Here is a 41,725-nt window from a genome sequence, read left to right as displayed (position 1 = left end):
TTGCGCCCCTGGCAACCCGAGCCCCCTGCCGTAAAGCGCCTGAAGGCCCTGGTACGGCGCCTGGATGACCTGCGCGAAATCGAACAGATGGAGCACAACCGCCTGGAAGTGGCTGATGCCAACGTGAAGACCTCGATCGAGTCGGTGCTGGAACACATCGGGCAAGAGATCAAAGAGACTCTCAAGGCGATCAACAAGCACATCGACAACGACCCGGACCTACGCGGCAAGCGCGACCTGCTGACCAGTATCGATGGAGTCGCCGACAAGACCGCCGCCCTGCTCCTGGCGGAACTGGGCGACCCGCAGCGCTTTGCCAACAGCCGCGCCATCACCGCCTTTGCCGGGCTCAATCCACGGCTGCAGGAGTCCGGGAGCTACCGAGGGCAGACGCGCATCTCCAAGATGGGCTCATCGCGCCTGAGGGCCGGCCTGTACATGCCCGCGATCAGCGCCCTGACATACAACGAAGCGATCAGAGCCATGGGCGAACGGCTAAGAGAAAGGGGCAAGACCGGCAAGCAGATCGTCTGTGCTGCGATGCGCAAGCTGCTGAACATCGCCTATGGCGTCTTGAAATCGGGCCAGCCGTTTGATGCAAAACTGGCCCTTGCTCACTAGAAATCAAGACGGTATCTACGGTGCTTCGCCGGCAATTACGTGCCAGGACGCGATGGGCCACCGGTTCGTAGGATGCGCTGAGGCACGAAGCGCATCACGCCGGAGTCAGGCGCTTGCACGGCGTCATCCACAACGTATCGAGGGTAGCCACCGCGCAGGGTGTATGGCGCTCTTTCCATCCACCCATGGCGCCCAGCACGGCCACGAATGGTGGATCGGTGAAGCGCGATCCACCCTACGGTGCTCGCCGGTAATCGCGTGCCAATACGCGATGGGCTTCGTACAGCTCAGCCCATCCTACGGGTGCCACCGGTTCTATCGGTTCGGTTCGTAGGATGCGCTGAGGCCACGAAGCGCATCACGCCGGGGCTTCAGGCACGGCGGCGGCGCCGGGGCATCGGTAGCCCGGGCTGCGGGGCGAATGGCGCTCCATCCCCCATGCGTTCCGCTTGAGGTCATCCACCTGACTGCCCATGTTGAAACCGATCCTGTTGGGCTGCCCCCATCTTCACGCGGGACTGCCGGCGGTCGTGACGCTCGCCTTTGGGCGGCGGACAACCGAAGGCCCGCCCAGGGGCAGGGCGCGGCTCGCTGCGCACGGAGTAGGACGCGGGGAGGGGCTTAGCGCCAGGGCAGGCCGGGCGACGGGGCGTTGGCCAGCAGGTGCCAGCCGCCCTCCCCGGCCACCAGCCGCGCCAGAGCGCGGTGCAGGTCGGCGGGAGCGAGGGTGGCGAGGGCCAGGGCGAGTTGCAGGTGCCAGTCCGCCGGCCGGGCGGCGAGGTGCAGGGTGCTGACGTTGCCGGGCAGGTCCGCGGCCGCTTGTCGCCATGCCTGCTGAAGGCCCTCGCGCAGGGGTTCGGCCTGCGCCAGCAGGGGCGGCGCCTGGTTTAGGAAGGCCTGCACCTGCGCCAGCACTTCGGGCACCGGCGTGTCGGCGGCCTGTACGGCGAAGACCAGCCCGGCCTGGCCGCCCATGTGGCGCAGGCCGGCGAACACCGCGTAGCCCAGGTTCAGCTCGGTGCGCAGACGCTGGTAGAAGGGCGATTCCAGGGTGCGCCCCAGCCAGTGCCAGAGCGCTTCGCTGCGGGCGCTTCGATCCGGCACTGGGCAGAACAGCACCAGCGCCGGCTCGCCCTCGCTCGGCAGGTGATGCCAGTGGTGGCCAGGGGCCAGAGCCGGCGGCGCGAGGCTGCGGGGCATCGCTTCGCCGGGCAGGGCGTCGAGCAGGGCCTGGACGCTGGGCAGGTCGTCGTCAGCCAGGCCGAGGGCGATCACGTCCCAGCGGCTGGCGTCGAGGCTGCGGCGGATGCTGGCAGGGCTGACGCCGGCCTGGCCCGGGGCAGCCCCTCGCGCGGTGCCGAGTACGTCGGGCAGGCAGTGCAGCAGTTGCCGAATCGGCAGTTCGGCGGCCTGTCGGTTGCGCCCGGCCTGCAGCAGCCGGGGGCCCTGTTCGCAGGCGGCCAGCGGTGGCGCCAGCACGGTGCGCAAGGCGGCGGCGAGCATGGCCGGTAGGTCGCGGGAGCGGCCAATGACACGCAACTGCCAATCCAGCCCCTGCTCCAGCAGCAGCAGGTCGCCGCCCTGCTGCTGGGCCTGGCTGCGCAACCCGCGCAGGGCACGCTGCAGGGCCGGGTGGTGGGCAGGGTCGCGGGTGCTGGGGGTGAGCCGCCAGCGCAGCAGCAACTGGGCGTGCTCGGGGTCACCTGGCCAGCGCATCAGCGGGGGCGCCGTGCGGGAGGTCTGTTGCGTCGCGACGAAAGCCTGGAAGGCCAGTGCGGGGCCGAAGTGCCAGCGCACCTCCGGGCGCAGGGGCGCGGGCTCCAGCGCCAGTTCGAAACCGGCCGCCAGGCAGCGGGCCGAAACCGGGCGCGCCTCGCTCAGCAGACGCACGAGGCGGGCCGGCTGCAATTGGGCCAGCAGGGCGGCCAAGGCGCTGGCGGGCAAGGTGCCGTGGCGCTGCGCCTGGTCGCGGATGAATTCCAGGGGTGCCTGCCGGGGCGCGGCGGGCCGCTCGTGCAGGAGGCGCGCCCAGGGCTCCCGCTCGCGCAGGGAGGCGAGCCAGCCGAACAGGCCGCCTTCGATGCGGGCGCGGGTGTCGGCACTGGCATCCGCCAGGGCCAGCTCCAGCACCAGCAGGGCCTGGCCCTGGTGGTGATAGGTCAGGTGCAGGTCGAGGCCGTCGCACAGGCCCTGCTCGCACAGCCAGCCCTGGAAGCTGCCGGGGCTTTCGTCCCGCAGCAGCTCACCGAGCAGAGCCACGGCGTCGGGCAGGGCTTCGGGCTGGCGCTCCAGGGCGAAGGCCAGCCACTGGCGCGGGGCGCCGGGCAGTTGCAGGCGCAGGCTGCGGCAGGTCAACGGCAGCAGGGGCGGCGGTGCCCGGTGTGGCTGCGCCTGGCCGGGCGGGCAGCCGGCGAAGGCCTGCTGGACGAGCGCCTGCACCTGCTCCGCCGGCTGTGGCGCCGCCACCCAGAGTTGCCGTTCGCCGGCTCCGGCGAAGTGCGCGAGGGCGGCCTGGAAGGCGGGGTCGTCGATGGCCAGGCTGTCGCGGTGCCCGGCGTGGAAGTCGGCCAGTGGGTGACCCGGCGCCAGTGTGGCGGCCAGGGCGGATTGGGCTTGGGTCCAGGGGTCACGCCCCCGGTTGAGGTATTCGATCTGCAGGATTTCCCGCTCGCGGCGTTGCAGGTCGAGGCCGGGCAGTGGCGCCTGGATCAGGTCGGCGAGCCGCTCCAGGCCGGCCTGGAGCCGGTCGGCGGGCAGTTCGAAGAAGTAGTCGGTGTGATGGGCCTGGGTGCTGGCGTTGAGGCGGCCACCGCTGGCCTGGACGAAAGGCATCAGCCGTTGGCTCTGGGTGAAGCGCTGGCCGCCGAGAAAGCGCAGGTGTTCGAGGAAGTGCGCCAGGCCCGGCCACTCGCGGGGTGCGTCATGGCTGCCGGCATGGACCCGCAACAACACGGCGGCCAGGGTCCCCGGCTGCTGCCAGGTGCGCAGGGGGAGCGGGCTGGAGGGGGCGGGCGTCTCGGACATGGGCTGCACCGTCGACAAATGCGCACAGCATCCTCAACCCGCGCCCACAGGGCAATGCTTCTTTGGACGTCAGCGGTGCCTTGACGCTCCGGCCTGGCCTGAAGAGAATCCGCGAGCCTTCCGGTGCGGCCGTTCCATCCAGCCGAGCCGCCGTGCTTCCCCGCCCGGCGCCGGCCTCAGGTCTTCCAGTCCCGATGTCCGCACCCGCGCGCCCTGCGCCCCCACTCGACCCGACCCAGAGCCCGGCTGCCTTGCCTCGGGCGCGCGGTCCTCCCCTACCCAAAAGGAATAACGGCATGATCCTGATCCGCCTGTCCAAGGCCGCCATGGTGCTGGCCATGGCTTTCTTCGCGACCTTGGTCGCCTTCGGCAACATCACCGACTACGGCACCAACTTCGCTTTCGTGCGCCACGTGTTCCTGATGGACACGCTGTTCCCTGACAACCAGATCATGTACCGCTCCATCACTACGCCCTGGATGCACCATGCGGGCTACATCTTCATCATCGCGCTGGAAAGCCTGACCGCCCTGCTCTGCTGGATCGGCGGCGTGCGCCTGCTGCGGGCGGTGAAGGCGCCGGCCGAGACGTTCCGCGCGGCCAAGGGCTGGGCAGTGGCCGGCCTGACCCTGGGCTTCCTGACCTGGCAGGTGGGCTTCATGTCGGTGGGCGGGGAATGGTTCGGGATGTGGATGTCGAAGCAGTGGAACGGCGTGCCGGATGCCTTCCGCTTCTTCATCACGCTGCTGGTGGTGCTGATCTACCTGACTATGCCCAACGACGGCGGCGAAACCGGCAACGCCTGAGTGAGCGGTCGGTCGTAACTAAAAAGCCCCGCCAGCGCTAGCTGTGCGGGGCTTTGCATTCATGGTGTCCCAGAGTGGGTTCGAACCACCAACCTTCCCCTTAGGAGGGGGATGCTCTATCCAATTGAGCTACTGGGACATCGGAACGGGCGGCATGTTAGCGGCGCTCGACGTTTTTGTCATGCCACTGCCACCGGCTAGGCTCAGACTTTCGGAAAAAAGGAGCGACACCATGCAACCGAGCCGCCTTGATCCCCTCCCCGACTCCCCTTTCGTGACCCTGGACCTGCGCGCCGCCAGCCCGGCCGATGCGCCGGCCCTGGCGCTGCTGCTGCACCAACTGGGGCCGGACGAGCCGCAGCCGGACCCGACGCTGCTGGCGCTGCGCCTGGAGAACCTGCCGGCCGGGCGGGAGGTGCTGGTGGCGGAGCGGGAGGGCCAGTTGCTGGGCACCTGTACGGTGATCCTGGTGGAGCACCTGGCCCACAACTTCGCCCGCTCGGCCATCGTCGAGGACGTGGTGGTGGACGCGGAGGCCCGTGGCCTTGGGGTGGGCAAGGCGCTGATGGAGAAGGCGGCGGAACGCGGCCGGGCGCTGGGCTGCTACAAGCTGGTGCTCTCCAGCGGGCTGGGCCGCGAGGCGGCCCATGCCTTCTACGAGTCCCTGGGGTACCGGCGCCACGGGGTCAGTTTCTACCTGGACCTGTAGCGCCGGCATCGCGCGCTTCAGGTCCGCCCGAAGCGCTCTTCGGCCAGGCGGTCGGCCACCTCGGTGGTGGTGCGGCCCTCCTGGTCGGCGCGCTGGAAGATGGTCTTGAGGGTGGCGCCGATGCCTTCGATGTGGGCCTTGAGGGCGGCGGTGCTGCCGCCACTGCGCTCGTAGTGCACGTCGATGATGCCGCCGGCGTTGATGGCGTAGTCCGGGGCGTAGAGGCAGCCGTTGCGGCGCAGTTCCTCGGCCAGTTGCGCGTCGGCCAGTTGGTTGTTGGCGGCGCCGGCGACCACGGGGGCGCGCAGGGCTTCGAGGGTCTGCAGGTTGAGGATGCCGCCCATGGCGCAGGGGGCGAAGACGTCCACGTCCAGGCCGTAGATCTCGTGCTGGCCGACGGCCTTGGCGCCCAGTTGCTCGACGGCGCGGCGCACGTTGGCCTCGACGATGTCGGTCACCCACAGTTCGGCCCCGGCGTCATGCAGCATACGGGCGAGGTGGAAGCCCACCTGGCCGACGCCCTGGATGGCGACGCGCAGGCCCTTGAGGTCGTCCCGGCGCAGGCGGTGCTGCACGGCGGCCTTGAGGCCGATGAACACGCCGTAGGCGGTGGACGGTGACGGGTCGCCGCTGCGGGTTCCGCCGTCGAAGGCTTCGCGGGTGTTGGCACCGGCCACGTGGCGGGTGCGCTCGGCCATGATCTGCATTTCCGTCGGGCCGGTGCCGGAGTCGGCGGCGGTGATGTAGCGCCCGCCGAGGCTGTCGACGAAGTCGCCCATGGCCTGGAACAGCGCTTCGGTCTTGTCCTTGCGCGGGTCGCCGAAGATGACGGCCTTGCCGCCGCCCAGCGGCAGGTTGGCCAGGGCGGACTTGTAGGTCATGCCACGGGACAGCCGCAGCACGTCACGCAGGGCCTGCTCGTCGTCGGCGTAGGGGAACATGCGGCAGCCGCCGAGGGCGGGGCCGAGGTTGCGGTTGTGGATGGCGATGATGGCCTTGAGGCCGCTGGCCTTGTCATGGCCGTAGACGACCTGTTCGTGGTGGTCGAATTCGACGTGGCTGAAGACGGACATGGGGGTTCCTCGATTCGGGTTGGGCGTGTTTCAAGTCGATGGGGCGCCCTCCCCCATGGACCGGGAGAGGGGCCTCTGATCGGGCGTCAGGCTGCCGGGTCGAACAGGTGCAAGACCTGCACGTCGCTGGCGGTGAGGCGCGCGCGCAGCTGCTGCTCCTGCTGGCGGACCTTGGCCAGGGCGCGTTCCTTCACCGGGCCGTAGCCGCGGATCTGCTCGGGCAGTTCGGCCAGGGCGACGGCGGCGGCGTAGTTGCCGGGGCGCAGCTCCTTGAGGATCAGTTCCACCTGGGCCTCGTACTCGTCGATCAGCTGGCGTTCGAGCTTGCGCTCGTGGCTGTAGCCGAAGGGGTCGAGGGCGCTGCCACGCAGGAAGCGGAAGCGTGCGAGGACATCGAAGGCCTTGAGCATCCAGGGGCCGAAGCGACGCTTGCGCGGCTCGCCGGTGGCCGGGTCGGGTTTGGCCAGCCAGGACGGGGCGAGGTGGAATTCGAGGCTGTAGTCGCCCTCGAACTGCGCCTCCAGCTGCTTGCGGAAGCTGGCGTCGCTGTAGAGCCGGGCCACTTCGTATTCGTCCTTGTAGGCCAGCAGCTTGGCGTAGTAGCGGGCCACGGCGCGGGTCAGGGCCTTGTCTTCGCCGATGTCGGCCTGGCGCACGCGCTCCACCAGGGCGCGGTAGCGCTCGGCGTAGGCGGCGTCCTGGTAGGCGCGCAGGTGGTCGGCGCGGTACTGGACGATCTCTTCCAGGGTTTCGCAGCGCGGGGCTTCGATCTCGGCCGGGCGGGCGAGCTTCTCCACCGCCGCCAGGTCGTGGGCGGCGCGACGGCCCCAGAGGAAGGCCTGCTGGTTGAGGGTGACGGCGACGCCGTTGAGTTCGATGGCCTTGTCGATGGCGGCGGCGGAGATGGGCACCAGGCCCTTCTGGTAGGCGTAGCCGAGCATGAACAGGTTGGTGGCGATGCTGTCGCCCAGCAGGCGGGTGGCCAGGCGGGTGGCGTCGACGAAGTGGGTCTTGGCTTCGCCCACCGCTTCCACCAGGGCGTCACGCATGGCGACGCCGGGCACCTGGGCGTCTGGGTTGCGGGTGAACTCGGCGGTGGCGGCTTCGTGGCTGTTGACCACGGCGGTGGCGATGCGGTCGTTGAGCTTGGCCAGGGCCTCTTCGCTGGCGGCCACCACCAGGTCGCAGCCCAGCAGCAGGTCGGTCTCGCCGGCGGCGATGCGCACGGCGTAGATGTCGTCCTGCCTGGCGGCGATGCGGATGTGGGTGATGACCGGGCCGAACTTCTGCGCCAGACCGGCCTGGTCGAGCACGGTGCAACCCTTGCCTTCGATGTGGGCGGCCATGCCCAGCAGGGCGCCGACGGTGGTGACGCCGCTGCCGCCGACGCCGGGCAGGAGGATGTTCCAGGGCCGGGCGAGGCTCGGCTGGCGCGGCTCGGGCAGGGCGACGAAGAGCGCCTTGGCTCCGGCGGCCTCGGGCTTGCGCAGGCTGCCGCCGTGGACGGTGACGAAGCTGGGGCAGAAGCCTTCGACGCAGGAGAAGTCCTTGTTGCAGGCGTTCTGGTCGATCTGCCGCTTGCGGCCCAGTTCGGTTTCCAGAGGCAGCACGGAGAGGCAGTTGGACTTGACGCTGCAGTCACCGCAGCCCTCGCACACGGCGGGGTTGATGAAGGCGCGCTTGGCCGGGTCGGCGAGCTTGCCGCGCTTGCGGCGGCGGCGTTTCTCGGTGGCGCAGGTCTGGTCGTAGATGATCACCGAGACGCCCTTGAACTCGCGCAGTTCGCGCTGTACGGCGTCCAGCTCGCGGCGGTGGTGGAAGGTGACGATGGGCGCGAAGGTGGCGCGGGTGGGGTACTTCTCGGGTTCGTCGGTGACCAGGGCGATGCGTTTGACGCCTTCGGCGAAGACCTGCTGGCTGAGCTGGTCGACCCGCAGTTCGCCGTCGATGGGCTGGCCGCCGGTCATGGCGACGGCATCGTTGTAGAGGATCTTGTAGGTGATGTTGACGCCGGCGGCGACGGCGGCGCGCAGGGCCAGTTGGCCGGAGTGGAAGTAGGTGCCGTCCCCCAGGTTCTGGAAGATGTGCGGGGTGTCGGTGAAGGGGGCCTGGCCGATCCAGGTGGCGCCCTCCCCGCCCATCTGGGTGAAGGTGTCGGTGTTGCGGTCCATCCACTGGGTCATGTAGTGGCAGCCGATACCACCCTGGGCGCGGCTGCCTTCGGGCAGCTTGGTGGAGGTGTTGTGCGGGCAGCCGGAGCAGAAGTGCGGGGTGCGCACGGTGGTGTGCTTGGGTGCGGCGAGGGCCTTCTCCTTGGCGGCGAGGAAGGCCAGGCGCGATTCGATCTGCTCGCTGGTGTAGATGGGGGCGAGGCGCTTGGCGATGACGCGGGCGATCATCGCCGGGGTCAGCTCGCTGAGGTTGGGCAGCAGGGAGTTGCCGTGCTCGTCGAATTCACCGACGACGCGCGGGCGCTTGTCCACGGGCCAGTTGTAGAGCTGGCCGGTGAGCTGGTCCTCGATGATGCTGCGTTTCTCTTCCACCACGAGGATTTCGTCCAGGCCCTGGGCGAATTCGTGCACGGAGACCGGCTCCAGTGGCCAGCTCATGCCGACCTTGAGCACCCGCAGGCCGACCTGGGCGCAGAGCGCTTCGTCCATGCCGAGGTCGTTGAGGGCCTGGCGCACGTCGAGGTAGGACTTGCCGGTGGTGATGATGCCGAGGCGCGGGTTGGGCGAGTCGAGCTTGACCTGGTTGAGGTTGTTGGCCAGGGCGAAGGCGCGGGCGGCGTAGATCTTGTACATGTTCAGGCGCTTTTCCTGCGCCAGGGGCGGGTCGGGCCAGCGGATGTGCACGCCGTCCTCGGGCAGGACGAAGTCCTTGGGAATCTGCACCTGGACCCGCAGGGGGTCGACGTCCACCACAGCGGAGGAGTCGACGTTCTCGGCGATGGTCTTGAGGGCCACCCAACAGCCGCTGTAGCGCGAGAGTTCCCAGCCGATGATGCCGTAGTCGAGGATCTCCTGGACGTTGGCGGGGTTGAGCACGGGGATGGAGGCGGCGATGAAGGCGTGCTCGCTCTGGTTGGCGATGCTGGAGGACTTGCAGCCGTGGTCGTCGCCGGCCAGCAGCAGGACGCCGCCGTGGGCGGACACGCCGGCGGAGTTGCCGTGCTTGAAGACGTCGCCGCAGCGGTCCACACCCGGGCCCTTGCCGTACCACATGGCGAACACGCCGTCATAGCGGGCGCCGGGGAACAGGCTGGTCTGCTGGCTGCCCCAGACGGCGGTGGCGGCCAGTTCTTCGTTGACGCCGGGCTGGAAGTGGATGTGGTTGTCCCTGAGGAAGGACTTGGCTTCCCAGAGGCTCTTGTCGAGGTTGCCGAGCGGCGAGCCCCGGTAGCCGGAGATGAAGCAGGCGGTGTTGAGGCCGTGGGCCTTGTCCCGCTGCTTCTGCAGCATGGGCAGGCGGGTGAGGGCTTGGGTGCCGGTCAGGTAGAGGTGACCGGTTTCGAGGCGGTATTTGTCATCCAGGCGGATCTCGGCCAGTGACATGCGGGCGCTCCTTTTATTTTTATGGCGACCAGGATGGCCACGGTTGGGGCCATCGTCCCGTCCCTGGGCAGGATCGCTGCCCGGAACGCATGCCCAATAATCTGACCGAAGGGTTCTGCTTTTTTCTTTCTATTTTCGAGCGCCAAGGCCAGACTTGCGCATGATTCATCCAACAAGAACAAGATTACGGACTGATTCATGCACACCCTTCTGAGCCCCATCGATCGCAAGATCCTTCGTCTGTTGCAGCACAACGCCGACCTCTCCGCCGCCGAAGTGGCGGAACGGGTGGAGCTGTCCCAGTCGCCCTGCTGGCGACGCATCCACCGCCTGCAGGAGGAAGGGCTGATCGAGCGCAAGGTCGCCCTGCTCAATCCCCAGCGCCTGGGGTTTTCCATCACGGTGTTCGTCAACGTGAAGCTGTCGGCCCACGGGCGCAACAACCTGACGGAGTTCGAGGACGCCATCGTCGGCTACCCGGAGGTGCTGGAGTGCTACACCATGGCCGGCGGCTCGGACTACCTGCTGAAGGTGGTGGCCAAGGACATTGCGGGCTATGAACGCTTCCTGCGGGACCATTTGCTGCAGCGCCCCCATGTGCAGGAGGCGCACTCGAACATCGCCATGAGCGAAGTGAAGCGAACCACCGAACTGCCCCTCGACTGAGCCGGCAACAGGCCCGTTCCAGAGCGCCTGCGCGATACCGTGCAATTTGCAATGCCGGGAATACCCCACCTTGCAAAGTGCACGGAAGGAGCATTTCGCTATCTATTTAACTATTTGATTTATATGTATTTTTTATAAAATCCAGCTTGGCACGACACCTGCTCTTATCCATGGCAAAAGGACCTATGGATGCAGGACCCTCCCATGAACAGCCTCTTCACCCTGTTCGTCGCCATCGCCGTCACCCTGCTCGTGGCGTCTGGTTTCGCTGCCTTGCACGGGCAGTACCAGCAGTACGCCACCCGCCAGGCGATTGCCGATATCCGCATTGCGCCGATGGAGTTCGTGCATGCACGGCAACCTGCTACGAGCCAGCCTGCGGCCAGGGCACTGCGCATGACCGAGCAGCAGGTGCCCGCTCCGGTCCAGCGCCTGTCGTTCTGAGGGCGGTGCGATGCAGCTTGATTACGCCCTCTGGAGCCTGGCGCTCCCGGTCGCGGTCCTGATGCTGGCCGGTTCGGCCTGCCTGGCGTTCTGGGTGATCGACTGCGTCACCTCGCCGGAGCGGCAGGCCAAGCGACGCCGTGCCGAGCGACCCGATGGGGATGGCTCCGAATACGACCCTTTCTTTTGAGTGCAAGGAGCCCGAAATGTCGAAGTCGGCCTTGATCTGCCTGATGGTGTGCGTGCTGTGCAACGTCGGGCTGTGGCTGGAGCCGGGTGAAACCGCGTGGCTGGCACAGGCCCTGAAGATCGGGCTGGCCACCAGCGGGGTGCTGCTGGTGCTGGCGCTGCTGGTGGGTAAGCGGGTCAAGTTCGATCCGGTGCTGCGCTAGTCCACCGTACCGAGGATCGTCAGCAGGCGTTCGAGGGTGGTTTGCAGATCGCCGGAGTTGTCGAGTATCACCAGCCCTTCACTCTCTTCAGCCAGCAGGGCCTGGGTAAAGGCGGCGTTGCGGGCCAGACGGGCTTCGATCTCGTCCGCGGTCTCCCGCCCCCGGCGCAGCAGGCGCTGACGCAGAACGTCCGGAGCCACGTCGAGCAAAATGGCCTGGAGACGGGGGTAGCGCCTACGCGCCTCGGGAAGATAGCCGCGGGAACCATTCACCAGAACATTCAGCCCATTACCCAGCCAGTCATCGATTTCCCTGGGAATGCCGTAGGAAAGTCCGTTGGCATACCAGCTCATGGCGAAGGCGCCCTGGGCTTCCAGCTCATTGAAACGCTGGGGCGTAACCGCTTCGGCCGCCTCCCCCACCGCTTCGGCGGAGCGGGTGATGACCCGCCGGACCACCCGGCAACCGCGCTCGGCCAACTGGGGCCGGGCGGCGTCAAGCAGGCTGTCCTTGCCCGAGCCTGAAGGTCCGATGAGATAGAAGAGCCTGCCGTTCATGGGATTCTCGCTCGCGCTACCGAGGGGCCTGGAAACGGCCGCCACGATACCGGGATCCGACCTGTTTTGGCAGCCTCGGTCGCCTGGAATCACCGAACGTCGAACAGTATCAAAACGCCAGCGCAGCGGCGTTATCATGGCAACCGTTCGGCAGCCTTACTGAACGATGCGGCTGTCTGACGGTCGATTCACCGGCAAGCGCTCTGACCAGGGCTCCGAATTGCACAGTGACTCGCATTTCGGACAATTGGTGCTGGCAAAAAGCCTGCACCCAGCCCAGAATTTACGACACAGTTTTGACGTCAAGGAAACGTTGCATTGACCTCCAGGGTCACTCCTGACGCCAAATGCGATGTCGGGCGGAACGCCTGATGCGAAGGATTGTCAAACCGGTGACAATCACGTAGCTCATTGCCAGCATCGCTCCCTGAACTAACCGGTTTATGAATGTATGCGCCCTATGAAACAGGCTATCTACTCCAGCCGTACCGCTGACAAGTTCGTCGTCCGTCTGCCGGAAGGCATGCGTGAACGCATCGCCGATGTGGCCCGCAACCACCACCGCAGCATGAACTCCGAAATCATCGCGCGACTGGAGCAGAGCATGCTCCAGGAAGGTGCGTTGGATGAGGGGTTGAGCATGCGGATCGACAGCCCGGAGCTTTCTCTTCATGAGCGCGAGCTGCTTCAGCGCTTCCGTCAACTCTCCCGCCGCCAGCAGAACGCCCTGGTCGCGCTGATCGCCCACGACGTGGAACTCGCCGCCGAAGAAGCGTGAGTCCGTTGCGACATTCAAGAGCCGCCCTAGAGGCGGCTTTTTATTGCCTGCGATTTAACAGGTCGGAAGAAAAAGGCCCCGCGTGTGCGGGGCCTTGGGGTCGGTCAGAGCAGGAAGATGGTCGCCAGCCCGAGGAAGATGAAGAAGCCGCCGCTGTCGGTCATGGCGGTGATCATCACACTGGAGCCCATGGCCGGGTCGCGGCCGATACGGGCGAGCGTCATGGGGATCAGCACGCCCATCAAGGCGGCGAGCAGCAGGTTGAGGGTCATCGCGGCGGTCATCACCACCCCCAGCGACCAACTGCCATAGAGATAGAAGGCGACCACACCGATCACCCCGCCCCACACCAGGCCATTCACCAGGCCCACGCCCAGCTCCTTGCGCAGCAGGCGTGAGGTGTTGCCGGGGCTCAACTGATCCAGCGCCATGGCGCGGACGATCATGGTGATGGTCTGGTTGCCGGAGTTGCCACCGATACCGGCGACGATGGGCATCAGTGCAGCGAGGGCCACCAGCTTCTCGATGGAGCCTTCGAACAGGCCGATCACCCGCGAGGCGACGAAGGCGGTGATGAGGTTGATGGCCAGCCAGGCCCAGCGGTTGCCGACGGATTTCCAGACCGAGGCGAAGATGTCTTCCTCCTCGCGCAGACCGGCCATGCTGAGGACTTCGCTCTCGCTCTCCTCACGGATCAGGTCGACGATCTCGTCGATGGTCAGACGACCGATCAGCTTGCCGTTCTTGTCGACCACCGGAGCCGATACCAGGTCGTAGCGTTCGAACGCCTGGGCCGCGTCATTGGCGTCCTCGTCCGGGTGGAAGCTCACCGGGTCGCTGGCCATCACTTCGGCCACCAGCTTGTCCGGGTCGTTCACCAGCAGGCGCTTGATCTGCAGCACCCCCTTGAGGATGCCGTCGTAGTCGACCACGAACAGCTTGTCGGTGTGGCCCGGCAGCTCCTTGAGGCGACGCAGGTAGCGCAGGACCACTTCGAGGGTGACGTCTTCGCGGATGGTGACCATCTCGAAGTCCATCAGCGCACCGACCTGATCCTCTTCATAGGACAGTGCCGAACGCACACGCTCGCGCTGTTGGGCGTCGAGGGACTCCATCAGCTCGTGGATCACATCGCGGGGCAGCTCGGGGGCCAGGTCTGCCAGTTCGTCCGCGTCCATCTCCTTGGCGGCGGCGAGCAGCTCGTGATCGTCCATGTCGGCGATCAGCGTCTCGCGGACGGCGTCGGAGACTTCCAGCAGGATGTCGCCATCGCGCTCGACCTTGACCAGTTGCCAGACCGTCAGACGGTCGTCGAGCGGCAGGGACTCAAGGATATGGGCGATGTCAGCGGGGTGGAGTTCGTCGAGCTTGCGCTGGAGTTCGGCAAGGTTCTGACGGTGGACCAGGTTTTCCACCAGATGATGGTGCTGACCTTCCTGACGGTGGGTCAGGTCTTCCACCAGCTTGTGGCGATGCAGCAGTTCGACCACCTGGGCAAGGCGTTCCTGCAGGCTTTCTTGAGGCTTCTTTACTTCTACTTCGGTCATAGCGCGCTCCACCCCCAGTGGCGGCGCACGCCAAGGAGGGTCAATCAGTCAATACGCGATTGGCAAATCGAGATCTTGAGTAACTACTGGGTAAGTCCATGAGGGGTGTCCAAAAGCCTCGGCGAGGCTGACCGCGCAATGATAACACCGGTCGGTCATTTTGCGCGTTACAAAATCGTGGCCAGAACAATCGGTTGCAGCACAAAGCTGAGATTGCTTGCACCTTCCGTGGGACGCCGTCATGCCCCGGCGAGGCACCGTTGGGAAGCAAGTAAAGCAGATACCTTCGAGGCTCATCGTCACGGAGGACCGCTCATGCTTCGATACGTCGCCACCCTGGCCCTGCTGCTCGCCGCACCGCTCACCGCGCCACAGGCCGCCACCATCTACCACTGCAAGGGCCCGGACGGGCGCATCACCTACTCGCAACTGGGTTGCCCCGACGACCAACGCATCGCCAGCCAGGAAACCGCCCCGGCCCACGGTGAGGCGGAGTACCTGCTGCCGCCGGCCAAACCCGAACGGATCGTGCGCAGAAGCCGGAAGGAAGCGGCCGAGAATCGGCGCGAAATAACGGTGGTGGGGGAACGACAGGACGGCTGCGGCAATCGGATCACCGGCACCGAACGGCGCCAGGCGATGTTGCGCAAGCAGGTGCGCACCGGAATGACACAACGGGACGTGGAAAGCATGCTCGGCAAACCAGACCGGATCACCCGCAGCAACGGGCTGACCCGTTACCACTACGCGCCGAAGAAAGGAAAGGGACGCAGCCAGGCCGTCGCGTTCGACGAACAAGGCTGCGTCAAGGGAAGGCGCTGACGCAGCGCCTGGAAGGCAGGAAATGGGAAGGGAACGGACGCCCGCCCCGGCAGGCCGCTGAATAACCCACGGCGTTGCCATAGCAGCGCCCAGGTGTTCAACAGCCCGCTAGCGGCAGGCGTCCAAAGCGGCCACGAGCTCTCGCTCGTAGCCCATGCGCTGCAGGCGTTCGGCCCGCAGCGCTTTCATCTGTTGATCGATCGGCGCATCCAGCGCCAGCGCCGATACGGCAAAGGCCGGAGCAGCCGGAAGTTCGACACGACACGGAACCGGCACCGGCACGCGCACCTCCATGGGCGGCGGCACAACGGGCGCGGTGCATCCGGCCAGCAGGCCCAGGGGCAATAACCACGCCCCGTTCATGGCGCACGCTCGCGCCGAAGCTCCTCGGCGAACGCCCGCCTCGCGGCCTCACAGGCATCGGCCGAAGGCGTGGGCTCCAGCATCACCTGGGCGGCAGCGTGGTAGTCACGGGCGGACCGGGAGCGCGACTCGGCAACAGCCGCCTCGGCGCGCTCGCTGCGCGCACGTCCCTGGCGCTCCAGTTCGGCCATCGCCTGGCCCTGCTTGAGCAGCGCCAGGCGATTGGCCTGATCGGCCTGTTGCAACGCGACCAACTGCGCACGGGCCTCGTCCAACCGGGGCCGGTAGAACTGCCCGGCCATCCAGGCACCGAACCCGACCAGCCCGAAGGCACACAGCCCCCAGGCCAGCCAGCGGCTAGAAAGAAAGGCGCTCATGCCAGTGCCTCCCGGAACTTCGCCCACAGCGCCCGGCGCTCGGCCAGGCCATTGAGCCCACCGTTGATGCGCCGGGTGATGGCCTCGAAGTCCCTGGCATCCGCCAGTTCGTTCAGCCCGTTCACCTGCCAGAACCAGGCGGCCGAGAGGACGGCCGGCTCCGGCTGGGCGAGCAGATCCGGCTGCTCCACCAAGGGCAGCCCCAGCGCCGCACCGCAACGCTGGTACTGGGCCCGACCGGTGATCTGCAACAGCCCCCTGCCACGGTACCGCCAACCGTCTCCGGAAGCCTCGGGGCCGTTCCCCATGCGGTTGGCATACACCACATTGGCAATCGCCTCGGGCCGACGGTGCAGGGCGCGAGCCAGCGCATTGGGCTGCCCATCCGCACCCCGGAAACGTCCCGGCCAGGTAGCGGCCAGGCCGGTGGCGCTGTAGTTGAGGTTCTCGGTCAGCCGGGTGAAACCAGAGGACTCATGGGCGGCTTGGGCGAGGAAGGCGGATTGGCGGTTGGGGGTGGTGAGGGAGAAACGGAGAAATACAAGTTGCAAATCCATGTTCAAAGCAATGCCACCAATACAACTCGTGCCCGCCTCAACTAAATGATCCATATAACTTGCACTGCTCATGTAAAAACCTACCAACTAATAATCAAATAGAAAAACCAAAGAAAGCCAAGAGCCTTTAGATAACTTTTACTCGACTTACATACGCAATATTTCGCGGACGATTTTCACCTGCAGTTGGCACAACCAAGGAAGCATCGAAATTCATCGTCGCCCCCCAGTAGGGACCATTTCCGTAGCTATAACGGTTAGCCAACTGAGTAATACTTGAAAAAAGTGCGCCCTCAGCTGCGGTTGGTTGACTGGACAAATAGTTACCCGCAGCACTGCCTTTAATGTTTCGAATGGCATCTCCCTGCACACTTCCTATTACACGCCCGGCATCAATACCTCGCCCTTCATCGAACGAGCGAAGAAACTCTCCTCGCACATCGGGCAAACGGAAGTTGCTGCTGCCGTCGCCGCTCGTCCAACTTCCTTCCATACCCCCGCGCGCAGCCTCCGTGACCAACATGCCCGACTGCTGCGCGTGATCCCAAAGCCATGGCCACAACGCCCGGCTGAGCAAGCCTCCATTCATGGACTCGTACCCACCGGGCATCGTCGCCGTGCTCGTATGGAAAACCGGACGCCCCAAAGGCGTGTTATCCAGACGATCCAGGGGATACCAACCACCCGCGCCATCACTGCGCAGATGCCAGTAGTCACCAGCCCCCATCAATACGAAGAACGGATAGCCGCCACCATTGAGGTGCGTGTGAAAACGCACCCGGTCCCCATTAGCTGCCTGGATGACCAATCGATTCGCCGTGTTGTCCAGACGACGGACAATCACGTCGACAACCCCAAGAGCAGGGTTGGATGCCGGCAGGGTGACGGTGCGGGGACCCGCACTGGCGTCGATCACGACCAGGCTCATCTGGCTTGGGGCCAAAGTCACGTCACTGGAAACCGTAATCACCTGGCGCGGAGCACCACCTATGACCAGACCACGATTGTTCACCGTGACGATGTCGTAGCTGGCAGCGGAAACCAGGTTGCGGCCGAAGACCATCTCGAAGCCAAGTGAGGTGGTGCCCAGGTTGATGGGGCCGTCGGTGACCAACTGCCACAAACTGTCTGCCTGGCTGTTGCCCTGCTCGACGGCGACCAGTAAGCCTGGGGTCATTTCAGCCGAGGTGTCGGCATCTGACGTCCGTGTCCAGGGGCCGGTGGTGACCAGATAGATGCCGTTGTCCTTGGCTGCACTCTGGTTTTTCACCAACACGCGATCACCATCGAGCAAGTTGACGCCATCGACGACCTGCAAACCGCTGAGGGTCAGATTGCCCGTGCTTGCCGCACGCACCCGCCCCTTGATCCCGATCCCACCCAATTGCTCCTGGATCAGGGCCGTGATGGATTCACGCGTCAGCGCGGCCTCCCCCCATTCACTTGGGCTGCTCGATGGCCGCTTGCCCAGGCTTGTCGCCTTGGCCTTCCAGACCTTGCCACCCTCCTGCACGTGGGCGCCCAAGGGGTAATCCTCGGTCGCCGACCACTCGGCGATGCCCCGCTGCAGGAGGTAGCGCAGGGCTTCGTCATTGCGCTTGAACAGCGCGTTGAACCATTCCATCGGCGGGATGCCGTTGGTCTGGTCGAACGACACGCCCCAACCTCGGGCGATGTCGGGGAAATTCTCGACTTCTCCGGTTTTGGCGCCGGATGCAAAGACCGTCTCGTCAGGACGTTTGTATTGAGTCATGGGTAAAACCTCATTCGATTCGTGGCTAGAAAATCGCCGGCGCAACGGCCGGCGATTGAGCGCGGCCCACTCTGGAAGGGGGCTGGCGCTCGGGAACAAAGGAGGGGCAAACGCCCCACCGATCACGAATCGATGCTCGCCATGGCTCAGGTTGAAACGCCCAGCCCGCACGAGCGGGCTGGGGAGAGAAGGCTCAGTCGAGCCAATCGGGAGCTAATGGACGTTCAGCAATATTGGGGAAAGAATCATGCTGAGGCCATTGACGGAGAAGAAGCCGATAATCCTGCAAGTCTTGATACTGCTGCTTGCTCAATGTAGTCGCCAGTTTCAGTTCCAGTTCATCGCGATGACGCAGTACCAAACTATCAGTCTGGCGAATAGCTTCATCTCGCCAAATTCGCTCGCCTTCGACCTGCTCTTTTATCTGGTGTTCTCGATCTTCTTGCCATGTCCCGTCAATCCAACGATGGAACTGAGTTGGGCGAGGTATATCGGTCAGTCCAGCGGGCAACTCACCAAGGGATGCATGCTCCGTAGGTTCTCCAGTTTCGGTATTAAACACGGTGCCTCGCCGATCCAGCTTCTGAACAGGTGTTTCACCTTCAATTACCCATACATAACCATCAGCCGCCGGAGGTAAGGTTTCTGGTACCTCTACAGCATTACCCGGCATTTGGAGACCGAGGCCAGGCACATCAGGAAGTTCAACGGGAAAAAGCAATGCACCATCAGTATCAGTTAGATAAATAGGCATATGGACCTCAGATCAGTTTGATTCGAACAGGGTAGGCAATATTGCGCGGGCGATTTTCAGAGTCGGTAGGAACGACACGAGAAGCGTCGAATTTCATTCCCAGTGTCCCTCCATAGTTGACATAAGCCCTCACGCCAGTACCTCCGACATCCCGATGTTCGAATGCACCACTGCCAGTCCAGGCGTAATAGCCAGGTGCCTGATTACAGGTCATATCACCGGTGATATTCCTAATAGCGTCCGACTGGAAACTACCAGCAACTCGAGAGACATCAACTCCGCGCCCCTCATCAAGCGCACGAAGAAACTCACCTCTCATCTCTGGAAGACGTAGATTGTTTACGCCATCTCCACTGGTCCACGCCCCTTCCGCTCCAGGACGAGCAGTCTCAGTTATCAACACTCCCGATTGCTGGGCGTAGTCCCACAGCCAAGGCCAGAGACTTCGGCTCACCAAACTACCGTTCATGAGTCCGTAACCACCAGGATGGACTTGAAGGCCAGAATCAAACACCACTCGCCCAAGTGGGGTGCTATCCAGCCTGTCAATGGGATACCAGCCGCCAGCACCATCACTTCTGAGATGCCAGAAATCACCCGCCCCCATCAGCACAATGAACGGATAACCGACGCCATTGAGATGAGTGTGGAAGCGCACCCGGTCATTACCACTGGCCTGCACAACCAGACGATTACCTGTGTTGTCGAGACGGCGAACAATCACGTCCACGACGCCCAATGCAGGAGTAGAGGCTGGCAATGTGATGGTCCGTGCGCCGGTACTGGCATCAACCACCACCAGGCTCATCTGGCTCGGGCCCAATGTGGTGTCAGCATTCAGCATGACCACTTGTCGAGGCGCGCCTCCGACGACCAACCCGCGATTGTTAACCGTGACGATGTCGTAACTGCCGGCGGTTACCATATTGCGCCCGAGCACCATCTCGAAACCGAGGGCAGTCGTGCCCAGGTTGATAGGGCCGTCGGTGACCAATTGCCAAAGGCTGTCGGCCTGACTGTTACCCTGCTCGACCGCTACCAAAAGGCCTGGGGTCATTTCGGCTGACGTGTCGGAGTCAGGCGCTCGGCTCCAATCGCCTGTAGTAACGAGATAAATTCCGTTGTTCTGGCTGGCAGTCTGGTTTTTCACCAAGACACGGTCACCGTTCAACAGATTGATACCGTCTACAACTTGCAAACCACTGAGGTTCAGGTTGGCGGTGGTGGCAACGCGGACTCGCTCCTTTATACCGATGCCGCCCAGTTGCTCCTGGATCAACGCCTTCAACGCCTCACGGGTCAGCGCCGTCTCCACCCATTCGCCGGGATTGACCGACGGCCGTTTGCCAAGGTTTGCCACCTTGGCCTTCCAGACCTTACCCCCCTCCTGAACGTGGGCGTCCACGGGGTAGTCCTCGGTGGCCGACCAGTCGGCGATGCCGCGTTGCAGCAGGTAGCGCAGGCCTTCGTCACCGCGCTTGAACAGCGCGTTGAACCACTCCATCGGCGGGATGCCGGCGGTCTGGTCGTAGGCCACGCCCCAGCCACGGGGAATGTCGGGGAAACCCTGGACCTCGCCCGGCTTGGCGCCGGAAGCGAAGACCAGTTCATCAGGACGGGAGTAATGCGTCATAGGAACCTCGCGAATTTTCCTTGGTTGAAGCCGAGTGCGCCGGCGGCGCCCCGGAAGCCGAAGGCCCGTTGGGGCACAGCGACGTAGAACTGGATACGGACACCCGCCGGTCGCGGCAGGATGTCCAGGGTGTTCAGCGCATAGCGCTTGAAGTCGCTGACCTGGTCGCTGCGGATGACCACGGTCAGGCTCATGTCGTACTGGTCGAAGACCAGGCTCTCGCTGTCGAAGATGAAGCGCAGGGCTGCGCTGATGTCGTCGACGGTGCCGAGTTGGTAGTTGCGGGCGATGCGGCAGCGGATGAGGAAGCGGTAGTCGTCGTCATCCAGCACCGCCGACTCTTCCAGCGGATCGCCCATGCGGTACCACTTGCCGGTGCCGAAACCACGGGCACCGGGAACTTCGTGGAAGCCGAACAGGCTGCGCGGGGCGAGCCCGTTGAGCACGCGGCTCTGGCCGACGTGCTTGCCCACCAGGTCGAGGTTGGCGCCCAGCGCGCGGTCGATGTCGAGCGCGTCGGGCAGGCTCGACAGGCCTTGCCAGGTGTCGCCGAACTGTCGCGAGAGCAGTTCGGCGGTGGCGGCGGCCCGGGGCTTGCCCTGGTATTGCCAGATCAGCAGGCGGTCATAGCTCATAGCACCACCACCTCGATGTCGGACGGGGCGAACCGCGCCCGTTCACGCACACCGATGGCGATGTTGTCTGCCGCCGGGGTGCCGCTGCGGCGGCTGATCTTCAGCTGCTCGACCCAGAAGCCCTGGACGGTGTTGATCGGGCTGTAGAGCCGCGACAACTGCACGTCCTGGCCGATACGGAAGTCCAACTGCGCCAGTTGCGCCTTGATCGCCGCCACGTCGATGGCGGTGAACTCGGCGTCGCGCCGCAGTTGGACGAAGGCCTTGCAGTCCACCACCGCCGGGCGGTCGAAGCGGATCAGGCGCTTCATGCCCTGCCCGTCCACCACGTTGCGTGACTGCTGGCCCATGAGCCCGGTGCCCGCCGGCTTGCGCTGGAAGATCGCCTGGGCGATGGCCTGCTCCTCGCCGCCATCGACGATCAGGTTGAGGCTGTGACCCGGCACACCGTCGGCGTCCGGGGTGGGGCCGGTGTTCTCCAGACCCACCACCTGGCGCACGTCCGGCAGTTGCAACAGCGCGGCCACCAGGCCATCGAGGCTGTTCTGCGCCGGGCGGGCGCGGCTGCGGAAGAAGCGCGCCCGCAGCTCGGCGTCGGTCTCCTCCTCGGCGCCCACTTCGGCGGGCGCCTGGGTGGTGGCGGTGTCCCAGCCCAGCACCAGGGTCTCAAGGGTGAGGCTGCTGTTGGCCGACAGGTTGTAGGCGCCGAGTTCCTCGCTGCGCAGGTCGGCACGGGCGGAGCCGTCGGCACCCAGGGTGACGTCGGCAGTGAGCAGCCAGCGCCCACGGTTGGCATCGCGCAGCACGGCGCCGGCGGGAATCTGGGTGCCGGCACGCCCGGTGAGGGCGGTGCCGCGCAGGTAGCTGTAGCGCGCCTGGCGCCGGGTCAGCCCGGCGTAGGCGACCCGCTGTTCGAGCCAGTCGCCACTGGCGTGGTCCGGATCGAGGGCGCGGTAGATGACCTCGCCCAGCTCCTCCAGGTCCGCACGGACCTGGGCGATGAGCCCGAGCATCTGCCCGTCGGGGCTGTCGGGCGCGAGGTCGATGTCGTTGCCATAGATGGCTCGGAACCCCTGGTCCAGCTCCGCAAGGATGCTGTCCAGGCGTACACCGACATAGCCCTTGTTGGTCAGTTGTCCCATGTTGGTTCTCCAAAGAAAAAGCCCCACACGAGGCGGGGCTTCGATTTGACGGCGGCGGCCGATCAGCGCTGGACGCGGGTGCTCAGGTCATTGCCGAGGTTGTCGCGCAGCGTGACGCCGATGGCCAGGCGTCGGTCGTCGGGGGTGACGTCCATCTGGAAGTCGAGGATTTCGCTCACCCCCTCGGTGGTAAGGATGCAGCGCTTGATGTCCACCTCGATCTGCGCCAGGTCCGCCGGCCGCTCCATGCGCGGCAGCCAGGGCAGACCGTGCTCCAGGTCGAGGAACCAGTCCCCCTGGAAGGAGCGCAGGCGCGTGCACACGCGCTGGGCCACGCATTCGCCGCCGTCGGCGTAGTTGTTGCGGCCCTGGCCGAAGGTCCAGTCGCCGTCCTTGTCTATTCGTCTCACTCTCATTGTCGTGTCCTCATTGCGGCACGCCGGTGACGGCCGGGCCGGCCATGACCTGGCCGTGCAGGTGACGCTCCAGGCTGATGCCGCCGGACACCACGTCGCCCTTGCCGGTCATGCCGGCCTCGAACACCACCGGGCACTTGATCAGCACCTTGGCGCCGTCCAGCGTCAGGGTGCCGCCCTCGTCCAGGCGCACGTAGGCCGAACCGTCCAGCCGGCGCAGTTCCACCGCATCGGTGGCGAAGGCCGGGACCACCTGGGGCAGCGAGCTGATGCCCATCACCGCCACGGCGTCCGACAGGTCGTGCTGGCGGTAGTCCAGCGGTTCGCTGGAGGCACCGGAATGCCACCAGCCGTCGATGCAGCGCTCGTTGAACACCAGCAGGCACTCGTCGCCCGGCTTGACCGGGAAGGTCAGCACGAAGCCGCCCCCCCGGGGGAACTGCACCGGCACATCGGGCAGCATCGGCAGGGGCTGGCGCGAGCCATCCATCAGCTGCTGCTCGATCATCGGCTGCACGCTGGCCACCTGGCGGGCGGCATCGAAAGCGACGATGCGCCCCGGCAGCGCGGTGTGCAGACGTTTGATGCGGGTGTCGAGGGCGGTGTCCATGGCGACCTCGGTCGAGGGGGTCTGCCAGTCGTAGTTACCCATTGCTCTTGCCTCCGGATTTGCTCTTGGCGCCACCGGCCGGCTGGAACTCGCCCTTGCTCACGGTGAGCACGCAGAACCAGTCCTTCTCCATGACGTCGCCCTTGCTGATGATCCTGACGATCTTGTAGTCGCCGTCGAAGCGCGGCTCGATGGACTTGACCCGTACCGTGCCGCCGACCCGGGGTGCCGGGTCGATCAGGCAGGTCAGCTCCAGGCCGCCCTCCACTTCCTTGGGTGAGCCGATCAGGCCGGTTTCCTGGGAGAGGAACACGGCCTGGTCGTCCAGCACGTTGCCGGCGGGCAGCAGCAGCAGCTCGCCGTCCTGGATGGACCAGTCGGCGCCCTGCTCCGCCGCCACCTGGCTGAGCACGTCGCGGCTCAGCCCCACCAGCACCTTGCCGCGCGGCAGCGGCCGTTGCTTGGGCAGGGTGATCTGCCCCGGCGTGGTGGACTTCATCGACTGCACCGCGGCCTTGACGTGGTCGTCGGCGGTGCTGCCGGCGGCGAGGGAGCGGCTGATGCGCGCCTCGCGGTAATCCACCGCGCCGGTGGCGCAGGTGAGCACGGTGATGTTGTCCAGGCCCTTGCGCTCCACCGCCGCCTCGGCGATGTCGCCCGCGTAGAGCAGGCGCAGCTCGCTGTAGCCGGCCCAGAGCCAGGCCTTGCGCAGGGTGCCGTCCTGCAGTTGTTCGCGGTGCTCGGGGTTGAGGTTCCAGACGCGGATCGTCCCCGGGTTGGGTTTGTTGTCGATGCTCTTGGTGAAGTCGAAGGCCACCCGCAGGCTGTCGATCACCAGCCCTTCCTGGTCGGCACCGAGAATCAGGCGGTAACGCCGGCCGAACTGCCTCATGGCTGCACCTCCGCTTTCTCGCCGATGTGGAGCAGGCAGCGACTGCCCATGTCGTCACCGCCGATGGGGTCGAGGCCGACGCCGCTGACATCCTCCAGCCAGAGGAAGAACGGCAGGGTGCTGCGCCAAAGCATCGGCACGCCGGTCACCAGCGTCAGGCCCTGGGCCAGCCAGGTGCCCTTGGCCTCGTCCAGCAGGTCGATGGCCCAGTGGTCGCCGATGCTGTTGTAGCGAAGGGTCAGGCGCAGGCGGTAGCCGGCGAACTCGAAGCTCTGCTCCTGCAGCGGGTCGCTGCTGATGGGGATCTGCTTCATGAGAACACCGTCCTGCCTACCGCATGCGCAAAGCTCTCATTGCGCTTCTTGGTCTTGGGCGTGGTCTTGCCCTTGGACTTCTTCTCCGCTGCCTGGCACTGGGAGCGGCCGGAGCGCTTGGTCCCGGCCGCCGGGGTGACCACGCCGTTGATGACGCGGGTATCCACCACCAGGACTTCGCGCAGGGTCAGGTCCAGCTCGATGGCGCCATCGATGGCCTGCACGGCGGAAATCGTGGTGAGCAGCATGTTCTTGTACAGGTAGAAACCGGTCTGTACCTGTAGCAGCTCACCGGCCTTCTGGGTGTCCAGCAGGCATTGGTAGACCTGTTGCAGGCGCGACTGGCTGGGCGAGCTGTCGAAGCGCGACAGCGGCTGGTACTCCAGCATCCAAGGCGCTATGGGCCGGGCCTTGGGCGTATCCACCTGGGGCTTGAGCCAGCTCTTGAGCTCGCGCTGGGCCCGATTGCGGGCCTGCCGGGTCAGGTTGGCCAGAATCCCCGGCCTCACCTCGTCGACGAAGTCGCCACTGCTGCGCAGCCCCGGCGTGACCTCGGCGGCCAGGGCCGCCAGGGGGTCGTAATGCTCGACCACGATGCCCTTGATCTTCAATGTGCGGGGCTGCGCGTAGGCGTGGTCGGCAATGTTGGCGCCGCTCTCCACCGGGTTTTCGGTGATCTTGAGTTCAGCGGTGTGGGTTTCGTTGATGACCGCATCGAGCCTCATCGTGCCGATGCGGCGGTTGATCAGCATGACCATCGATTCACCTCACTGTCTGATGTCACTCTGGTTGTTGTGGGTGGCCAGGCGCTGCTGGTTGGAGGCCACCTGCTCGGCGACCTCCCGTCCGATGGCTTGGGGGTTGTCTCCGCTCACGTGGACCGTGACCGACTGGTTGAAGCTGTTGTTGCTCACCGGGGCCATGAGGGAGGCGGCGCCGACGCCGGCGCCGAGGGCCGCACGACTCTGTGCGTCCTGCACACCGGCCGTGAACTGGCTGGCACCTTCCACCAGGCGAGGTGCCGTGGCGGCCTTGTCGTCGTCGCTGTTCCAGCCGAAGAGGTTGGCCACGCCGGAGAACATCCCCGGCGATTCCTTGGCCGCCTCGGGCGCGCCCTCCTTGTCATCGCCGAAGCCGAACATCCCGGCGACCTTCTTGAACCCGGCGCCGAGTGCCTCGAACTTGGCCTTCACGCCTTCGAACCAGCTGTTGAGGACTTCCTTGACGCCGTCGAAGCCGCCTTTGACGAGGACGAACAACCCTTTGAACAGGTTGATGACGTAGTTGATGCTGGCACCGATGCCGGCCATCAGGCCCTCGGCGAAGGCCATCGCCGACTCGCTGATTTCTCCCCAGAGGGCCATGAACCGTGCCTTCAGCCCATTCAGCACGGCCTCTACCGCGGCGATGCCATCGAGCAGCGGCTGCCAGGAGAACAGGCTGCCGATCACTTCGAACTGCGTGGCCAGGCCTTCGAATATCCCGCCGAATGCCTCCTTGACGCCGTCGACGTCTCCTCTCAGCAAGGCGAAGAAGCCTTTGAACAGGTTGATGACGTTGCTGATGCCCGCGCCGATGAACATCATCAGGCCGTCGGCGAAGGCCATCACCGTCTCGCCGTTCTCCGCCCAGAAGACATCGAACTGCGCCTTCATGTCCGCCAGGATGGCGCCGACCTCCTTGAAGCCCTTCACCAGCGGCTCCCAGACGCCGCCGAAGGCCGATTCGCCGCCGTCCAGGTAGGTCATGAAGTCGTCCACCAGGGCGATCACCACCACCAGGGCGGCGATGATCCACATGATGGGGTTGGTGGCGAAGGCCATCAGGCTGGCGCGGCCGACCCAGAGCAGGGCCGTGCCGAGCATCATCAGGGCGTTGTCCCAACCGACGGTTCCACTGACCACGAAGTCCAGCGCGCGGCCGAAGTTGTAGACCGCGTCCAGGCCTTCGGCGACCAGCGTCATGGTCTTCTCCAGCCCCTCGGTGATCAGCTCCTTGTTGGCGTCCACCACCGCGAGGAAGCGGTCCGCCAGGAACGACAGTTGCGGGGCGAGGCCCAGGCCGACCCGCGCCTTCACCCCGTCCAGCACCTTGTCCAGTTTCTCCATGGACGTCTGGTAGTCCTTGGCCGCCTGGGCCTGCTCGTCGGTGACGACGCCCAGGGCATCCGGCCCGGCCTTGAGGTCCTTCAGGCTGCCCAGGGAGGACTGCACGAAGTCGAAGAGCTTGGAGGACACCTGGGAAATGGCGCCGCCGATCCTGGAGGTGCTGCTCTCGACCTGCGCCGCCTTGCCCTGAACCTGGTTGAGGGTCTCGATGTAGGTGTAGTGAGCCTTGTTGCTGGAGAGCAGGGTGTTGCGGGTGACCTCGACGTTCTGCCTGAGGTGGTTCACCACGCTGATTTCCTGCACCAGCGTGTTGCTGATGACGTTCAGCTCCTGCTTCAGGGTGTTGGTGATCTGCTGCAGGCCCAGCGCGAACTGCGCGCTGAGTTGTTGGATTCCAATTTCAATTGCCATTGGCCTGCCTCTCGTGGGCCTGACGCTGTGCCTCGTCCCATTCGGCTATCGCGTCATGGAAGTCGCACAGGTCGGCCAGGGTGTAGAGCGCGCGCAGCTCGTGCAGGGTGCAGAGCTGGCGCATGACAGGGGTGAACAGGAACCAGTCGGTCACTCCGCCTTGGCCGGTCCCGGCAGAATCGCCGACAGGGCTGGCGCGGCGGCGGCGAAAAAATCGGCGAACTGGTACTTCACCCCCTCCACCAGCAGCGGCACCAGGTGCCCGCGGTGTTGGTTGAAGTGCGCCTCGGCACGGTCGGCGAGGCGGAATGCCGCGCCGTCGGCCGGTTGCACGTTGGTCTGCTGGATCACCAGCGCTTCGATCTCCGCCACCACCGGATCGCCCAGGTTGGCCAGGATGGCGCCGATGGCCAGGCTGTCGCCGCCCTCGCCGCGCTTGATCTCCACACCCTGCAGCAGGCGCGCGGCCTTTTTCAGGGCGTTCCAGGCCGGCATGGCGTTGGCCGGGCGCATAACGTAGTCAAAGCCGTCGAGGTTGATGCGATGTTCGGCGTTCATGGTCAGGCGACTCCTTGTTCCAGGTTCACGTTGGCGCGCTCGAAGACGATGGTCCAGGTGGTGTCGTTGGCCTCGCTGCCACGGGTCACCTCGGGACGCTTGGTGAAGTAGCCGCGGGTGGCGCTGATCAGGTCTTCGTTGAGCAGGTCGCGCATTTCCAGGGTCAGCGGGGTGAAGGCCTTGAGGTTGCCTTCCTGCAGCAGGCGCAGGCTGTTGAGGAACTTGTTGTCACGCGAGTGCTGCTTGAGCTTCAGGGTGAGGGTCGCGGACCGGTCGTTGTTGGCAACGAACACGCCGGTGCCGTTGCTGCCGATCTTCATGGAGCCGGACTCGGCGGTGAAAGCCAGCTTGAGGACATCGGCGCCGGCGCCCCAGTCGCTGATCTCGTAGCCGTTGATCAGGACGGACAGTTGTTTCTGGTCGTAGATAGCCATGGAAAATCTCCGGAAATGAAAAGGCCCCACGCGGGGGCCGGAATACGTTGGGTGGGTCGGGATCAGCGGTCGAAGTTGACCAGCACGTCCACGGAGTGAACGGCGCCGGCCATCTTCAGGGCCACCTGGATCGGCGGGGCCTTGCGCTGCTCGCGGTCGGAGGTGGACAGGTTGTCGACGCTGTCGGCCCAGACGTAGTAGCCCTCGTCCAGGCGCTCGCCGCTGACCAGGTTGCCGAAGGGGTCGCCGTTCCATACACCGGGGGCGAAGGCACCGTTGTTCACGCCCTCGCGGCAGACCTTGCGCACAGCGGCCAGCAGACGCGCCACACCGGCGTCGGTCAGCGGCACCTTGCTCGAAGAGCGGTAGAGGGTGGCGAAGACCTCCTTCTGCACCGCGTCGACGTACCAGTCGAGGATGTGCACTTCATCGAAGAAACGGCCACCGATCACGGTGCCCTCGGCGACCATCGCTGACTCGTCGAAGTAGGTGTAGAAGTTCAGGCCCAGCTTCCGGCACTTGTCCGCTTCGGTGAGGGTCAGGTTGTCGGCGCTGATGCCCGGCAGCTGCTTGAACTTCATGGTCAGGGTGGAGTTGTTGGCGGCGAAGTTCACCGACAGCGCGCGCGCCAGCCAACTGGCCACCGCGTAGGGGTCGTTCTTGTCGTAGACCGCGACGGTGCGGTAGCTCTGGCGATCCTTCAGGCGCTTGAACGGGTTGCTCGGCACGTTCTCCAGGTGGCTGGGGTTCTGGGTGGTGACGCCGAAGACCTTCTTGTCCGCAGCCAGAACCCAGGCGGCCGCCTGTTCGATCTCGTCGTCGGTCAGGGACGCGGCGACGGTGGCGGCGTACCAGCCGGAGTTGACCTCCAGCAGCGCGGTGAACGCCTCGGGCAGCGTTTGTGCGGCCAGCACCAGGGCATCGCGGCCGGCGACCTTCTGCGCCATGCCGTTCTCCAGGCGCAGCAGGCCACCCAGGTAGGTGCCGGTGGCGCCCAGGTCCTGGACGAAACCGACGGACTTGGCCTGGCCGGCGACGTCGGCTTCGAGGATGAAGCGGTTGGCCACGGCGTCGTAGCGGCAGTTGACGGCCTGGGCGGTGAGCTTGGCGTCGATCAGCGCGGCGATGGCCGGCAGGTCGCTGGCGGCGCTGAAGTTCAGGCCGGTGACGTCCTGGCGGACGCCGTCCACGGTCACCGAGAACTGGCCGGCGCTGATGGCCTTGAGCTGGTCCAGGGTGGCCACCAGCGGCGTGCCGTTGAGGGCGGCCTTCACCGCCGGCACGTTGCGGGTGTTCTTCAGCCAGCGCGCCACCAACAGCTGCTTGGGTCGCGGGCTCTGGGCGAAGAAGGCGCTCGCGGCCAGGGCGGTCTGGGAGGTGCTGCCGAAGGCGGCTTCCACCTCGGCCTGGCTGGCGCAACTGATGTAGAGGGTGGCGGCGTCGGTGAAGACGTTGCCGGCCTCGGGGGTGAACAGGGCGAGCTGGCCGAAGTCACGGCGCGGGCTGGCCACCGGTTGAACGTTGAGTTGTACGTTGACGATCTGCGAAAGCGGAAGGGACATATCAGGTCTCCGTTGGATTCACTGTAAGGGTGGCGGTGAGGCCCGTATCGGTGTGGGCGGTCACCACCGAGGAAGCGATGTGTTTCTGTTCCAGGACCACCTGGTGGCCATGGGCGAGGACCAGTTCCAGACGGGCCTGCTCCTTGGCCACGCCCGCCTCGACGGCGGACAGGTTGTCGATGGGTTTCATGCGTGGCAGGGCAACGCCCAGCCGGCGCAAACGGTCCAGGGCCCGGCTGGACTGCAGGATCGAGCGCGCGTCGTGCGCCAGATCCAGCGCCCCGGGGCCATGGGTGATGAGGTGGAAGGTGGTTTCACAGGCGGTGACGACGGTTTCCCGCTCGCCATTGCCGTTGAACTCGCGGCGGGACACGCCCACCTCGGCGGACTGCTGCTCGCGCAGGCTGGCGTACAGGCCCGCCGGCGGCGCAGTGGCCTGGTCGGCGGCCACCAGCGCACCGGGCGGCAGCTCCAGCAGGCTGCGCAACGCTTCGCGCAGGGCCGCCACATCCAGCCGCGTGGCGGTGATGCTCATGGTGTTCTCCTTTATATGCAGGGCACGACCCAGCGCGGACGACCGAGGCCGCCCGGCCAGACCGGGGATGGAACGGGTGGGCGCCTGGCGTCAGCCGAGGCGCAGGATGCAGGCGAGGTTGCCGCGGGCCCTGAACACCAGGACCAGCAGGATCAGCAGCACCCCCAGCATCCACGGCGACAACTGCCCCACGGGGTAGCGGCCGACCGCAATGCTCAGGGCCTGGCTACCGGTGCACAGCGCCATCAGGTAGGCGCAGAGCGAAACACCGGGGCGGAAGCGCGAACCGCGCCGCCGGTAGGTGATCAGCCGCAGGCAGATGGCCGAACAGACGAAGAGGGTCGCGGTGGCCAGCGGGTCATCCATTGCGGCCTCCCGCGCCTCGGCGCAACAAGGTGCGCAGCCAGTTGGGCAACTGCCCGCCGCGCATCCATTCGAGCATCCCGATCCCCCCGGTGACACAGAGGGTGGCGGCCACGAAGGCCACCACCCCGCTGGTCTGTGCCAGCCCGCGACTGACCGCCTCGACGGCGGCGTAATAGCCCCCCACCCAGGACACCAGCAGGTAGCCGGCGCGGGTCAGGGGTTTGTAGTCGCGGGCAAACACCACGAAGAAGATGGCACCGCCGAATCCTCCGATCAGCGCGTTGCCATCGATGCTGGGGATCAGGATCGCCAACCCCGCGCCGGTCATCCCCCCAGCCATTGCCGCAGCGACACTGGGCTCGGTCATGATGGGACTCCTTGAAGAGGGCCCGATGATCGACCGGGCCCGGAAACGAAAGAGCCCGCTGGTGGGCGGGCTCTTGATGGTCTGATTTCGATCTTGGAGCTAGGTTACCTTTATCGTCCCAACAGGTCAATATGGGAGAACCTGTTTTTTCAAAAATATTTTCAATGCGCCACGACAATCCCCGCACGGCTCATCGGCGCCTCCAGGCGCGCCAAGGCTTCGCGCAGTTTCAGGGCCACGCGCGCGCGCCAATCCTGGTCCCAGCGGTGCAGGGTGCTCTTGGACAGGCCGGTCAGGCGCTCGATCTCGCGGATGCTGTGGGGCGGGCGGCGGAACATGCGCATCAACAGCGCCAGGGCGGCGCGCTGCTCGGCCGAATCGGCCTGCGGCTTGAGCCAGTCGCGCAGGGCCGCCATGGCCAGCACGAAGTCGCGCCCGTGGGCGTATTCGGCCTGTACCACGGCCAGTTCGAGGGGGTAGTCGGCCAGCAGGCGCTGGGCGAAACGGATCGTCATGGTGGCCTGGGCCTGCCATTCGTGGGGGCTCAGGCCGCTGGGCAGGCGCTCGACGAACTGGGTGTCGAAACGCTCGCGCAGCACGTCGATCGCCATCGCCGTGGACGACTTCGGCCCCACCCGGTGTTCAGCCATCCAATACGCAACGGCCAGGGCCTGTTCGGTGCTGTTAAACATGGGCTGTCTCCTTTTCCATGCCCCGTGGCGGGGCTAAACAAAAGCCCCGTCGACCGGTTCACGGCAACGGGGCAGCACAGGCACATATAATAATACCTATATATAGGCACTTGCAATGAAATAGGCCCACCGTTAATCTGCTGCCCCATGGAACTCAAAGACCGCATCCGGGCGGCGCGAAAGCACGCCAACCTCAGCCAGGTCCAGCTCGCCCAGGCGACGGGCATGACCCAGGCCTCCATCTCCGATCTGGAGCGTGGCAAGTCGCGCGCGACCAGTTTTGCCACGCAGATCGCCACCGTCTGCGGCGTCAGCCCACGCTGGCTCGCCGAAGGCCACGGCGGCATGCTCGACACGCGCATGCCGCCTTCCGGCGCAAACGCCCACTGGGCCGGCGCCGTGGAGTCCTGGGACGACGACACCCCGCTGGACCCCGACGAAGTCGAGCTGCCCTTCTACAAGGAAGTTGAGCTGTCCGGCGGCAAGGGCAGCACCGTGGTGCTGCAGACCACCGGGCGCAAGCTGCGCTTCGGCAAGTACTCGCTGCGCAAGAAGAACATCGACGCGGCCAGCGCGGCCTGCGTGACGGTGAACGGCAACAGCATGGAACCGGTCCTGCCCGACGGCAGCACGGTGGGCGTGGACACCAGCTCGCGCACCATCAAGGACGGCGACATGTACGCCTTCGACCACGATGGGCAACTGCGGGTGAAGCTGCTCTACCGCCTCCCCGGCGGCGGGCTGCGCATCCGCAGCTTCAACAGCGACGAACACCCCGACGAACGCTACGAGGCCACCGAAGTGGCCGAGCACATCCACGTCATCGGCCGGGTGTTCTGGTATTCGGTGCTGCTCTAGGCAGCCCTGGCGTCGAGCGCCCTCCGGAATACAGGCAAAAAAATGGGCGACCAATCTGGTCGCCCGCCCAATTCATTCCGGGATGGGAATGCTAGAAACGCTTGTGTCCGATCACGCAAGATTCAGACGCGCCCTTTGTACCCCCCGAACGCCAGCCCAACCATTGCACCAAGGTCTAAGAGGCCGTTGAACACGCCCTGTGCGGCCTCGCCTGAAACCCCAGCGGCCTGCCGGCTCAGGCTTCTTCCCGTCCCAATCCGTACTGCCGCAGCTTGTTGGCGATGGTGGTGTGCGACACCCCCAGGCGCTTGCCCAACTGCCGGCTGCTGGGGTGGTCGGCGAACAGCCGCTCCAGCACCGCCCGCTCGAAGCGCCCGACGATGGCCTCCAGCCCACCTTCCAGGGAGAAGTCCCCAAGGGGCTGTGGCGCGCCGTAGTCCGGCAGGCGGATGTGCTCGGCACGCACCTGGCCGCCTTCGCACAGGGAGACGGCCTGGAACAGCACGTTCTCCAACTGCCGCACGTTGCCCGGCCAGTGGTAGCGCGACAGCCGCTCCAGGGCCTGGGGCGCCAGGGTCGGCAGCGGGCAGCCGATCTGCCGGCTGGCCGAGTCGAGGAAGTGCTCCACCAGCGGCGCCAGCCCATCCAGGCATTCGCGCAGCGGCGGGATGTGCAGGGACAGCACGTTGAGGCGGTGGTAAAGGTCCTGACGGAACTCGCCCCGCGCGCACAGCTCCGACAGGTCCACCTGGGTGGCGCAGATCACCCGCACGTCCAGGTACACCTCCTCGTCGCTGCCCACCCGGCGGAAGCAGCCGTCCTGCAGGAAGCGCAGCAGCTTGGCCTGCAGGCGCGGGCTCATCTCCCCCACCCCATCGAGGAACAGCGTGCCGCCGGCGGTCAGCTCCAGCAGGCCCAGCTTGCCCTCCGGCCGGGCACCCTCGAAGGCCCCGGGGCCATAGCCGAACAGCTCCGTCTCGGCCATGGATTCCGGCAGCCCCGCGCAATTCAGCGCCATGAACGGCGACTGCCCGCGCGGGCTCGCCAGGTGGCAGGCACGGGCCAGCAGCTCCTTGCCGGTGCCGGTCTCGCCTTCGATCAGCAGCGGCGCGTCCAGCGGCGCCATGCGCCGCGCCTCGCGCACCACCGCCGCCATCACCCGCGAACTCTGGAAGATGCTGTCGAAGCCGCGCAGTTCGTGCTTACGCACGTTGTAGATGCGCTCGCCCACCCGGTCGGCGCGGTGCAGGGTCAGCACCGCGCCGGCCAGCGCCTCGCTCTCGTCATGCTCGGATTGCAGCGGCGCGATGTCGGCCAGGAACACGCCGCCGCGCACCTTGATGCGCAAGCCGTTCACCCGCGCCTTGTTGGCCCGCACCACTTCCGGCAGGTCGAAATCCTCCACGTAGCGCGACAGCGGGATGCCCGGCACCTCGTCCACCCGCACGCCCAGCAACTGCGCCGCCGCGCGGTTGGCAGCGACGATGGAGCCGCCCATGTCCACCGACAGCACCGGGAACTCCAACGCGCCCAGCAGGGCGTTCAGCTCCAGGTGGCGACGCTCGCTGGGCATCAGCCCCACGCGCTTGACGCCGAACACGCCGGGGATGGCCTCCAGCTTCGGCCGCAGGGATTGCAGTTGCAGGTTGATGAGGTTGGGGCACAGCAGATAAATGGCGTTGCCCTGGTCCCCGCCCACTTCGCCACGGTTGACGTTGATGCCGTAGTCGACGAGCAGGTTGAGGATGTCGCGCAGGATGCCTACGCGGTTCTGGCAATGGACTTTGATACGCATGCGGCACCCCGAAACGGGCTCTTGTCAGCGCACCTCCAAAAACTACCTGCGTTGTCATCGCTGCGTTAAAAACCGACTCAAAGTGCTCATTTACACCACGTAAACTGCGCTTTTTCGCCTGTTTTTGCCTTGCGCTGACGGCCTCGCCTACGTTTTCAGAGGTGCACACCAGGGGCAGCGCCGGGAAAATCAGCGTCCTGCCCGATTTTTCCGTCAAGAATATGTGACGCTTCGACGCACCAGCAAGGCCGAAACACCGGCCACTGGCAAAATCGTAAAGAATTCGTTACGAAACACACCCCCGCCTCCCCATCCAGCCCGACCTCCCGCACCGCCCCAGCCCACCGAAACGCGGTATCCCTGGGTCAACACAACAACAACGTCGCGCCCTGGGAGGCCGAATGAAAACCACCCACTACGTGGCCCGCGAGCCGGACGACAGCGGCTTCATCCATTACCCGGACAGCGAGCACGCCGTCTGGAACACCCTCATCACCCGCCAGCTCAAGGTGATCGAAGGGCGCGCCTGCCAGGACTACCTGGATGGCATCGAACGCCTCGCCCTGCCCCACGACCGCATCCCCCAGCTCGGCGAGATCAACCGCGTGCTCCAGGCCGCCACCGGCTGGCGCGTCGCCCGCGTCCCGGCGCTGATTCCCTTCCAGACGTTCTTCGAGCTGCTGGCCAGCCAGCAGTTCCCCGTGGCCACCTTCATCCGCACCCCGGAGGAGCTGGACTACCTGCAGGAGCCCGACATCTTCCACGAGATCTTCGGCCACTGCCCCCTGCTCACCAATCCCTGGTTCGCCGAGTTCACCCACACCTACGGCAAGCTCGGCCTCAAGGCCACCAAGGAAGAGCGCGTGTACCTCGCCCGCCTCTACTGGATGACCATCGAGTTCGGCCTGGTGGACACCCCCCAGGGCCGCCGCATCTATGGCGGCGGCATCCTCTCCTCGCCGAAGGAGACGGTCTACTCGCTGTCCAGCCAGCCCGAGCACCAGGCCTTCGACCCGCTGGAAGCGATGCGCACACCGTACCGGATCGATATCCTGCAACCCCTGTACTTCGTGCTGCCGGAGCTGAAGCGCCTGTTCGAGCTGGCCCATGAAGACATCATGGCCCTGGTCCACCAGGCCATGGCCCTCGGCCTGCACGCGCCGAAATTCCCGCCCAAGGCGGCCTGAACCGAACCAGACTCAAGGAGCCGGCGAGCCACGCCGGCCGAACGAACAACGGAGAACCCCATGACCGCCTTGTCCCAAGCCCACTGCGAAGCCTGCCGCGCCGGCGCCCCGCTGGTTTCCGACGACGAACTGGCCACGCTGATCAAGGAGATCCCGGACTGGAACATCGAAGTCCGCGACGGAATCATGCAGCTGGAGAAGGTCTTCCTGTTCCGCACCTTCCGCCACGCCCTGGCCTTCACCAACGCCGTCGGCGCCGCCGCCGAGGAAGAAGGCCACCACCCGGGCCTGCTCACCGAGTGGGGCAAGGTCACCGTCACCTGGTGGAGCCACGAAGCCAAGGGCCTGCACCGCAACGACTTCATCATGGCCGCGCGCACCGACCGCATCGCCGAAACCGCCGAGGGCCGCAAATGAGCCACTTCGCCGCCGTGGGCCGGGTGCCGGGCGACCCCATCCTCGGGTTGATGGACGCCTTCCGCCAGGACACCCACCCCAACAAGCTCGACCTGGGCGTCGGCGTCTACAAGGACGCCCGTGGCCTCACCCCCATTCCCCACGCCGTGAAGCACGCCGAGCAGCGCCTGCTGGAGCTGGAAACCACCAAGACCTACGTCGGTGGCCACGGTGATGCCGCCTTCGGCCGCCTGCTGCAGGACCTGGTGCTGGGCATCGGCAACCCCGTGCAGCGCGCCGGTCGTGCCGGCACCACCCAGGCCCCGGGCGGCACCGGCGCCCTGCGCCTGGCCGCCGAGTTCATCGCCCGCAACCTGCCGGGCCGTGGCGTCTGGCTGAGCGACCCGACCTGGCCGATCCACGAAACCCTCTTCAACGCCGTCGGCGTCGCGATCAGCCACTACCCCTACGTGGACGCCGCCAACCGCCTCGACGTCGAGGGCCTGCTGGCCGCCTTCGAGCGCATCCCCGTCGGCGACGTGGTGCTGCTGCACGCCTGCTGCCACAACCCCACCGGCTTCGACCTGGCCCAAGCCGACTGGCAACGGGTGCTGGAGGTGGTGAAGCGCCGCGAACTGCTGCCGCTGATCGACTTCGCCTACCAGGGCTTCGGCGATGGCCTGGACGACGACGCCTGGGCCGTGCGCCTGTTCGCCGAAAACCTGCCGGAGGTGCTGGTCACCAGCTCCTGCTCGAAGAACTTCGGTCTCTACCGCGAACGCACCGGCGCCCTGATCGTCTGCGCAGAAGATGCCGAGAAGCTCGCCGACGTCCGCAGCCAGTTGGCCTTCCACGCGCGCAACCTGTGGTCCACCCCGCCCGCCCACGGCGCCGCCGTGGTCGCCACCCTCCTTGAGGACGCCAGGCTGAAGGCCGAGTGGATCACCGAGCTGGAGGGCATGCGCCGTCGCGTCGCCGACCTGCGCCGGGGCCTGGTGGAAGCCCTGCAGCCCTACGGCCTGGCCGAGCGCTTCGCCCACATCGGCGTGCAGCGCGGCATGTTCTCCTACACCGGCCTTTCATCGGAGCAGGTGGCGCGCCTGCGCAGCGAGTTCAGCATCTACATGGTGGGCACCGGTCGCGCCAACATCGCCGGGCTGGACTTCAGCCGCATCGGCGACCTCGCCGCCGCCATCGCCAAGGTCTGCTGAGCGCCCCGGGCGGCCCCAGCCCGGGGCCGTCCGGCCGGCTCAGTAATCCACCTTGCCGCGCCCGGCCTTGATGGCGCCGCGCTTGCTCTTGCCGTCGAGGCGACGGGTCTTGGAGCCGAGGGTGGGCCGCGTCGGCCGGCGTTTCTTCTGCACCACCGCCGCCTCGCGGATCAACGTCGCCAGGCGCTCCAGCGCATCGGCGCGGTTCTGCTCCTGGGTCCGGTACTGCTGGGCCTTGATCACCACCACCCCATCGGCGGTGATGCGTGCATCCCGCAGCGCCAGCAGGCGCTCCTTGTAGAAAGGCGGCAGCGACGACGCCTGGCTGTCGAAACGCAGGTGCACCGCACTGGAGACCTTGTTGACGTTCTGCCCACCGGCGCCCTGGGCACGGATGGCGGTCAGTTCGATCTCGTCGTCGGGGATCTGGACGTTGGAGGAAATCTGCAGCATGACGACGACCCGCGAAAAAGGGCGCTCAGAATACGCCGTGCAAAGGGCCTGATGCGAGCGCGCTGGCCCGTCGACACTGAACTACGCTTAGTCAACGATCCGCTTCGCAAGGGAGGGCCAGGGGATGAACATCCGTCAGAAACTGGTGGCATCGGGCGTCATCAGCGTGCTCGCCGCCGCGCTGCTGGGGGGCATCGGCCTGCTCGGGCAGAACCGCCTCGCCGACGCGCTGACCGAGAACCAGCTCAGCGTCAGCGCCCTGCGCAACCACATGGAAGGCGACATGATGCACGACGCCCTGCGCGGCGACGTGCTCGCCGCCTTCGTCGCCGAGCCCGGTGACAGCGCCGCCGCCGGCCAGGTGCGCAGCGACTTGAGCGAGCACAGCCAGTGGTTCCGCAAGGTCATGGACGAGAACGCCACGCTGCCACTGAGCCCCGAGGTCAGCCAGTCCATCCGCGACCTGCGCCCGCTGATCGACACCTACATCAATGCCGCCGGCAAGCTGGTGGACGACGCCCTGCGCGATCCCCAGGCGAGCCGCGCGCAGTTGGGAGACTTCCAGCGCATCTTCGGCGAACTGGAGGAGCGCAACGAGAAGCTCAGCGCCCTGATCGAGACCCGTGCCGACGAGGCTCGCCAGGCCGCCAGTGAAGCCGTGCGCAGCGCTGTCTGGTGGCTGCTGGGCGGGCTGGTGCTGGTCTGCGTGGTGCTCTGCCTGACCACCGCCCAACTGATGAGGACCGTGCTGCGTCCCCTGAAGAAAACCATCGACGTGGCCCGCGCCATCGCCCAGGGCAACCTGCGCAACAGCATCCAAGTGGAAAGCCGGGACGAAGCCGGCCAACTGATGGAAGCCCTGGCCCAGATGCAGAACAGCCTGCGCGAGATGATCGCCAGCATCCGCCTCGAAAGCGAAGAACTGCGCGGCACCGCCACCACCCTCAGCGATACCTCACGGGGCATCGTCGACGGGGCCAACCAGCAGGCCGAGAGCGCCGCCAGCATGGCCGCTGCCATGGAGCAGATGATCGCCAACATCGCCCAGATCGCCGACCACGCGCGCAATGCCCAGGGCATCTCCGCCCACTCCGAAGGCCTGGCCAGCAGCGGCGGGCAGGTCATCCTCGGGGTGGTGGACGGCATGAACCGCATCGCCGAGGCGGTGAACAGCTCCTCCAGCACCATCACCGCCCTGGGCCGTTCGTCCGAAGAGATCCACTCCATCATCCAGGTCATCAAGAGCATCGCCGAGCAGACCAACCTGCTGGCCCTCAACGCCGCCATCGAAGCGGCCCGGGCCGGTGAGGCCGGGCGTGGCTTCGCCGTGGTGGCCGACGAGGTGCGCAACCTCGCCGCGCGCACCGCCCAGTCGACCCAGGAAATCACCGGCATGATCGCGCGCATCCGCGAAAGCACCGACCAGGCGGTGAACAGCATGCAGACCGGCGTCACCCGCGTGCAGGACGGCGTCAACCTCGCCACCCAGGCCGGCAGTTCCATCAGCGAGATCCGCGAGGGTGCCCACAAGGCCGCCGAAGTGGTGGACGAGATCTCCCACACCATCGGCGAGCAGTCCAAGGCCAGCAGTGAAGTGGCCCAGCGGGTCGAACTCATCGCCCACATGTCCCGCAGCAACACCGAGGCCATGCACGAACTGGCCGAAGCCGCCCAGCGCCTGGACCAGGTGGCCGCCGCCATGCAGTCCTCGGTGTCGCGCTTCCAGGTCTAGCCCCCTCCCCTGTCCGCCCACGAAAAAGCCGCCTTGCCCATCAGGGCAAGGCGGCTTCGTGGTGCGGCCAAGCCAGCGGTCAGGCCGCCAGGCGGACGGCCTCCAGCAACGCCGGCAGCGGCAGCGCATGGGCACCGCCGATGCTCAGGGTCACCTGCTGGCCGGCCGCCCCGGCGTAACGCTGCAGGGCTTCCGGCGTCAGCTGCGAGCCATTGAACGCGGCGTCGAAGCGCTTCTGGTCACCCGCCACCTCGAAGGCAGCCAGCAGGCTGGGCTCGGCCACTTCCTGGGCCGTGTTCACCGCCACTGTGGTGCTCACGCCGGCCGCCTCCAGCGCCAGGGCCAGGTTCACCTCGGCCTGCTGGGCGCCGTTGAACTCCACCGAGAGCTGCCGGGTGTTGCCGGTCGCACCGATGCAGGCCAGCAGGCTGGCGCTGTCCAGGGACTCGGCGGTGTTCACCCGCACCAGGGTGTTGGTGCCGGCACTGGCTACTACGCTCGCCAGGTCGGTCTCGCCGGCCTGCGCGCCGTTGAACACCAGACTCAGGTGACGGCCATTGCCTGCGGCCCCCAGGGTGTCGCGCAGCTCATCGGGCGTCAGGGCCTGGGCACCGCCGATGACGATGCCGGTGCTCGCCCCCGCTGCCTCGACCGCCTGCAGCAACTGGGCGGCCGGTTGCGTACCGCTGAGTTCCACGGCGAGGTTGCGCCCGTCACCAGCCGCCTCCAGGGCCGCCAGCAGAGCGTCCGGGGCCAGCGACTGGGCGGCGCCGATGCCGATGTCGACCCGCTCACCCGCCACGCCCAGTGCAGCCAGCAGCGCTTCGGCGCTGGCGCGGCCGCCGGTGAAGGTGGCGCGGACCTGGCGGCCATCACCGGCCGCCGCCAGGGTGGAGCGCAGTGCAGCGGGGTTCACCGCCTGGGCGGCATTGATCTCAACCGCCGTGTGCGGGCCGGCGAAGCTCACCGCCTGCTGGAGGTTGCGCGTCTCGGCGCGGGCCCCGTCGAAACCGAGCACCAGGCGGCGGTCGCTGCCGGCGGCGCTCACCACCGACAGCAGCGCCCCCGCGTCCAGGCCGTGGGCGGCCCCGTAGTGCACGGTGGTGTTTTCACCGGCGGCCAGGAGCACCTGGCGCAAGGTATTGATCGCGACAGAACCGTCGAAGTGCAGAACGAGCTTCATGACTGACTCCCGAAAATTCCAACGCCTCAGGGCAGCGGCAACCCTCCCAGAGCCGCGAGCTTCGGGCAATCGGGCATCAGTGACGGGAGTGGGCGAAAGGTCGGAAAGCCCGGTCCGAAAGGGGCCCCGGGGCTATTCGAGGACCATCCAGTCGATGACACCCACCTCGTCGTTGGCCGGCATCTTCAGCACCTGGCCGTCGCTGCGCCGCTGCAGGATCGAGCGACCGGCGCCCTGCTTCAGCCCGTCCGCCTCGCGGACCGCCACGGCCCGGTCGGTAGGGCTGAACAGCGACAGGCCATCACCCTCGTGACGCACGCGGGTGCCCACCGGGTAGTGCCAGCCACCCAGCACCAGCGACCGGGCCAGTTCGCCCTCCCAGAACACCGGTTCACGCCGGGCATCCAGCTCCAGCACCAGAGACTGCCAGTGCAGGCCATCGAACGGCAGATCAGCAGGGCCGTCGTTGCGCAGCACCCAGTGATCGTCCAGTCGTCGCAGCACCGTGCCGGCCGGCCAGGCGATGCCCTGCACCGAATGGTCGGGCGTCAGTGGGCAGCTCTCGAAGTGCCATCCGGCGGGTTTCAGGCGGTCCTCCTGGATGCGGCGGAACTCCACCCACTCGCCGGCGGCGCAGGGCCACCCCACCACTTCGCCTTTGCGGGCCAGGCGCACACGGCTGGAGTCATAGCCGGTCGGCAGGTCCAGGGCGTCCACCTGAAAGCCGAGCAGCGCCATGGGCGCGGGCAGCTCGGCCTTCTGCAGGCTCTCCAGCCCGTGGGGCTGGGGCTGGTCCTGCCAGTCCAGCGGATCGAGGGTTTCCAGCTTGACCTGGCTGCCCGCCGGAAAGGTCAGCTCGCCCAGGGTCAGCGGCTGCTCCAGGCGCGGGTTGAGCGCCGCCTGACGGGCGGCGAATTCCGCCGCGAATTCGCGCTCCTGCAGCCACAAGGCGCCCATCAGCCCCACCGGCACCAGCATCACCAGCGTCAGCAGGCCGTAGCGCCACGGGCGCGCCAGCACATGCCGGCGCGAACGCGGCCAGCACAGGGACGCCGCCAGGGCCAGCAGCACCGGCACGGCCAGCAGGCCGAGCAGGTAGATCAACCCGATGACCAGAAACACGGTGGGGTTGGGGACGGGGATCATCGACGCGCCTCGGCAATGGCGGGCGCCCATGCTCGCAGAAAATCCGGGAAGGCAGGCAGGCGCATCCCACCATCCGCGAGGCCGATCACACTCACCGATTCACAAACCGGACGCAGGATCGTCAGGAAGAGGAAGGACGGCAAACAGGCCCGCCCGGCGGATCGCAGGGGCACGCTCCACCGGGCAGGCACGCCGGCTGCTTAGTTGGCCGGGCTGATGTCGCCCTGTTCGAGGCGCGCCTGGCTGGATGCCAGGGCGCTGGCGAGGGTGCTCAGACGGGTGTCCGGCAGGG

General features: G+C 66.3%; 46 protein-coding genes and 1 tRNA gene (1 of these 47 cut by a window edge). 14 read left to right on the top strand and 33 right to left on the bottom strand.

Going from position 1 to position 41,725, the window contains the following annotated elements:
* Nucleotides 1-621: transposase (locus A7D27_RS06800; RefSeq protein ID WP_139134060.1), on the top strand; the 621-nt coding region annotated here is incomplete at its 5' end.
* Nucleotides 622-1,242: 621 nt separating this feature from the next.
* Here A7D27_RS06800 and pqqF read toward each other — a convergent pair.
* On the bottom strand, nucleotides 1,243-3,645 hold the full coding sequence (pqqF, locus tag A7D27_RS06795; protein WP_069564442.1) for a pyrroloquinoline quinone biosynthesis protein PqqF: 2,403 nt from the start codon (nucleotides 3,643-3,645) through the stop codon (nucleotides 1,243-1,245).
* A gap of 296 nt (nucleotides 3,646-3,941) precedes the next feature.
* Here pqqF and A7D27_RS06790 point away from each other — a divergent pair, with 296 nt between their 5' ends.
* Nucleotides 3,942-4,451, top strand: a complete 510-nt coding sequence (locus tag A7D27_RS06790; protein ID WP_371914808.1) for a DUF2165 family protein — start codon at nucleotides 3,942-3,944, stop codon at nucleotides 4,449-4,451.
* A gap of 62 nt (nucleotides 4,452-4,513) precedes the next feature.
* Here the strand turns inward: A7D27_RS06790 and A7D27_RS06785 are convergent.
* Nucleotides 4,514-4,590: transfer RNA gene (locus A7D27_RS06785), tRNA-Arg, on the bottom strand.
* Between the two features lie 93 nt (nucleotides 4,591-4,683).
* On the opposite strand from A7D27_RS06785, the gene A7D27_RS06780 reads away from it, so the two are divergent.
* Nucleotides 4,684-5,160, top strand: coding sequence for a GNAT family N-acetyltransferase (locus A7D27_RS06780; RefSeq protein ID WP_069563031.1), 477 nt, complete (start codon nucleotides 4,684-4,686; stop codon nucleotides 5,158-5,160).
* A 17-nt stretch (nucleotides 5,161-5,177) separates the two neighbouring features.
* Here the strand turns inward: A7D27_RS06780 and A7D27_RS06775 are convergent, their stop codons facing one another.
* Together A7D27_RS06775 and A7D27_RS06770 are read right to left on the bottom strand one after the other, a co-directional pair.
* Nucleotides 5,178-6,233, bottom strand: a complete 1,056-nt coding sequence (locus A7D27_RS06775; RefSeq protein ID WP_069564441.1) for a Glu/Leu/Phe/Val dehydrogenase dimerization domain-containing protein — start codon at nucleotides 6,231-6,233, stop codon at nucleotides 5,178-5,180.
* 86 nt (nucleotides 6,234-6,319) lie between these two features.
* Nucleotides 6,320-9,787 carry an indolepyruvate ferredoxin oxidoreductase family protein gene (locus A7D27_RS06770; RefSeq protein WP_069564440.1) on the bottom strand — a complete coding sequence of 1,156 codons (3,468 nt, stop codon included), beginning with the start codon at nucleotides 9,785-9,787 and terminating at the stop codon, nucleotides 6,320-6,322.
* A 198-nt stretch (nucleotides 9,788-9,985) separates the two neighbouring features.
* On the opposite strand from A7D27_RS06770, the gene A7D27_RS06765 reads away from it, so the two are divergent.
* From A7D27_RS06765 to A7D27_RS06750, 4 genes are all read left to right on the top strand, one after another.
* Nucleotides 9,986-10,453 (top strand): Lrp/AsnC family transcriptional regulator, encoded by a 468-nt coding sequence (locus A7D27_RS06765; RefSeq protein ID WP_069563028.1) that lies wholly within the window; start codon nucleotides 9,986-9,988, stop codon nucleotides 10,451-10,453.
* Between the two features lie 204 nt (nucleotides 10,454-10,657).
* The gene (locus tag A7D27_RS06760; protein ID WP_139131223.1) at nucleotides 10,658-10,897 is read left to right on the top strand and encodes a hypothetical protein; all 240 of its coding nucleotides are present in this window, start codon (nucleotides 10,658-10,660) and stop codon (nucleotides 10,895-10,897) included.
* A gap of 10 nt (nucleotides 10,898-10,907) precedes the next feature.
* Complete coding sequence (locus A7D27_RS06755) at nucleotides 10,908-11,087, top strand: hypothetical protein (RefSeq protein ID WP_069564439.1); 180 nt, start codon at nucleotides 10,908-10,910, stop codon at nucleotides 11,085-11,087.
* Between the two features lie 16 nt (nucleotides 11,088-11,103).
* On the top strand, nucleotides 11,104-11,289 hold the full coding sequence (locus A7D27_RS06750; protein ID WP_069563025.1) for a PA3371 family protein: 186 nt from the start codon (nucleotides 11,104-11,106) through the stop codon (nucleotides 11,287-11,289).
* Here A7D27_RS06750 and phnN read toward each other — a convergent pair.
* Nucleotides 11,286-11,846 (bottom strand): phosphonate metabolism protein/1,5-bisphosphokinase (PRPP-forming) PhnN, encoded by a 561-nt coding sequence (gene phnN / locus A7D27_RS06745; RefSeq protein ID WP_069564438.1) that lies wholly within the window; start codon nucleotides 11,844-11,846, stop codon nucleotides 11,286-11,288. The genes A7D27_RS06750 and phnN overlap by 4 nt on opposite strands.
* 451 nt (nucleotides 11,847-12,297) lie before the next feature.
* Here phnN and A7D27_RS06740 point away from each other — a divergent pair, with 451 nt between their 5' ends.
* Nucleotides 12,298-12,624: an Arc family DNA-binding protein gene (locus tag A7D27_RS06740; RefSeq protein WP_044411587.1), complete on the top strand. Its 327-nt coding sequence runs from the start codon at nucleotides 12,298-12,300 to the stop codon at nucleotides 12,622-12,624.
* A gap of 104 nt (nucleotides 12,625-12,728) precedes the next feature.
* On the opposite strand, the gene mgtE is transcribed toward A7D27_RS06740, so the two are convergent.
* Entirely contained in the window at nucleotides 12,729-14,171 is a 1,443-nt protein-coding gene (gene mgtE, locus A7D27_RS06735; protein WP_069563023.1) for a magnesium transporter, read from the bottom strand.
* A 315-nt stretch (nucleotides 14,172-14,486) separates the two neighbouring features.
* Here mgtE and A7D27_RS06730 point away from each other — a divergent pair, with 315 nt between their 5' ends.
* A complete protein-coding gene (locus A7D27_RS06730) occupies nucleotides 14,487-14,993 on the top strand; it encodes a DUF4124 domain-containing protein (RefSeq protein WP_069563022.1) in 507 nt (168 codons plus the stop codon).
* 108 nt (nucleotides 14,994-15,101) lie between these two features.
* On the opposite strand, the gene A7D27_RS06725 is transcribed toward A7D27_RS06730, so the two are convergent.
* The 22 genes from A7D27_RS06725 to A7D27_RS06625 all read right to left on the bottom strand — a co-directional run bounded on the left by A7D27_RS06725 (nucleotide 15,102) and on the right by A7D27_RS06625 (nucleotide 31,472).
* Nucleotides 15,102-15,356 carry a hypothetical protein gene (locus A7D27_RS06725; RefSeq protein ID WP_069564437.1) on the bottom strand — a complete coding sequence of 85 codons (255 nt, stop codon included), beginning with the start codon at nucleotides 15,354-15,356 and terminating at the stop codon, nucleotides 15,102-15,104.
* The gene (locus A7D27_RS06720; RefSeq protein ID WP_069563020.1) at nucleotides 15,353-15,733 is read right to left on the bottom strand and encodes a hypothetical protein; all 381 of its coding nucleotides are present in this window, start codon (nucleotides 15,731-15,733) and stop codon (nucleotides 15,353-15,355) included. The genes A7D27_RS06725 and A7D27_RS06720 overlap by 4 nt, the downstream gene beginning before the upstream one ends.
* Nucleotides 15,730-16,290, bottom strand: coding sequence for a glycoside hydrolase family 19 protein (locus tag A7D27_RS06715; RefSeq protein ID WP_069564436.1), 561 nt, complete (start codon nucleotides 16,288-16,290; stop codon nucleotides 15,730-15,732). The genes A7D27_RS06720 and A7D27_RS06715 overlap by 4 nt, the downstream gene beginning before the upstream one ends.
* 127 nt (nucleotides 16,291-16,417) lie before the next feature.
* Nucleotides 16,418-18,043: a hypothetical protein gene (locus tag A7D27_RS06710; RefSeq protein ID WP_069564435.1), complete on the bottom strand. Its 1,626-nt coding sequence runs from the start codon at nucleotides 18,041-18,043 to the stop codon at nucleotides 16,418-16,420.
* Nucleotides 18,044-18,236: 193 nt separating this feature from the next.
* A complete protein-coding gene (locus tag A7D27_RS27010) occupies nucleotides 18,237-18,797 on the bottom strand; it encodes a tail fiber assembly protein (RefSeq protein WP_083265543.1) in 561 nt (186 codons plus the stop codon).
* Nucleotides 18,798-18,804: 7 nt separating this feature from the next.
* Entirely contained in the window at nucleotides 18,805-20,430 is a 1,626-nt protein-coding gene (locus A7D27_RS06700; RefSeq protein WP_069564433.1) for a hypothetical protein, read from the bottom strand.
* Nucleotides 20,427-21,065, bottom strand: a complete 639-nt coding sequence (locus A7D27_RS06695; protein ID WP_069563013.1) for a DUF2612 domain-containing protein — start codon at nucleotides 21,063-21,065, stop codon at nucleotides 20,427-20,429. Before A7D27_RS06695 ends, A7D27_RS06700 begins: the two co-directional genes overlap by 4 nt.
* Complete coding sequence (locus tag A7D27_RS06690; protein WP_069564432.1) at nucleotides 21,062-22,207, bottom strand: baseplate J/gp47 family protein; 1,146 nt, start codon at nucleotides 22,205-22,207, stop codon at nucleotides 21,062-21,064. The genes A7D27_RS06695 and A7D27_RS06690 overlap by 4 nt, the downstream gene beginning before the upstream one ends.
* A 62-nt stretch (nucleotides 22,208-22,269) precedes the next feature.
* Nucleotides 22,270-22,623, bottom strand: a complete 354-nt coding sequence (locus tag A7D27_RS06685) for a hypothetical protein (RefSeq protein ID WP_069563011.1) — start codon at nucleotides 22,621-22,623, stop codon at nucleotides 22,270-22,272.
* A 10-nt stretch (nucleotides 22,624-22,633) separates the two neighbouring features.
* On the bottom strand, nucleotides 22,634-23,275 hold the full coding sequence (locus tag A7D27_RS06680) for a Gp138 family membrane-puncturing spike protein (protein ID WP_083265542.1): 642 nt from the start codon (nucleotides 23,273-23,275) through the stop codon (nucleotides 22,634-22,636).
* Nucleotides 23,268-24,125 (bottom strand): hypothetical protein, encoded by an 858-nt coding sequence (locus A7D27_RS06675; RefSeq protein WP_069564431.1) that lies wholly within the window; start codon nucleotides 24,123-24,125, stop codon nucleotides 23,268-23,270. The genes A7D27_RS06680 and A7D27_RS06675 overlap by 8 nt, the downstream gene beginning before the upstream one ends.
* Nucleotides 24,122-24,439: a hypothetical protein gene (locus tag A7D27_RS06670; protein ID WP_044411556.1), complete on the bottom strand. Its 318-nt coding sequence runs from the start codon at nucleotides 24,437-24,439 to the stop codon at nucleotides 24,122-24,124. Before A7D27_RS06670 ends, A7D27_RS06675 begins: the two co-directional genes overlap by 4 nt.
* A complete protein-coding gene (locus A7D27_RS06665) occupies nucleotides 24,436-25,197 on the bottom strand; it encodes a phage baseplate protein (RefSeq protein WP_069564430.1) in 762 nt (253 codons plus the stop codon). Before A7D27_RS06665 ends, A7D27_RS06670 begins: the two co-directional genes overlap by 4 nt.
* 9 nt (nucleotides 25,198-25,206) lie before the next feature.
* Complete coding sequence (locus A7D27_RS06660; protein WP_069564429.1) at nucleotides 25,207-26,958, bottom strand: hypothetical protein; 1,752 nt, start codon at nucleotides 26,956-26,958, stop codon at nucleotides 25,207-25,209.
* Nucleotides 26,948-27,112 carry a hypothetical protein gene (locus A7D27_RS28275; RefSeq protein ID WP_165663776.1) on the bottom strand — a complete coding sequence of 55 codons (165 nt, stop codon included), beginning with the start codon at nucleotides 27,110-27,112 and terminating at the stop codon, nucleotides 26,948-26,950. The genes A7D27_RS06660 and A7D27_RS28275 overlap by 11 nt, the downstream gene beginning before the upstream one ends.
* Nucleotides 27,109-27,516, bottom strand: coding sequence for a phage tail assembly chaperone (locus tag A7D27_RS06655; RefSeq protein WP_069563008.1), 408 nt, complete (start codon nucleotides 27,514-27,516; stop codon nucleotides 27,109-27,111). The genes A7D27_RS28275 and A7D27_RS06655 overlap by 4 nt, the downstream gene beginning before the upstream one ends.
* A 2-nt stretch (nucleotides 27,517-27,518) precedes the next feature.
* Complete coding sequence (locus A7D27_RS06650) at nucleotides 27,519-27,950, bottom strand: phage protein (protein ID WP_044411548.1); 432 nt, start codon at nucleotides 27,948-27,950, stop codon at nucleotides 27,519-27,521.
* Nucleotides 27,951-28,012: 62 nt separating this feature from the next.
* Nucleotides 28,013-29,512 carry a DUF3383 domain-containing protein gene (locus tag A7D27_RS06645; protein WP_069563006.1) on the bottom strand — a complete coding sequence of 500 codons (1,500 nt, stop codon included), beginning with the start codon at nucleotides 29,510-29,512 and terminating at the stop codon, nucleotides 28,013-28,015.
* A gap of 1 nt (nucleotide 29,513) precedes the next feature.
* Nucleotides 29,514-30,047: a hypothetical protein gene (locus A7D27_RS06640; RefSeq protein WP_069563005.1), complete on the bottom strand. Its 534-nt coding sequence runs from the start codon at nucleotides 30,045-30,047 to the stop codon at nucleotides 29,514-29,516.
* Nucleotides 30,048-30,137: 90 nt separating this feature from the next.
* Complete coding sequence (locus A7D27_RS06635; protein ID WP_069563004.1) at nucleotides 30,138-30,413, bottom strand: phage holin family protein; 276 nt, start codon at nucleotides 30,411-30,413, stop codon at nucleotides 30,138-30,140.
* Nucleotides 30,406-30,780 (bottom strand): putative holin, encoded by a 375-nt coding sequence (locus A7D27_RS06630; protein ID WP_044411540.1) that lies wholly within the window; start codon nucleotides 30,778-30,780, stop codon nucleotides 30,406-30,408. Before A7D27_RS06630 ends, A7D27_RS06635 begins: the two co-directional genes overlap by 8 nt.
* A gap of 161 nt (nucleotides 30,781-30,941) precedes the next feature.
* The gene (locus A7D27_RS06625; RefSeq protein WP_069563002.1) at nucleotides 30,942-31,472 is read right to left on the bottom strand and encodes a hypothetical protein; all 531 of its coding nucleotides are present in this window, start codon (nucleotides 31,470-31,472) and stop codon (nucleotides 30,942-30,944) included.
* A 147-nt stretch (nucleotides 31,473-31,619) separates the two neighbouring features.
* Here A7D27_RS06625 and A7D27_RS06620 point away from each other — a divergent pair, with 147 nt between their 5' ends.
* Nucleotides 31,620-32,330, top strand: a complete 711-nt coding sequence (locus A7D27_RS06620; RefSeq protein WP_069563001.1) for a helix-turn-helix transcriptional regulator — start codon at nucleotides 31,620-31,622, stop codon at nucleotides 32,328-32,330.
* A gap of 235 nt (nucleotides 32,331-32,565) precedes the next feature.
* Here the strand turns inward: A7D27_RS06620 and A7D27_RS06615 are convergent, their stop codons facing one another.
* The gene (locus A7D27_RS06615; RefSeq protein ID WP_069563262.1) at nucleotides 32,566-34,125 is read right to left on the bottom strand and encodes a sigma-54-dependent transcriptional regulator; all 1,560 of its coding nucleotides are present in this window, start codon (nucleotides 34,123-34,125) and stop codon (nucleotides 32,566-32,568) included.
* 356 nt (nucleotides 34,126-34,481) lie between these two features.
* On the opposite strand from A7D27_RS06615, the gene phhA reads away from it, so the two are divergent.
* The 3 genes from phhA to A7D27_RS06600 are packed head-to-tail and all read left to right on the top strand — an operon-like array spanning nucleotide 34,482 to nucleotide 36,919.
* Nucleotides 34,482-35,312, top strand: coding sequence for a phenylalanine 4-monooxygenase (gene phhA / locus A7D27_RS06610; protein ID WP_338135292.1), 831 nt, complete (start codon nucleotides 34,482-34,484; stop codon nucleotides 35,310-35,312).
* A 60-nt stretch (nucleotides 35,313-35,372) separates the two neighbouring features.
* The gene (locus A7D27_RS06605) at nucleotides 35,373-35,729 is read left to right on the top strand and encodes a 4a-hydroxytetrahydrobiopterin dehydratase (RefSeq protein WP_044411526.1); all 357 of its coding nucleotides are present in this window, start codon (nucleotides 35,373-35,375) and stop codon (nucleotides 35,727-35,729) included.
* Nucleotides 35,726-36,919 carry an amino acid aminotransferase gene (locus A7D27_RS06600; RefSeq protein WP_069564428.1) on the top strand — a complete coding sequence of 398 codons (1,194 nt, stop codon included), beginning with the start codon at nucleotides 35,726-35,728 and terminating at the stop codon, nucleotides 36,917-36,919. Before A7D27_RS06605 ends, A7D27_RS06600 begins: the two co-directional genes overlap by 4 nt.
* Nucleotides 36,920-36,958: 39 nt before the next feature.
* On the opposite strand, the gene arfB is transcribed toward A7D27_RS06600, so the two are convergent.
* Nucleotides 36,959-37,372: an alternative ribosome rescue aminoacyl-tRNA hydrolase ArfB gene (arfB, locus tag A7D27_RS06595; RefSeq protein ID WP_044411522.1), complete on the bottom strand. Its 414-nt coding sequence runs from the start codon at nucleotides 37,370-37,372 to the stop codon at nucleotides 36,959-36,961.
* A 124-nt stretch (nucleotides 37,373-37,496) separates the two neighbouring features.
* Here arfB and A7D27_RS06590 point away from each other — a divergent pair, with 124 nt between their 5' ends.
* A complete protein-coding gene (locus A7D27_RS06590; RefSeq protein ID WP_069563259.1) occupies nucleotides 37,497-39,104 on the top strand; it encodes a methyl-accepting chemotaxis protein in 1,608 nt (535 codons plus the stop codon).
* A 79-nt stretch (nucleotides 39,105-39,183) separates the two neighbouring features.
* Here A7D27_RS06590 and A7D27_RS06585 read toward each other — a convergent pair whose 3' ends face one another.
* From A7D27_RS06585 to A7D27_RS06575, 3 genes are all read right to left on the bottom strand, one after another.
* The gene (locus tag A7D27_RS06585; protein WP_069563258.1) at nucleotides 39,184-40,287 is read right to left on the bottom strand and encodes a hypothetical protein; all 1,104 of its coding nucleotides are present in this window, start codon (nucleotides 40,285-40,287) and stop codon (nucleotides 39,184-39,186) included.
* A gap of 132 nt (nucleotides 40,288-40,419) precedes the next feature.
* Nucleotides 40,420-41,433, bottom strand: coding sequence for a hypothetical protein (locus A7D27_RS06580; protein ID WP_069563257.1), 1,014 nt, complete (start codon nucleotides 41,431-41,433; stop codon nucleotides 40,420-40,422).
* A gap of 200 nt (nucleotides 41,434-41,633) precedes the next feature.
* On the bottom strand, nucleotides 41,634-41,725 hold the end of the coding sequence (locus tag A7D27_RS06575; protein WP_069563256.1) for a TolC family protein. 1,405 nt of this gene lie beyond the right edge of the window; only the last 92 of its 1,497 coding nucleotides appear in the window; the start codon falls outside the window, past its right edge; the stop codon is at nucleotides 41,634-41,636.

The organism is Pseudomonas sp. 1D4 (assembly GCF_001728925.1).
Taxonomy (GTDB): domain Bacteria; phylum Pseudomonadota; class Gammaproteobacteria; order Pseudomonadales; family Pseudomonadaceae; genus Metapseudomonas; species Metapseudomonas otitidis.
The sequence above is the reverse complement of the archived record's forward strand: the minus strand, read 5'-3'. Positions and strand labels throughout refer to the sequence as shown.

Excerpts from the sequence above, each read along its gene's own strand:
- pqqF (WP_069564442.1), bottom strand. The coding sequence starts at position 3,645 with ATGTCCGAGACGCCCGCCCCCTCCAGCCCGCTCCCCCTGCGCACCTGG.
- A7D27_RS06790 (WP_371914808.1), top strand. The coding sequence starts at position 3,942 with ATGATCCTGATCCGCCTGTCCAAGGCCGCCATGGTGCTGGCCATGGCT.
- A7D27_RS06780 (WP_069563031.1), top strand. The coding sequence starts at position 4,684 with ATGCAACCGAGCCGCCTTGATCCCCTCCCCGACTCCCCTTTCGTGACC.
- A7D27_RS06775 (WP_069564441.1), bottom strand. The coding sequence starts at position 6,233 with ATGTCCGTCTTCAGCCACGTCGAATTCGACCACCACGAACAGGTCGTC.
- A7D27_RS06770 (WP_069564440.1), bottom strand. The coding sequence starts at position 9,787 with ATGTCACTGGCCGAGATCCGCCTGGATGACAAATACCGCCTCGAAACC.
- A7D27_RS06765 (WP_069563028.1), top strand. The coding sequence starts at position 9,986 with ATGCACACCCTTCTGAGCCCCATCGATCGCAAGATCCTTCGTCTGTTG.
- A7D27_RS06760 (WP_139131223.1), top strand. The coding sequence starts at position 10,658 with ATGAACAGCCTCTTCACCCTGTTCGTCGCCATCGCCGTCACCCTGCTC.
- A7D27_RS06755 (WP_069564439.1), top strand. The coding sequence starts at position 10,908 with ATGCAGCTTGATTACGCCCTCTGGAGCCTGGCGCTCCCGGTCGCGGTC.
- A7D27_RS06750 (WP_069563025.1), top strand. The coding sequence starts at position 11,104 with ATGTCGAAGTCGGCCTTGATCTGCCTGATGGTGTGCGTGCTGTGCAAC.
- phnN (WP_069564438.1), bottom strand. The coding sequence starts at position 11,846 with ATGAACGGCAGGCTCTTCTATCTCATCGGACCTTCAGGCTCGGGCAAG.
- A7D27_RS06740 (WP_044411587.1), top strand. The coding sequence starts at position 12,298 with ATGCGCCCTATGAAACAGGCTATCTACTCCAGCCGTACCGCTGACAAG.
- mgtE (WP_069563023.1), bottom strand. The coding sequence starts at position 14,171 with ATGACCGAAGTAGAAGTAAAGAAGCCTCAAGAAAGCCTGCAGGAACGC.
- A7D27_RS06730 (WP_069563022.1), top strand. The coding sequence starts at position 14,487 with ATGCTTCGATACGTCGCCACCCTGGCCCTGCTGCTCGCCGCACCGCTC.
- A7D27_RS06725 (WP_069564437.1), bottom strand. The coding sequence starts at position 15,356 with ATGAACGGGGCGTGGTTATTGCCCCTGGGCCTGCTGGCCGGATGCACC.
- A7D27_RS06720 (WP_069563020.1), bottom strand. The coding sequence starts at position 15,733 with ATGAGCGCCTTTCTTTCTAGCCGCTGGCTGGCCTGGGGGCTGTGTGCC.
- A7D27_RS06715 (WP_069564436.1), bottom strand. The coding sequence starts at position 16,290 with ATGGATTTGCAACTTGTATTTCTCCGTTTCTCCCTCACCACCCCCAAC.
- A7D27_RS06710 (WP_069564435.1), bottom strand. The coding sequence starts at position 18,043 with ATGACTCAATACAAACGTCCTGACGAGACGGTCTTTGCATCCGGCGCC.
- A7D27_RS27010 (WP_083265543.1), bottom strand. The coding sequence starts at position 18,797 with ATGCCTATTTATCTAACTGATACTGATGGTGCATTGCTTTTTCCCGTT.
- A7D27_RS06700 (WP_069564433.1), bottom strand. The coding sequence starts at position 20,430 with ATGACGCATTACTCCCGTCCTGATGAACTGGTCTTCGCTTCCGGCGCC.
- A7D27_RS06695 (WP_069563013.1), bottom strand. The coding sequence starts at position 21,065 with ATGAGCTATGACCGCCTGCTGATCTGGCAATACCAGGGCAAGCCCCGG.
- A7D27_RS06690 (WP_069564432.1), bottom strand. The coding sequence starts at position 22,207 with ATGGGACAACTGACCAACAAGGGCTATGTCGGTGTACGCCTGGACAGC.
- A7D27_RS06685 (WP_069563011.1), bottom strand. The coding sequence starts at position 22,623 with ATGAGAGTGAGACGAATAGACAAGGACGGCGACTGGACCTTCGGCCAG.
- A7D27_RS06680 (WP_083265542.1), bottom strand. The coding sequence starts at position 23,275 with ATGGGTAACTACGACTGGCAGACCCCCTCGACCGAGGTCGCCATGGAC.
- A7D27_RS06675 (WP_069564431.1), bottom strand. The coding sequence starts at position 24,125 with ATGAGGCAGTTCGGCCGGCGTTACCGCCTGATTCTCGGTGCCGACCAG.
- A7D27_RS06670 (WP_044411556.1), bottom strand. The coding sequence starts at position 24,439 with ATGAAGCAGATCCCCATCAGCAGCGACCCGCTGCAGGAGCAGAGCTTC.
- A7D27_RS06665 (WP_069564430.1), bottom strand. The coding sequence starts at position 25,197 with ATGGTCATGCTGATCAACCGCCGCATCGGCACGATGAGGCTCGATGCG.
- A7D27_RS06660 (WP_069564429.1), bottom strand. The coding sequence starts at position 26,958 with ATGGCAATTGAAATTGGAATCCAACAACTCAGCGCGCAGTTCGCGCTG.
- A7D27_RS06655 (WP_069563008.1), bottom strand. The coding sequence starts at position 27,516 with ATGAACGCCGAACATCGCATCAACCTCGACGGCTTTGACTACGTTATG.
- A7D27_RS06650 (WP_044411548.1), bottom strand. The coding sequence starts at position 27,950 with ATGGCTATCTACGACCAGAAACAACTGTCCGTCCTGATCAACGGCTAC.
- A7D27_RS06645 (WP_069563006.1), bottom strand. The coding sequence starts at position 29,512 with ATGTCCCTTCCGCTTTCGCAGATCGTCAACGTACAACTCAACGTTCAA.
- A7D27_RS06640 (WP_069563005.1), bottom strand. The coding sequence starts at position 30,047 with ATGAGCATCACCGCCACGCGGCTGGATGTGGCGGCCCTGCGCGAAGCG.
- A7D27_RS06635 (WP_069563004.1), bottom strand. The coding sequence starts at position 30,413 with ATGGATGACCCGCTGGCCACCGCGACCCTCTTCGTCTGTTCGGCCATC.
- A7D27_RS06630 (WP_044411540.1), bottom strand. The coding sequence starts at position 30,780 with ATGACCGAGCCCAGTGTCGCTGCGGCAATGGCTGGGGGGATGACCGGC.
- A7D27_RS06625 (WP_069563002.1), bottom strand. The coding sequence starts at position 31,472 with ATGTTTAACAGCACCGAACAGGCCCTGGCCGTTGCGTATTGGATGGCT.
- A7D27_RS06620 (WP_069563001.1), top strand. The coding sequence starts at position 31,620 with ATGGAACTCAAAGACCGCATCCGGGCGGCGCGAAAGCACGCCAACCTC.
- A7D27_RS06615 (WP_069563262.1), bottom strand. The coding sequence starts at position 34,125 with ATGCGTATCAAAGTCCATTGCCAGAACCGCGTAGGCATCCTGCGCGAC.
- A7D27_RS06605 (WP_044411526.1), top strand. The coding sequence starts at position 35,373 with ATGACCGCCTTGTCCCAAGCCCACTGCGAAGCCTGCCGCGCCGGCGCC.
- A7D27_RS06600 (WP_069564428.1), top strand. The coding sequence starts at position 35,726 with ATGAGCCACTTCGCCGCCGTGGGCCGGGTGCCGGGCGACCCCATCCTC.
- arfB (WP_044411522.1), bottom strand. The coding sequence starts at position 37,372 with ATGCTGCAGATTTCCTCCAACGTCCAGATCCCCGACGACGAGATCGAA.
- A7D27_RS06590 (WP_069563259.1), top strand. The coding sequence starts at position 37,497 with ATGAACATCCGTCAGAAACTGGTGGCATCGGGCGTCATCAGCGTGCTC.
- A7D27_RS06585 (WP_069563258.1), bottom strand. The coding sequence starts at position 40,287 with ATGAAGCTCGTTCTGCACTTCGACGGTTCTGTCGCGATCAATACCTTG.
- A7D27_RS06580 (WP_069563257.1), bottom strand. The coding sequence starts at position 41,433 with ATGATCCCCGTCCCCAACCCCACCGTGTTTCTGGTCATCGGGTTGATC.